This window comes from Streptomyces sp. TSRI0281, assembly GCF_001905125.1.
In the GTDB taxonomy this organism is placed as follows: domain Bacteria; phylum Actinomycetota; class Actinomycetes; order Streptomycetales; family Streptomycetaceae; genus Streptomyces.
This window is the reverse complement of the sequence record NZ_LWLE01000037.1, coordinates 284141-341811: the sequence shown is the minus strand read 5'-3', so window position 1 is coordinate 341811 and position 57671 is coordinate 284141. Positions and strand designations below refer to the sequence as shown.

The window sequence follows — 57671 nt, the reverse complement described above, 5'->3', positions numbered from 1 at the left end:
GGGTGAGCGAGTCCAGCAGCAGGACGACGTCCTGGCCCTGCTCGACCAGGCGCTTGGCGCGTTCCACGGCGAGGTCGGCGAGAGCGATGTGCTCCTTGGCGGGCCGGTCGAAGGTCGAGGCGAACACTTCGCCCCGAACCGAGCGGCGCATGTCGGTGACCTCCTCCGGACGCTCGTCCAGGAGGACCACCATCAGATGGCACTCGGGATGGTTGGTGGCGACGGCCGCGGCGAGCTGTTGCAGCAGCACGGTCTTGCCGGTCTTGGGCGGTGCGACGATCAGTCCGCGCTGTCCCTTGCCGACGGGCGCGATCAGGTCGACCAGGCGCATCGCGGGCCCGCCCTGCGCGGTCTCCAGGCGCAGCCGGTCGCGGGGGTGGAGCGGGGTGAGGTCGCGGAAGTCGGGCCGGCCGAGCAGCGCGCGGGGGTCACGGCCGTTGATCCGGTCGATCGCGGTCAGGGCGCGCGGCCGGTCGCAGGTGCCCTCGACGACATCGCCCTTGCGCAGGCCGTGCCGGCGGATCAGTGCGGGCGGCACCTGAATGTCGTCGGGGGAGGGGTGGCCGCCGTTGACGCGGAGCGTGCCGTGTCCGTTGTTCGTGGTGTCGAGGACACCAGCGGTCCGGACGGGCCGGTGTTCCGCGGCAATGGGGCGTTCGAGTGTGGTGGTCATGAGAGGAGGTCCTTTCGCGGACAGGCGAATGAGAGGCCCGGCGATCGGAGGGGCGGCGATATCACGCCCCGTACCACGGGCAGAAAGAGCCCGGACCGGACTGAGAAGTAGTGCGAGAAGGCTGGATCGCGGGTCCTGAGAAGGACGAGCGCAACAGCGAGGAGAGAAAATAGCACCGGAGCCCGAATATGGGGGCTTACACACGTGCTGATCGCACTGTATCACTAAGTGTGGGGGCGAGGGGAGAGGGGCGGGCGACGGACGGAAAGCCGACCGCTCCACCCGACCGCCGCCGGGCAGCCCGCACCGCACTATTGCCTGCCTGCCTGCCTGCCTGCCTGCCTGCCTGCCTGCCTGCCGCACCCGCGCAAGGTCGAGGCCCGGCGCGGGTGCGGGTGCGGCAGGCAGCATCCGGCCGATCAGCCGCGCGGCCCCGGCGTCGTCCCCTCGCCGCTGTCGCCACCGCTGCGGCCGCAGTCATCGGCAGCGCCGCCGTCGCCGCGGAAGACGCCGAGAATGCGCTCGGCGGCGAGTGTGGCCGTCAACTCACCCTCCCGCACGCGGTGTTCGAGACCCGGGGCGAGCTCCCGTACCGCCGGATGGTTGTGCAGGCTGTCCAGCAGCTCGTCGCGGACCATCGTCCATGTCCAGTCCACCTGCTGCTCGCTGCGCTTGGCCACCAGCCGCCCCGTGGACTCCAGGAGGGACCGGTGCTGCTCCAGCCGCTCCCACAGCGTGTCGAGACCGCTCGACTCCCGGGCGCTGCAGGTGAGGACCGGGGGAGTCCAGGCCGCGTCGATCGGGTGCATCAACCGCAGTGCGCCCGCCAGTTCACGCGCCGCCGAACGGGCATCGCGCTCGTGCGGACCGTCGGCCTTGTTGACCGCGATGGCGTCCGCCAGCTCCAGCACCCCTTTCTTGATGCCCTGGAGCTGATCGCCGGTGCGGGCCAGGGTGAGCAGCAGGAACGTGTCGACCATGTTGGCGACGGCCGTCTCGGACTGGCCGACGCCGACCGTCTCCACCAGCACCACGTCGTAACCCGCCGCCTCCATGACCACCATGGACTCACGGGTCGCCCGTGCCACCCCGCCCAGTGTTCCGGCGGTGGGCGAGGGGCGCACGAACGCGTTCCGGTCGACGGCCAGCCGTTCCATCCTGGTCTTGTCACCCAGGATGGAGCCGCCCGTACGGCTGGACGAGGGGTCGACGGCCAGCACCGCGACCCGGTGCCCGAGCCCCGTGAGCATGGTGCCGAGGGCGTCGATGAACGTGGACTTGCCCACGCCGGGCACCCCGCTGACGCCGATGCGCCGGGCCCGCCCGGAATGCGGCAGCAGCTCACCGAGCAGACGCTGGGCCAGCGCCCGGTGATCGGGGCGGGTCGACTCGACGAGAGTGATGGCGCGGGCGATGAACGCCCGCTTCCCGTCGAGCACCCCGTTGACATAGGCGTCGATGTCGATCTTCACAGCCATCCGGTCAGCGGCTCACAGCTCGTGGCCGAGCGCGGCGGCGAGCCGCGTGACCAGGTCGTGTGCGGCGTCGGGGATCACCGTTCCCGGCGGGAACACCGAGGCGGCGCCCGCCTCGTGCAGGGCCTCGATGTCCTGCGGCGGAATCACCCCGCCCACCACGATCATGATGTCCTCGCGCCCCTCCGCGGCCAGTTCCTCGCGCAGCGCCGGTACGAGGGTGAGGTGCCCGGCGGCCAGCGAGGACACCCCGACGATGTGCACGTCGGCCTCGACCGCCTGCCGGGCGACCTCGCCCGGCGTCTGGAACAGCGGGCCGACGTCGACGTCGAAGCCCAGGTCGGCGAAGGCGGTCGCGATCACCTTCTGGCCGCGGTCGTGGCCGTCCTGGCCCATCTTGGCGACCAGGATGCGCGGACGGCGGCCCTCCGCCTCCTCGAACGCGTCGACCAGCTTGCGCGTGCGGTCCACCGAGGGGGACTCTCCTGCCTCTTTGCGGTACACCCCGGAGATCGTACGGATCTGGCCCGCGTGCCTGCCGTAGACCTTCTCCAGCGCGTCCGAGATCTCCCCGACCGTGGCCATGGCGCGCGCGGCCTCGACCGCCAGCGCCAGCAGATTGCCCTCCAGGCCCGGTCCCGGGTCCCGCCCGGCCGCGTCCGTCAGCGCGCGCAACGCGTCCTGGCAGACCCTCTCGTCGCGCTCCTCGCGCAGCCGGCGCAGCTTCTCGATCTGCTGGGTGCGGACGGAGGAGTTGTCGACCTTGAGCACATCGATCTGCTCATCGGTCTCCACCCGGTACTTGTTGACCCCGATGACGGGCTGGCGCCCCGAGTCGATCCGGGCCTGGGTGCGGGCGGCGGCCTCCTCGACCCGGAGCTTGGGGATGCCGGCGTCGATGGCCTTGGCCATCCCTCCGGCCGCCTCGACCTCCTCGATGTGCTGCCAGGCCCGCTCCGCCAGGTCGTGCGTCAGCTTCTCCACGTACGCACTGCCGCCCCACGGGTCGATGACCCGGCAGGTGCCGGACTCCTGCTGGAGCAGCAGTTGGGTGTTGCGGGCGATCCGCGCCGAGAAGTCCGTCGGCAGGGCCAGGGCCTCGTCCAGGGCGTTCGTGTGCAGCGACTGGGTGTGCCCCTGGGTGGCGGCCATGGCCTCCACACAGGTGCGGGTGACGTTGTTGAACACGTCCTGCGCGGTCAGGGACCAGCCCGAGGTCTGCGAATGGGTGCGCAGGGAGAGGGACTTGGCGTTCTTCGGCTCGAACTCCCGGACCAGCCTGGCCCACAGCAGCCGGGCCGCCCGCAGCTTGGCGATCTCCATGAAGAAGTTCATGCCGATCGCCCAGAAGAAGGAGAGCCGCGGCGCGAACGCGTCGACGTCGAGCCCCGCCGCCCGGCCCGCCCGCAGGTACTCCACGCCGTCGGCCAGGGTGTAGGCGAGCTCCAGGTCGGCCGTGGCCCCGGCTTCCTGGATGTGGTAGCCGGAGATGGAGATCGAGTTGTAGCGCGGCATCTTCTGCGAGGTGAACGCGAAGATGTCGGAGATGATCCGCATCGAGGGGCCGGGCGGATAGATGTAGGTGTTGCGGACCATGAACTCCTTGAGGATGTCGTTCTGAATGGTCCCGGCCAGCTTCTCCGGTGGTACGCCCTGCTCCTCGGCCGCCACGATGTACAGCGCCAGCACGGGGAGCACCGCACCGTTCATCGTCATCGACACGGACATCCTGTCCAGCGGGATGCCGTCGAACAGCTGACGCATGTCGTAGATCGAGTCGATCGCGACACCGGCCATGCCGACGTCACCGGTCACCCGGGGGTGGTCGCTGTCGTAGCCGCGGTGGGTGGGCAGATCGAAGGCGACGGAGAGGCCCTTCTGCCCGGCCGCGAGATTACGCCGGTAGAAGGCGTTGGACTCCTCGGCCGTGGAGAAACCCGCGTACTGCCGGATCGTCCAGGGCTGGTTGACGTACATCGTCGGGTACGGGCCGCGCAGATACGGTGCGATGCCGGGGTACGTCCCCAGGGAGTCCAGACCTTCGAGGTCCAGCCCGGTGTAGAGCGGCTTGACCGTGATGCCCTCGGGGGTCTCCCACAGCAGATCGGTCTCAAGGCGGCCGGTCGACTCCTTCACCGCGGCCCGCCACGCGTCGGCCGTCGCGGTGGGCGGTGCCTCGGACTCCAGCGGGACGGTGGAGAAGTCCGGCACCGGGCTCACGGGTGTCCCCGGAGCCGTGGAGGTCTCGCGGGTGTCGGGGGTCTGCATCACGCCACTCCCATGCGGTCGAGTACGGAGGAGAGGACGGCGATCGCGTCGCAGCCGGCGAAGACGAAGGAGTCGACACCGGGGTGATCTCCGGGCCGCCCGGCGAGGAACACCTGACCGGCGCCCGCGGACCTGAGCGCCGAAGCCACCCCTTCCGCGTGCTCCGCGTAGAGCGGGTCGGAGGAGCACAGGCACGCGACCGTCGCCCCACTGGCGGCGAACGCCCCGGCGGCCGTCGACGCGTCCACCGACACCGGGTCGTGCACCGCCTCGATCCCGCCGGCGAGGAAGAGGTTCGACGCGAAGGAAGCCCGCGCCGTGTGTGCCGAAGCGGGGCCCAGCGCGGCGATGAACACCTTCGGGCGCGCCCCCGTGGCCGCCAGATGAGCGTCCGAACGAGCCCGCAGCGCTTCGAACGCCTCGTCGCGGCGGACCCTCGGCAGCCCGCCCTCCGGCGCGCCGGAGCCGACGGGCACGGGCTCGCGCTCCACCGGCCGCTCCGTCAGCTGCGGGAACTCGCTGACCCCGGTCACCGGCTCCTTGCGCCGGGCCAGGTCCTTGGACCGGGCCGCCCAGGTGGCCGCGAGCCGCTCCGCGACCAGCCCGGAGCGCAGGGCGGTGGCCAGGCCGCCCACCCGTTCGATCTCCTGGAAGAAGGACCAGGCGGCGGCGGCGAGTTCGTCGGTGAGCCGCTCCACGTACCAGGAACCGCCCGCCGGGTCGATGACCCGCGCCAGATGCGACTCCTCCATCAGGATCGTCGAGGTGTTGCGGGCGATCCGCCGGGCGAACGCGTCCGGCAGGCCCAGCGTGTGATCGAACGGCAGTACGGTGACGGCGTCGGCCCCACCGACGCCCGCGGCCAGAGCGGCCAGCGTGGTCCGGAGCATGTTCACCCACGGATCACGGCGCGTCATCATCACCGGTGAGGTCACGGCGTGCTGACGCTGCGCACCCGCTCCGGCGGCCCCGCACGCCTCGGCGACCCGCGCCCACAGCCGACGCGCGGCCCGCAGTTTGGCGATGGTCAGGAACTGGTCGGCGGTGGCCGCGTAACGGAACTCCAACTGTGCGCAGGCCGCTTCGACGGACATCCCGGACCCGGTCAGCGCCCGCAGATAGGCGACCCCGGTCGCCAGGGAGAGACCCAGCTCCTCGGCGGCCGAACCACCGGCCTCGTGGTACGGCAGCGCGTCCACGCCCATCGCGCGCAGCCCGGGATACTCGCGGTCGCACACCTGCGCCCAGTGGACGGCGGCGGTGAGGTCGGGCTCGGCGCCGGTGCGGGCCGCCTGCCCGAGCGGGTCCGCGCCGAGACTGCCGCGCGCGGCCTCCTTCGGCACCCCCCGCTCCTCGTACAGGCGGAGCAACTCCCGTACCGCTGAATCGAATGCGGTGGGGGCGTCGAGGGCGACGGGTGCCAGGTCGAGATAGACGCCGTCCAGTGCGCGGGCGAGGCCGGAGACCGGAATCCCGGTGGGGGTGCCCACGGCCAGCCACAGCGAGGTGACGCCGTTCTCCAGATCGCCGAGCACGGCCTCGTTGAGCCGGGCGGGGTCCGGCAGCGCGTGGCGCTGCCGGACGTCCCAGCCGGCCGCCGCGGTCCCCTCGGCCTTGCTGCCTCTGGTGAAGGGGGCGAAGCCGGGGAAACCGGTGTCGGGCGAGGTGTCGTGCGAGGTGTAGAGGGGCCGGGTGGTGAGCCCGTCCTCCAGCGTGGTGGACAGCGCTTCCTCCGCTGCCGCGCCCGAGACTTCCTTGCCCGACTTGCGCAGTACGCCTTCGACGAGGCTCTGCCACTGGTCATGGGAGGGGTCAGGGAACCCGGCGGCCGGAGGGAGCCCGTCAGCAGGCAGGACCGTCATGCTCAGATGTTAGGTCAGGGCATGGAATGAGCAGCAGGGGCACCGTCTGTGACCTTGCCCTCTCCGGAACGCACTTGATCCTTTACGTACCGTGGCGTAACCGGCCGGGCTGTGCGGCGGCGCAGGGGGCCGCGCGGGCGCGGCGGGCCGCTCCGCGTACGCCGCGGATCGGCGACCGGCCGATGCCCCGGAGTGGTATCCGGCGTTTTCCGTTGTCGATTCCCGCGCCGCATGCGACGTTGATCCTGATATGCGTAATTCACGTAGTTAATCGGGGAAAGAGGCACTTCATCGTGCAGACCGCCCGGGCCGTCCCGGCCGCCACCGTTGTCAATCTGCGCGATCTGGGCGGCATCGCCCTGGGGTGCGGCCGCCGGGTGCGGCAGGGAGTCCTCCTGCGCTCGGGGCAATTGAGCGACCTCGATCCGCAGTACGACATGGCGGTGGCCGCACTCGGCATCCGTACCGTTGTCGATCTGCGCACCGCCGATGAGCGCCAGTGGGCCCCGGACCGGCTGCCGGCCGGGGCCAGGCTCTTCGTCGCCGATGTGCTCGGGGGGCATCCGGGTGTCGCCCCGGCCAGGCTGCGGGCGCTGCTGGCCGACCCGGAGGAGGCGAGCCGGGCGCTGGGCGGCGGCAGGGCCGAGGGGCTGTTCGCCGACACCTATCGGCAGCTGGTGCTCTCGCCCGGTGCCGCGTCCGCGTACCGGGCCCTCGTGGAGACCGCGGCCGATCCGCGGGCGAGACCGGTGCTCTTCCACTGCACGGCGGGCAAGGACCGTACCGGCTGGGCGGCGGCCCTCCTCCTGATGATCGTGGGTGCGTCGCGGGAGGTCGTCAGGGCGGAGTTCCTGGCGGTGAACCCGGCGATGCGGGCGGCATTCGCGCCGTACGTCCAGAAGTTCCTCGACGCGGGCGGCGACCCCGACATCGCCTCCGCGATCACCGAGGTCCGCCCCCGCTATCTGGACGTGGCGCTGGATGCCATGGACGAGCGGTGGGGCGGGCTCGACGGATATGTGCGCGACGGGCTGCGGATTCCCGAACCCGCGATGGAGCGGCTGCGCGGCGAGCTGGTGATGCCTGTCTGAGGGCTGCCCCCGAGCTTGGCTCAATACCCCCTGGGGGTCCTGCGCGCCGGAGAGCCGGGCGGGCTCAAGCTCACCGTGAGCAGGGACGGCCGCCCGGTCACCGACCTCCAGCCCATCTCGGGGCGTACGGGCACCTCGGCGCCGTGCGCTCGGGCGACCTGGCCTCTCTGCACGTCCACCCGAACGAGGGGGGACCCGGCCCGGAGGTTCCTTCACGGCGACCGCACCCAGCGAGGGCACCTACCTGCTGTGCCGGTCTGTGTATCGTGAATGTGCCGGATCGGAAGTCCTTCGAGAGGGGCACGCGGTGACGGAACGGAAGCCTGCCGGGGTCAGTTTCGAATCCTGGGTCGACAAGCAGATCCGCGAGGCCGAACAGCGTGGCGACTTCTCCCGGCTGCCCGGTTTCGGCAAGCCGCTCGCCGGCCTGGAACGCCCGTACGACGAGGCGTGGTGGATCAAGGCGAAGATGCAGCGTGAGGGCCTGTCCGTACTGCCGCCGGCCCTGGCACTGCGCAAAGAGGCGGAGGACGCCCGCGACGCGGTGCCCGGAGCCAGGAACGAGGCCGAGGTGCGGCGGATCCTGACCGAGGTGAACGAAAAGATCCGGAAGGCGATCCTGATGCCGCCCGCGGGGCCGCCGCTGAACCTCACGCCCTTCGACGTCGAGGCTGCCGTCCAGGAATGGCGCGCCGAGCACGGCCGCGCCTGACACGTTCGCCCCCTTCGGTCTCCTTCCCTCCCTCTCGCCCTTCCCTTCCTGCCCCCAGCCTGTCTGCTGCCCGCAGGACCCGTCGGAGCCGGGCCGGCCCACGTCCCATGCATCGAAGTCCTCGCTCCGGGCACTCGCGTTGTACGTAACCGTGCTGCGAACCAGGAGATGAAGGAGGCCGACGTGACATCAGCGCACGCCCATGGGCGACGTGGTGGGGCGAAACGGGCAGGCAGACGCTCCGCCCGGCGCGAGACGTTCACCGCCGCAGGCCGGGCGGGATTCATGGCCCGCGGCGTCGTCTATGTCCTCATAGGGGTCCTGGCGGCCCGGATCGGTCTCGGCGACCGCGGGGAGCAGGCCGACCGGCAGGGTGCGCTGGGGCAGGTCGCCGCGCAGCCGTTCGGCAACGCGATGCTGTGGACACTGGTCGTCGGTTTCGCGGGCATGGCCCTGTGGCGGGGCTCCCGCGCCGTCCGTGGCAAGGGCGGCGGCGCCAAGCAGGCGGGTTCGCGGCTGCTGGACGCGGGCCGGGCCGTCTTCTATGTCTCCGTCGGCTGGGGAACGGCCGTCTACGCGGCCGGGCAGGGCCAGGGGGCCGACGGTGACGCCCAGTCGCGCGACTGGACGGCCAAGGCGCTGGAACTCCCCTACGGGCAGGTCATGGTGGGCGCCGCGGGCTGTGTGCTGATCGGCGTCGGCGTCGTACTCGCGGGGCGCGCGGGGCTGAGGCGCTTCCTGCGCCGCCTGGACACGGGCGCGATGAGCCGCCGGACCGAGCGGGCGGTCACGGTGCTCGGCGTCGGCGGGGGAGTGGCGCGCGGTGCCGTGTTCGCCGCGGCGGGTCTCTTCGTCGTGGTCGCGGCGGTCCGCTTCGAACCGGACGAGGCCAAGGGGGTCGACGAGACGCTCCGCAGCTTCGCCATGACCCCCGCGGGTCCATGGCTGCTGATCGCGGTCGCCTTCGGCCTCGTGCTGTTCGGGGTGTTCTCGTTCGCCTCCGCCCGCTGGCGCCGACTGTGAGTGCCCACCTGACCGATACGTCATACTTCCTGTATGACGTCAAGCATGACGACCTCCCGGGGCGGCCCGCACCGCGACGGCGTGGTGATCCGGCGGGCGACGGCGGGCGACGCCAAGCGGCTCACCCGGTTGGTCAGGACCTCGCGTGCGTACGAGGGCCCCTACGCGCCGATGGTGGCGGGCTACCGGGTCGGGCCGGACTACATCGAGACGCACCAGGTCTTCGTGGCCACGTCCGGGGCCGATGCCGCCGCCCCCGGAGCCGAAGCTGCCAACCCCCGGGTGTTCGGCTTCTACTCGCTGGTCCTCTCGCCGCCGGAGCTCGACCTGATGTTCGTCGCCGACGACGCCCAGGGGCTCGGCATCGGGCGGCTCCTCGTCGGCCATCTGCGCGACGAGGCGCGGCGGGCCGGGCTGAGCGGTGTGCGCATCGTCGCGCACCCGCCCGCCGAGGGTTTCTACCGCAGCGTGGGGGCCGAGCGCACCGGCACACTGGCCGCCAATCCGCCCGCGGTGATGTGGGACCGGCCCGAACTGATGCTCGCGATCGTTTGAGCGATCCGCCGCCGGGACGCGAAAGAGTCCCCCCGGACCCCGGACCCCGGGCGCTGGTCAGGCGGTCAGGTTCGCGAGCTCCGCGTTGGCGCGCCCCCTGAGTGCGCCGACGGGCGGGAGAAAGGCGCGGAGGGCGCCCGGCCGACAGTGGCCGGGCGCCCTCCGCGTTCTGACGCGCTCAGGGAGTCCGAGGGCTACGACCAGCCGCCGTACGGACGCGTGATGAGCTCCAGGGCATGACCGCTCGGATCGAGGAAGTACACGCCCCGGCCGCCGTCATTGTGGTTGATCTCGCCGGGGAGCTTCTTGTGGGGATCGCCGTAGTACGCGATGCCCTGTTCCTTGATCCGGGCGAACGCCGTGTCGAACTCCGCCTCCGAAATGAGGAAGGCGTAGTGCTGCATCGTGATCGAACCCTCGGGAATCGTCGCGAAGTCCAGGGTGACGCCGTTCGCGAGGACGACCGGAATGAAGGGGCCCCATTCCGCCCCGACCTCCAGGTCCAGAAGGTGCGCCAGGAACTCGGCGGATTCCCGATTGTTCCGGCAATGAACGATGGTGTGGTTCAACTCGACTGACACTGTGGAATGCCTCCAACGGGCATCTCACGGGCTACCTCCACGCCTCACCCGGCCGGTGACCGACGCGCGATGCCGTGCGAGTGATCCTAGGCGCGCGGGCGGAAGGGCGTCGAGTGCCCAGGATGCGATGGCTGATTTCCGCCCGCCGGGCGGCCCGTCGCCCCGCGGTCGTCCCGGCGGGCGGAGACGCCCGTGATGCGGTCACCTTGGAGATACCGGGTTCACCACGCGGCACCGGGGGCACCCGTAGCAACCTCGCCCACCGTGAGGGAGCCGACCCGCACAGGCGCAGTGAGGAGGCAACCGGTGGTACGGAGATCCGGCGGCGCCCGGGAGACGGGCACGGACCGCGGGGAGAACCCGGACAGCGGGCGTCAGGAGACCGAGGAGGAGCGGGCGGACCGGCGGTGGAGCGATCTGCTCCAGGAGTTGCGCGTCGCCCAGACCGGCGTACAGATCCTGTTCGGCTTTCTGCTCGCCGTGGTCTTCCAGCCACGGTTCGCCGAACTTTCGGTGGCCGACCGCAACATCTACGTGGTGACGGTGCTGCTCGGCGCGGCGACGGCGGCCACACTCATCGGGCCCGTCTCGTACCACCGGCTGCTCACCGGCCGCCGGCTGAAACCGCAGACGGTCACCTGGGCCTCGCGCCTGACGGTGCTCGGCCTCGTGCTGCTGTTCTGCACGATGTGCTCGGCCCTGCTGCTGATCCTCCGTGTCACCCTGCACAACGCGCTGGCCCTGTGGCTGGTGGGCGGCATGGCGCTGTGGTTCCTGATCTGCTGGTTCGCGTTCCCGCTTTGGGAACGCGCCCGAGCTGCCGCGGATACGGCCCCGCACCGGCGGTCCGGCCCGCCGGACTGACCGGGTCAGCCGCCCGTAAGCGCCGGGCTGCGCACATCGGTGATGGTGAAGAGCGCGCCGTCCGGGTCGCGCAGGGTCGCCTCACGGCCCCGGAGCACGGTCTGCTCCTCGATCAGCGTTCCGCCGTGCTGTCGCGCCGCCGCGACCGTTTCGGCCAGGTCCGCCACGGGGAACTGGACCTGCCAGTGCGGGCGCACCACGGGGTCCACGGCGGCTTCCACCGCTCCGGAGCTGATCCGGGCCAGCGGGCGCCCGTCGCACCGGACGATGACCTCTTCCCCCTCGTACGCGACGTCGCAGCAGCCCGGACGCCCGCTGGCCCAGTCGAGCACCTCGCCGTAGAAGATCGCGGCGTCGAACGCGTTCCGGGTCCGCAGCCGCAGCCAGGCGTGCGAATGGTCGTCCGGTGCGGGGGGCGAGCTGGCGGGCGCGGTCCGCTCCCAGAGGCCGAACGCCGCGCCGTCCCGGTCGGCCGCCAGGGCCCCGCGCCCCTTGCCGAGCGCCAGCGGGCCCACCGCCACCGTTCCGCTGCGCTCACGGATCCGGGCGGAGGCGATATCGGCGTCCTCGACGGCGAAGTACGGCATCCAGGCCACGGCGACCTGGTAGACGGCCGACATGGCGCTGATCCCGGCGACGGGCACCCCGCCGCGGCGTGCGACGGAGAACTCCTGGCCGAGCCTCCCCGGGCGGAACGTCCAGCCCAGCACGTCACCGTAGAACTGCTGCGCGGCCACCAGATCGCGGGTCATCAGATTGACCCAGCACGGTGCCCCCGCTCCTGTCAGCGGCGCCGGACCCGGCGCCGTACCCGATGCGCTTGCGCTCATGACCCCACTGCCTTCATCGGTTCTGCGGGGGATCCACGTCGGGCGGGATCACCTCATTGCCGTGATCGCCGAGCTCGTACGGTGACAGGCCCCGGCCGTCCTCGGGAAACCGGTCCGAGCCGTGCACGTCGGGCTCCTCGATATGACTGCGGTGATCGGGCATGTGCGGTTGCTCGTCGGGGCGCGGAGGCGGCAGTTCCGCGTCCCGTTCGCGCATGCCCCACCAGAAGGCGCCGATCAGCACGGCCACCACGGCGACCCCGGCGATGGGCAGCACCACCCCGAGGGCGCCCGCGTCCGCGAGCGTGGTGGCGAGGGAAGCCTGGGCTCCGTTCGTTACGTCCATGCATGCCGCATACCCCGGATAAAGCCTACCAGTCAACTAATTGCGTTAATTCATATTTTATGGGGATGTAAAAGAAAAAATGTTTCATATGGTGTGCCCGGCTCCATGACCCGCTGATCATCACGGTTCGCCGGGCACGGCCCGTGTCCGGCGAACCGGGTGGCGCTCTCGTGTCGCCGCCGGCCGGCTGCTGGGCGAGCCTGGAGGGGGTCCCCGAATTCCCGGCACCCAGCGGAAGGAACCACGGTGAACAGCACGCGAGAGCAGAGTCGAGACCACCCGGCGGGCCGCGAAGTCGTGGTCGCGCTGACCGGATGCGCCACGGAGGACGCGAGGACCGTGTTCGACGTGCTGCGCCGCTCCTTCGACTCCGACCGTCTCGGGAGCGACGCGCCCCAGGAGGGACCGGGACCGCGCCCGACCGTGTGGATGGCCACGGTCGACGTGTCCGAAGCGAAGGCGGCGGCCGAACCCGCACGGCTCTCGGCGCCGGTCACGGTCGATGTGCAGGGCGGCTACTGGGCCGTCGAGCGATTGCGCAGCCAACTGACGGGCGCGTTCACGGTACGGGTCGTCGGCACCGCCGCCGGTGACCAGGAGGAAGAAGTCCGACTGCGGCTGGAGAGCCACTGATGGAACCCCTCGACTCCATGCCGCGGGACGCCGGAAGCCACGACACCGGACGGCGCCGGGCGACCGACGAGCGCTCCACCCTCACCCTGTACGTCAACGGCACCGCGACGACCCTGACCCTCGACCACCGCACCACCGTCCTGGACATGCTGCGTGAGCACCTGGGGCTCACCGGGGCGAAGAAGGGCTGCGACCACGGGCAGTGCGGTGCCTGCACCGTGATCGTCGACGGCCGCCGCGCCAACAGCTGTCTGCTGCTGGCCGTCGCCCACGACGGCGCCTCGGTCACCACGGTCGAGGGACTGGCCGACGGGGACTCGCCGCACCCCGTGCAGCGGGCCTTCGTGGACCGGGACGCCCTCCAGTGCGGCTACTGCACTCCGGGACAGATCTGTTCCGCCGTCGGCATGCTCGGCGAGGCGGCGGACGGCTTCCCCTCGCACGTCACCCCCCGGTCCACCGGGCCCGGCGGACCCGCCGCCCTGGACGCGGACGAGATCCGCGAGCGCATGAGCGGCAACCTGTGCCGTTGCGGCGCCTACCCCCGCATGGTCGAAGCGATCGAGGACGTGGCGCCGTGAAACCGTTCGCCTACCTGCGCCCCGCGTCCGCCGCCGAGGCCGTCCGCCTCGGCGCCGCCCGGCCCGGCTCCCGGTTCCTCGGCGGCGGCACCAACCTCGTCGACCTGATGAAACTCGGGGTCGAGACGCCCGGACTGCTCATCGACATCGGCAGACTGCCGCTGGACCGGGTGTCCCGTACCCCGGACGGCGGCCTGCGTATCGGCGCGACCGTGCGCAACAGCGACCTCGCCGCGCATCCGGACGTACGCGTCCACTACCCCGCCCTTTCCCAGGCCCTGCTGGCCGGTGCCTCGGGACAGCTCCGCAACACGGCCACCACCGGCGGAAACCTGCTCCAGCGCACCCGCTGCCCGTACTTCCAGGACATCTCCAAGCCCTGCAACAAGCGCTCACCCGGCTCCGGCTGCCCCGCCCGCGAGGGCGCCCACCGGGACCTCGCGGTCCTGGGACACTCCGCGGAGTGCGTCGCCACCAACCCGTCGGACATGGCGGTCGCCCTGGCCGCGCTCGACGCCACCGTCCTGCTGCTCGGACCCGAGGGCGAACGGGCCGTACCCCTCACCGAATTCCATCGGCTCCCCGGCGAGAACCCGGATCAGGACACCGTTGTCCGGCCCGGGGAACTGATCACCGACGTGCTGCTCCCACCGCGCCCCGACGGCGCCGTCTCCCTCTACCGCAAGGCCCGCGACCGGGCCTCGTACGCCTTCGCCCTGGCCTCCGTCGCCGCGCTCGTCCAGGTACGCGACGGGCGCATCACGCACGCCGCACTGGCCTTCGGCGGACTCGCCCACCGACCCTGGCGCGCCCGCACCGCGGAAGGGATCCTGCGGGGCGCACCCGCCACGAGGGCCACGTTCGCGCGGGCCGCGGACGCCGAACTCGACGCCGCCCGGCCGCTGCGCGACAACGCGTTCAAGGTGGACCTCGCCCGCAGGATGGCGGTCGACGCCCTGAGCGAACTCACCGGGCAGAGCGCCCCGACGACCTGAAACCCCCGACCACCTCACCCGCCCCGACGACCTGAAATCGGCCGGGCAACTCGCCCCCTGCCGGCCGGGACCGCCGCCACCGCGCTCGTACGCCGTACCCGCCATCGCCCCGTTCCCGGTCGCCCGCATCCCCCCAACGACCCGACACCGGATCAAGGACCCCCGCCATGAGCCACGCCCCCCACCCGCTGGGCGCTCCCGTCGTCCGCCGCGAGGCCCTGGACAAGGTCACGGGCAGCGCGCGCTACGCGTCGGAGCACACCCCGCCCGGCTGTCTGTACGCCTGGCCCGTCCCCGCCGCCATCGCCGCCGGGAGCGTCACCGCCGTGCGCACCGCCGACGCCCTCGCCGTCCCCGGCGTCCACGCCGTCCTCACCCATGAGAACGCCCCGCGGCTCAAGGAGCCCGACGATCCGATCCTCGCCCTCCTCCAGGACGACCGGGTCCCGCATCGCGGCTGGTACATCGCCCTCGTGGTGGCGGACAGCCTCGAATCCGCCAGGGAGGGCGCCGAGGCCCTCCTCATCGAGTACGCGAGCGCCCCGCACGACGTCACGCTCACCGAGGACCACCCGGGCCTCTACACCCCGGAGCAGGCCAACGGCGGCCACCCGGCCGTCCGGGAACGCGGCGACTTCGACGGAGCCTTCACGGCGGCCCCCGTACAGATCGACGCGACCTACCGCCTCGGCGCCCTGCACAACCACCCCATGGAGCCGCACGCCTCCACCGCGGTGTGGGCCGACGGGCATCTGACCGTCCATGACTCCAGCCAGGGCTCCACCTCGGTCCGCGACAGCCTCGCCTCCGCCTTCGGCCTCGAACCCTCGCAGATCACCGTCGTCTCCGAGCATGTCGGCGGCGGCTTCGGCTCCAAGGGCACCGCGCGCCCGCAGGTGGTGCTCGCCGCCATGGCGGCCCGGCACACCGGACGTCCGGTCAAACTGTCCCTGCCCCGCGGCCAGTTGGCCGGGGTCGTCGGGCACCGCGCCCCCACACTGCAGCGGGTGCGGCTCGGCGCCGACCTCGACGGAATCCTCACCGCGCTCGCCCATGAGGCGGTCACCCATACCTCGACGGTCAAGGAGTTCGTCGAGCAGGCCGCCGTGCCCGCCCGCATCATGTACATCTCCCCGCACAGCCGCACCACCCATCGGGTGGCCGTACTGGACGTCCCCAGCCCGTCCTGGATGCGCGCACCGGGGGAGGCGTCCGGGATGTACGCGCTGGAGTCGGCGATGGACGAACTGGCCTGCGCGCTCGGTGTCGACCCGGTCGAACTGCGCGTGCGCAACGAACCGGCGAGTGAACCGGACAGCGGTCGCCCGTTCAGCAGCCGGGGTCTGTCCGCCTGCCTGCGCGAGGGCGCCGAACGCTTCGGCTGGTACGACCGGGACCCCGCGCCCGCCATCCGCCGGGACGGGCCGTGGCTGCTCGGCACCGGGGTGGCCTCGGCGACGTACCCCGTACTCGTCTCCCGCTCCACCGCGTCGGCGCACGCGGCCCCGGACGGCGGCTACCGCATCGCCGTCAACGCCACGGACATCGGCACCGGTGCGCGTACGGTCCTCGCACAGATCGCCGCCTCGGTCCTCGGTACACCCGTGGAGAACATCCGGATCGCCATCGGCGACAGCGACCTGCCCACCGCCCCGCTGGCCGGCGGTTCCTCCGGTACGGCCTCCTGGGGGTGGGCGGTACACAAGGCCGCCACCGCCCTCGCCGCACGGCTGGGCGAGCACACCGGTCCGCTCCCGGCCGACGGGCTCACCGTCACCGCCGACACCGAAGAGGAGACCGCCGCGGAATCCCCGTACGCGCGTCATGCCTTCGGCGCCCACTTCGCCGAGGCGGCCGTCGACACCGTCACGGGAGAGGTCCGGGTGCGCCGACTGCTCGGCGTGTACGCGGCCGGGCGCATCCTCAACTCCCGTACCGCACGCTCCCAGTTCATCGGTGGCATGGTCATGGGTCTGGGCATGGCACTGACCGAGGGAAGCAGCATGGACCCCGTCTTCGGCGACTTCACCCAGAGCGATCTCGCCTCCTACCATGTGCCGGTCCACGCGGACGTGCCCGACATCCAGGCCCACTGGATCGACGAGGAGGACCCCCACCTCAACCCCGTGGGCAGCAAGGGCATCGGGGAGATCGGCATCGTCGGCACCGCCGCCGCCATCGGGAACGCCGTGCGCCACGCCACCGGGGCGAGGCTGCGTGAACTGCCGCTCACCCCGGACCGGCTCTTGCCCTATCTGCCCTGACCCGTCGAAGGTGCGGGGCAGGGGCCGGCTCCCGGCCGGGGGGTGCGGGCTTGACAGGGAGATTCCCGCCTCCGAAAACCGCGCTATCAGGGCAAATGGCCTATCTGTTGCGCATTCGGCACTCCCGGGTCACCCTAATGAGTGACCCATAAGTGATAAGTGCTCACGCTTCGTATTCGGGGGTCGGTGGTTCATCCGGGTGAAGCACGTGGGCCTCGCGGTGAGGAGCCTCGACGATGACCGTTCCACTCGACCGGCACTACCTGGTCGAACTGCAGGTGTCCGCAGAGCGGGTTCCCCAGCTGCGGCGGATCGTCGCCGCGCACCTGCGTCACTGGAGCCTCGAACTGCACGTCCGGCCGGTGTGCCGGGCCCTGGACGAGCTCCTGACCAACGTCCGCCGACATGTCGGTGACGACAACGAGTGCGTCATCGAACTGCGCTGGACGGGACGGCACCTCACGGTGTCGGTCTCCGACAACGGGAGCGAGATGCCCCGGTTGCTCGGCACCGGCGGCGGACTGAGCCGGGTCATGGCCCTCAGCGACAGCTGGGGAACCTGCCGGACCACCTACGGAAAAGTGGTCTGGTTCACCCGCTACGCCGAGGCGCCGCGCACCACGGAACTGCTGCCGCTCACGCCGCCGCACGGCGTACGCGAAACCCGGCTCCAGCCGCTCGCCGTTCTGGTGTGAGCGTCGCGCACGGCCCTCCGGCCGGTGTGGATCGTGCGCCCCCGAGCGCGCATGATCCGCGCCGGCCGGGTACGTGTGGGGGACGAGGGGCCGCGTTGCGCGGCGGCGCGAGGCGCGGCACGGTCGGAGTACCGATGCAAGGAGGCCACTGCCATGCCCATCGCGACGGTCAACCCCGCGAACGGCGAGCTGCTCAAGGTGTACGAAGCGCTGGACGAGGAGGAGATCGAGCGCAGGCTCGCCGCCGCCGAGACCACCTTCCGCCACTACCGGACCACCACGTTCGCCGAGCGGGCGGACCGGCTGAACCGGGCCGCCGACCTGCTGGACGAGGACCGGGACGACATCGCCCGCACCATGACCACCGAGATGGGCAAACCCGTCGTAGCGGCCCGCGCGGAGGCCGCCAAGTGCGCCAGGGCGATGCGCTGGTACGCGGCCAACGCCGAACGGCTGCTGTCCGACGAGCACCCCACGGACGCCGACGCGCACGACTCCGGTGCCTCCCGTGCCCTGGTCCGCTACCGCCCCCTCGGCGTCGTCCTCGCCGTGATGCCGTGGAACTTCCCGCTGTGGCAGGTGGTGCGCTTCGCCGCCCCCGCGCTGATGGCGGGCAACGTTGGACTGCTGAAGCACGCCTCGAACGTACCGGGGACCGCCCTGTACCTGGAGGATCTGTTCCACCGGGCCGGCTTTCCCGCAGGCTGCTTCCGGACGCTGCTGGTCGGCTCCGGCGCCGTCGAGGCGATCCTGCGGGACAGCAGGGTCGCCGCCGCCACCCTCACCGGCAGCGAACCGGCCGGCCGCTCGGTCGCGGCGATCGCGGGCGACGAGGTGAAGAAGACCGTACTGGAACTGGGCGGCAGCGACCCGTACCTCGTCCTCCCGTCGGCGGACATCGAGCAGGCGGCCGCGACCGCGGTGACGGCGCGCGTCCAGAACAACGGCCAGTCCTGCATCGCCGCCAAGCGCTTCATCGTCCACACCGATGTGTACGACGCGTTCGCCGAGCGCTTCACCGCGGGCATGGCCGCCCTGACCGTCGGGGACCCGATGGAGGAGTCCACCGACATCGGCCCCCTCGCCAGCGAGCAGGGCCGCACCGACCTGGAGGAGCTGGTCGACGACGCCGTGGACCGGGGCGCGAGCGTGCTGTGCGGCGGCGGCAGGCCGGAGAATTTGGGCGGCGGTCTGGACCGGGGCTGGTTCTACCGCCCCACCGTGCTCGACGGGATCACCCCGTCGATGCGCGTCCACCGCGAGGAGACCTTCGGCCCGGTGGCCACGCTCTACCGCGTCGCCGACCTGGACGAAGCGGTGAGCCTGGCCAACGACACCCCGTTCGGGCTCAGTTCCAACGTATGGACGAGGGACCCGGCAGAGATGGACCGCTGCGTACGCGACCTGGAGGCGGGCGGTGTCTTCTTCAACGGGATGACGGCCTCGCACCCCGCGCTGCCCTTCGGCGGAGTCAAGCGCTCCGGCTACGGGCGGGAGCTCGCCGGGCACGGCATCCGCGAGTTCTGCAACGCCACCACGGTCTGGTACGGCCCCGTCCGGCCGTAGCCGTAGTGGCAGACGTGTCCATCGCCCTCCTCATCCTCGGGTCGGCCCTCGGCCCGGAGACGGAGGAGATGTTCACGATGTGCCCGGAGTGCTGGGCCCGCATGATCGGCAGAACGGCGGCGATGCCGTGCAGGACCCCGCGCAGGTTCACGTCGATCATGCGGTTCCACTTGGCGAGGTCGGCGAGGCGGTCGGTGCGCCGTGCCCCGAGAACCACCTGGTGGCCTGCTCGACGCCCACCGTGCCGTGGGCGACGAGCGGGCCGCTGCCGACCACCGGTGACGGGCACCCGCACGCGCGGTGCCCGTCGCGCCTGAGGGAGAGTTCACCGACCGGCCCCGGAGCGGCCGACGCGCCCGCGACCCGCAGGACCGCCGTTCTTCGTCATGGGCGATCATGAGGGCGTTGGATGCCACATGGGGGAGAGAGTGCCGTGAAGCTGCGCTGTGCCGTGATCGACGACTTCCAGTCCGTCGCCACCACCGTCGTCGACTGGTCCCCGGTGGCCGGGGACGTCGAGGTCGTCCCGTTCCGCGAGCACTTCGGTACGGAGGACGAACTGGCCGCCGCGCTGGCGGACTTCGAGATCGTGGTCACCCTGCGCGAACGCGTCCGTTTCCCGGCGACGCTGTTCGCCCGGCTGCCCCGGCTCAGGCTGCTCGTCGCCTCCGGCATGCGTAACTCCGTCATCGACTTCGCCGCCGCCGAGCAGCACGGCGTCACCGTCTGCGGCACCGCCAGCTCCGCCACCGCACCCGTCGAGCTGACCTGGGCGCTGCTGCTCGGCCTGGCCCGGGGAATCGTTCCCGAGGCCACCGCCCTGCGTACCGGCGGCCCTTGGCAGTCCACCCTCGGGGCCGACCTGCACGGCAGGCGCCTCGGTCTGCTGGGTCTGGGCAGGATCGGCGGCCGGGTGGCCGCGGTCGGCGGGGCCTTCGGCATGGACGTGGTGGCGTGGAGCCAGAACCTCACGACGGAGCGCGCCGAGGAGGTCGGGGTCCGTCGCGCCGCCTCCAGGGAAGAACTGCTGGAGACCAGTGACTTCGTCTCCGTCCATCTGGCGCTCGGCGAGCGTACGCGGGGGTTGATCGGGGCGGCCGAGCTCGCCCTCATGCGCCCCACCGCGTATCTGATCAACACCTCCCGGGCCTCCATCGTCGACCAGGACGCGCTGCTCGCCGCGCTGCACGGCGGAACGATCGCCGGTGCGGGCGTCGATGTGTTCGACGTGGAGCCCCTCCCTGCCGGACACCCGATGCGCACCGCACCGCGACTGCTGGCCACCCCGCACCTCGGCTATGTGTCGCGCGGCAACTACGAGACGTACTACGGCCAGGCGGTCGAGGACATCCGGGCGTTCCTCGCGGGCCGGCCCGTCCGCCGGCTCGGCTGACGGCGGGCGCCGGGCGGACCGGGCAGACCCCTCGCGGTGCCACCGGCCGGGCGGCCCCCTTCTCCGGCCGCCCGCGTTTCCCCCGGTTCAGTAGCGCAGGGCCGCCGCGATCCGTCCGTGTCCGACGAGGGAGTCATCGGCGACGAAGACCACGTCCGCGCCGCCGTCCAGGGCCGCCTCGACGAGTTCGTCCACGATGTCCTCGCGCACCTCTCCGTCCGCCGTCTGCGCGGTGTCCACACCGACCGGCTCCAGATGCTCCTCCGTCACCCTGACGGTCCGCTGGACGTGTTCCTCCACCGCGAGGAGACCGGCGCGGCCCTCCCGTACGGCGGCCCACACCTCGTCGAGACCACCGGCGAACGTGTGGCTGCCGCGTGCGTGGTCGAGCCTGGTCTCGATCTCGTCCGCCGTCCGGCCCGACCCCGCCTCCAGCGCGGGCCGCAGCTCCCGGAGCAGCTCGGCGGGGGAGATGTCGGCCGGCGCTCCCTTGGTGACCCGGCCGATGGCCGTCCCGGCGCTCTCGCCGACCTCGTCGAGCAGTGCGAGCGCGGGTGCCAGACCGACGAGGTACAGGGGGCGCGGGTCGGCGGCGAGCACCGCGCGCAGCTTCTCGTCGACCGTACGCAGGAACTGCCGCGTCTCCTCGTCGCTGAAGGTGCTCGGGGTGTCGCCGATCCGCTCCTCGCGCTGCGGGTTCGGCGCCTCCTTGGGCGCCGTCAGCGGGAAGCCGTCCCGCTCCTCCGGGCGGACGGTGTCCGCGGTGCCGCTCCACAGGGCCGCGTGGTCGGCGGCGACGGTGAGCACCCAGAACGGCCGGGCCTGTGCCTTCGCGGCGACGAGGTTGCGGGTGAGGAAGGTGTCGCTCAGGACCACCCGTTCGGGTGCGGTACGGGGCAGCTGCCAGATCTGGTACTCCTCGGCCGTGGCGAGGATGACCAGCGAGTCCAGCGCCCGGCGCGGGTCCACCTCGGCGACCGCCCGGTCCAGCTGTTCCCGGACGGCGGCGCCGGCCTCGCGGGTCACCTGCGGGTCGGCCTCCAGCCGGTTGCCGGCCTCCGCCACGAGGTTGCGCAGCCGTACGGCGTCCTGGGCGTTGTCCGGGGCCCGGCGGTGGGTCGGCATGGTCAGGGAGACGGCCGGATAGGGCCTGGTCGCCCGCAGCTCCCTCAACAGACCGGCGGTCAGGGCATCCGTATCCATCGTTCCCTCCCAGGGCTTGTCCCCGCTCCCGTATGGAACAGGTGATTCAACGAGTCAATTCATACCTTTTCATCCTAATATGGGCGAATTGGTCGTCAGGGGTATCCTCCCGATTGGACGGAGCGTCCGTGAATCCGAACAGTCCTCCGCTGCGGTTGCCGTGCGGCAATCGCGGCGCCCGCGCCCTGGTTCCTGCCGTGCTCGTCGCGGTGATCCTCGCGGGGACCGCGGCCTGCGGCGGCTCCGGCACCTCGGGCGAGGGGACATCCAGGAGCGTACGGACGCTCACTCCCGAACCGGAGGGTTCACCGTCCGCCGAGGAGAGCCCCCGCACCCAGCAGAGTTTCGCCGCTTCCGTCTCCGCCGAGGCCGAACGGGTCAGGCGGCGGGCCGTCGAGGAACTGGACGCCGTCCAGGGCCGGGGCAACGCGGTCGCGGACGTGTCCGTGAACGGGTTGCCGGTCGCGAGGTCCGAGGAGTTCCGCAGCGCTCTGGTCCGGGTCACCACCCCCACCCGCGCGGCCGCTTTCTACGCGGTGAAGGTGGAGTTCGTCGACGCCGGCGGAAAGGTGATCGACTCCGTCGTCCTCGGCTTCGAGGACGCCCCGCCGGACCGGACCGTCAGTGAACACGCCCACAGCCGCAAGGCGGCAGGGATCAAGACCTTCCCCCGGATCGCCCAGGCCGAGCGCGGCTGAGGGCCGGGCCCGGATGAGCGCCGCCGATGCCGTGACCGATGCCCTGCGGGAACTGCGCGCCGAGTTCATCGGCGTACGCGAGGGACAACTGGCCGACTACATCCCGAAGTTGACCCTTGCCGACCCGGACGCCTTCGGGCTGGCCCTGGTCAGCATGGACGGGCATCGCTACAGCATGGGTGAGGCGGAGATCCCCTTCACCCTTCAGTCGATCTCCAAACCGTTCGTCTACGCGCTCGCCCTGTCCGTCCTCGGCCTCGACGAGGTAGGCCGCTGGGTGAGCGCGGAACCGAGCGGCGAGGCGTTCAACGCCATCAGCCTGGAACCGGTCACCGGACGGCCGGCGAACGCCATGGTCAACGCAGGCGCCATCGTCACCACCGCACTGATCCCCGACACCCCCGACGAGCCCGCGTTCGACCGGATCCTGCACTGCCTCGGCAGCTTCGCCGGACGGCGTCTCGACGTCGACGAGGAGGTGTACGCCTCCGAGGCGGCGACCGGGGACCGCAACCGGGCGCTCGCCTATCTGATCCGCAGCGCCGGAACCCTGCCCGTCGACCCGGTGGCGGCGGTGGAGACGTACTTCCGGCAGTGCGCCGTCCGGGCCACCGCCGTCGATCTCGCGACGATGGCCGCGACCCTCGCCCACGGCGGCGTCAATCCGCTCACGGGGGACACCGTGGTCTCGGCCGAGGTCGCGGCACAGGTCCTCGCCGTCATGGCCACCTGCGGCATGTACGACGCCTCCGGCGACTGGCTGCTGCGGGTCGGTCTGCCGGCCAAGAGCGGAGTGTCCGGCGGACTGATCGCGGCGGGCCCGGCCCGTTTCGGTCTGGCCACCTACAGCCCGCCGCTGGACGCGTCCGGCACGTCGGTGCGCGGGCACGCCGCGCTGGGCGCACTGTCGCGGCGGCTCGGACTCCATCTGATGAACAACCCGGCGCTCCCCGGATCCACCGTCACCCTCGCCACCACCGCCGACGATCTGCCGTCGGCGCCCGCCGACGACCGCGAACGGGCCCTGCGGGAAAGGGTGGGGGTGGTCGCCGCGCAGGGCGCCCTCGACTTCACGGCCGCGGAACGGGTGCTGTACGCCCTGGACGAGTCCGGACCGGAGCGGACCGGTTCCGTCGTGCTCGACCTGCGCGAGGTCACCACCATCGACTCCGTGGCCCTCGCGATGCTGCACACCGGGCTCTCCCGCCTCGCGGGCGACGGCCGGCGCGCGGCTGTCGTCGACCCGGCGGACCGGCTCGGCCCGCCCGACCTCGTCAGGGAGCGCACCGGCCAGGATCTGCCGCGCTACGCCTCCCGCGAGCAGGCCGTCCAGTACTGCGCACACGCACCGCCGGGGGCCGGCTGACCGGAGGCGGCGCGGCGCGGGCGGACGGGGCTCGGCCGGGAACGCTCCCCGACGCGGTGGCACGACGTGGCGCGGGAGGGCACCCGCGTTCAGGTGCGCGCCACATCGTGCCGGACTGCCGTCCGCGTAGGGGAGCGTGGCCGGAGCGGTCCGTCTACCAGATGGCCTCGACCCATTCGGGGTGGTCGATGAACGGGTTCCGGTTGTGCTGGTACTGGTCGAATATGACGTCGTTGCGCCGCTGTTCGAAGGTGTCCGGCGGGTCTTCCTGGCTCCACTGCTTCAGTACGGACAGCTTGCCGATGTTCGGGGCGGAGCCGTTGCCGACCCGGTCGTTGGGTTCGAGGTCGGCGAAGGAGTCGTCGCCCTCGTACCGCACCGCCATGTAGAGGATCATCCGGGCGACATCGCCCTTCACCGCGTCACGCGGTTCGAAGGAGTCGCTGTCGGTGTAGTTGCCCGGCGCGTCGCCGAGCTCGCTCCCGCCGTTGTCGAAGTCCTTGTTGCCGCGGGTGGAGTTGACCTTCACGTTCGCCGGGCGCAGGTGGTGGATGTCGGTGCCCGGGCCGGTCGCGGTGCCGAAGTCGCCGTGCGACTTGGCCCAGACGTGCTCCCGGTTCCACTGGTTCGTGTTGCCGCCGTTGTCGTTCTTGGACTGGGAGCGCCCGGTGTAGAGGAGGATGACGTTGGAGGAGTTGGCGGGGTCCTCGTCGGTGGCCTTGAGGGCGTCCCACACCTGGCTGTAGGAGAGCTTGGTCTGGTCGCTGATGATCGTGTGCAGGGAGCCCTTGAGTTCGGTGCCGGTCTTGCCGAGGGCGTCCTGGTAGTACGTGTCGTCGAGGGTGGTGGCCGGGGCCGCCGAGGCCGCTGCGTCCGGCCGGGGCTGGGCCGGTGCGGCGGCCGCGGTGCCCGCGAGCACGGCGACGGCGGCCGCGGTGGCCAGTAGTGGACGCGCGTAGAACAGGTGACGACGGGACATGTGGGGTGTCCTCTCCGGAAACGCGGGCACCACGAACGCCGGCACTGGGTTGGAGACGGCGTCGCGGTGGTCGTGTGGTGTGTGGTCAGCCGGGAGCCTTCCACACGCACCGTGCCACCTGTGTGAACGCTGCGTACCTATCATGTGCAGGTCAAGTGAGGGTGGCCCGTGCCGCCCCGCCGAGGCGCCTCGGCGGGGCCGCGACCGGCCCGGGGAGCGGGTCCGGGACCGGACCCGGGCCGGGTTCCGGGAGTAGTTCGGGGCCTGGGCCATGACCGGCCCCGAGCCGACTCCGGCGGGCGGCTTCCCGACCCGGATGCGGTGACGTCCGTACGGCGCGAGAATTGCCGGAAGGACGAGGAGGCGGCATGAGCGAAGAGCCCGAATCCGTATCCGTGACCACGGCCGTGCCCGAGTGGCAGGAGGTGACTCCCGACCGTCTTCTGCACACGGGCGGGAGCGACCAGCCGTCCGCGGAGGACCTGGTGCTCGCCTCCGGGCGGGATCTGACACCGCAGACGCTGGAGTGGGCGCGGCGCAAGCTGGCCGCCGAGGGGCGGTCGGCCATCGACAAGCAGCTTCCGTAGCGGGCCCGGTGGAGCGGCCGGGAGTGCGGGGGGAGCGGCCGGGAGTGCGAGGGGCCGGGAGACGGCCCGCCCCGCCGATCGCCGCCGGGCGTGCGCCACGCGAGGGTGGCGCGGCGGGATGATGCGGGCAGGCGCCGAGGTGCGCGCGGTGGTGGGCTGAACCGGCGGCGAGGTGTGCGTGGTGGTGGGCTGAACCGGCGGCGAGGTGTGCGTGGTGGTGGGCTGAACCGGCGCCGGGGTGTGCGTGGTGACGCGGGTGAACCGGCGCCGGGGCGGCCCGGACGGACCGGGGTGCGTAGGGTGCCCCCGGAGGTTTCCCCGGCGCTCGGCTAGCCTGGGTGCACAATGAACCGTTTGACGACGTCACAGGGCGCTTTCGATCTCGCCCGCTTCCCCGAGCACCCGCGCGACCCGTTCCGGGCGTGGGACGCCGCCGATGAGTATCTGCTGCGGCAGCTGGAGGACCCCGACGCCGCCGCGCCCGTCGACCTCTCCGGCACGGTGGTCGTCGTGGGCGACCGCTGGGGCGCTCTGACCGCCGTGCTCGCGGACCACCGGCCCGTACAGATCACCGACTCGTACCTCGCGCAGCGCGCCACCCTGGCGAACCTCGCCCGCAACGGGACCGACGCCGACCGGGTGCGGCTGCTGTCCGCACGCGACGCCCCGCCGGACCGGATCGACGTGCTGCTGGTGAGGGTGCCCAAGAGCCTCGCCCTCCTGGAGGACCAGCTGCACCGCCTCGCGCCGTCCGTCCACGCGGGCACCGTGGTGATCGGCACCGGCATGGTCAAGGAGATCCACACCTCCACGCTCAAGCTCTTCGAGCGGATCCTCGGGCCGACCCGCACCTCCCTCGCGGTGAAGAAGGCACGGCTGATCTTCTGCACCCCCGACCCGGACCGGACCTCGTCGCCGGGCAGCCCGTGGCCGTACCGCTACGAGCTGCCCGGCGACGTCGGCGCCGTGTCCGGCCGCACCGTGACCAACCACGCCGGGATCTTCTGCGCCGAACGCCTCGACATCGGCACCCGCTTCTTCCTCAACCACCTGCCCGCGCGCACCGGCCCCGACCATGTCGTCGACCTGGGCTGCGGCAACGGTGTCCTCGGTCTGTCCGCCGCACTCGCCAATCCCGACGCGGCACTCACCTTCGTCGACGAGTCCTACCAGGCGGTCGCGTCGGCCGAGGCGACCTTCCGGGCCAACACGCCCGCCGGCGCCAAGGCCGACTTCATCGTCGGCGACGGTCTCGCGGACCTCGCCCCCGGCAGTGTGGACCTGGTGCTCAACAACCCGCCGTTCCACTCCCATCTGGCCACCACCGACGCCACCGCCCGGAACATGTTCCACGCGGCGCGCACGGCGCTGCGGCAGGGCGGTGAACTCTGGGTCGTCGGCAACCGGCATCTCGGCTACCACACCCAGCTGCGCCGGACCTTCGGCAACTGCGTCACCGTGGCCGGTGACCCGAAGTTCGTCGTCCTGCGCGCCGTCAAGCGCTGACGGCGGACGACGGCTTTCCGGCCCTCCGGTCGTCGCCCTTCCAGATTCTTGCAACACGTTCTACTCTGTGCGCCGCCGCACACGGACGACGCGAACGCGAGACTCTGGAGGGGCAGTGCACCTCGAATACACGCCTGAGCAGCAGCAGTTGCGCGCCGAGCTGCGCGCGTACTTCGCCGGCCTGGTCCCCGACAACGCCTACGCGCGCTACGCGGAACCCGCCGCTCAGAAACGCTTCTACCGCGAGACCATCCGCCGGCTCGGCGCCGACGGCTGGCTCGGCGTCGGCTGGCCCCGCGAGTACGGCGGGCGCGGGCTGTCCCCGATGGAACAGTTCATCTTCTTCGACGAGGCCGCCCAGGCCGGCGTACCGCTGCCGCTGATGGCCCTCAACACCGTCGGACCGACGATCATGCAGTTCGGCACCGACGAGCAGAAGGAGTACTTCCTGCCCAAGGTGCTCGCCGGGGAGCTGGACTTCGCGATCGGCTACAGCGAACCCGACGCGGGCACCGACCTCGCCGCCCTGCGGACCAGGGCCGTCCGCGAGGGAGACGAGGCCACCGGCCACTACATGGTCAACGGGCAGAAGATCTGGACCACCAACGGCGACACCGCCGACTGGGTCTGGCTCGCCGTGCGCACCGACCCCGGGGCCCCGCCGCACAAGGGCATCACCATGCTGCTGGTGCCTACGGACGACCCCGGGTACTCCTGCACCCTGATCAACACGCTCGCCTCGCACGACACCACCGCCAGCTACTACGAGAACATCAAGGTCCCCGTCTCCCGTCGCGTCGGCGAGGAGAACAAGGGCTGGCGCCTCATCACCAACCAGCTCAACCACGAACGCGTCACCCTCGCCGCCCACGGCACCATGGCCGTCCGCGCCCTGCACAACGTCCAGCGCTGGGCCGCCGACACCCAACTGACCGACGGCCGCCGTGTCATCGACCTCGGCTGGGTCCGGGCCCTGCTCGCCCGCACCCACACCCGGCTCGACGCGATGAAACTCCTCAACTGGCAGATGGTCTCCGCGCTCCAGGACGCCACCCTCACCCCGCAGGACGCCTCGGCCGTCAAGGTGTACGGCTCCGAGGCCCGCCGCGACGCCTACGCCTGGCTGATGGAGATCGTCGGCTCGGCGGGGCCGCTCAAGGAGGGCTCGGCGGGCGCGGTCCTGCACGGCGAACTCGAACGCGGCTACCGGTCCGCCGTCATCTTCACCTTCGGCGGGGGCAACAACGAGATCCAGCGGGAGATCATCTCGTGGATCGGCCTCGGAATGCCGCGCGTACGCCGGTGAGCGGGAGGTACGAGCGGACGAACGACGCGGACCCCGGGCTCTTCGGACCCGGATCGGTCACCTGACAGCTGCACGGCGACCCGATGATGTGGGTCGCGGGGGTGCGGGCCCTGTATCTCCAGGCGCTGCACCCGCGCGCGGTCCGGGGCGTCATGCAGCATTCCGACTTCCGCCAGGACGCCTGGGGCCGGCTGATGCGCACCGCCTCGTTCGTCGGCACCATCACCTACGGCACCACCGGGGCCGCCGAGGCGGCGGGCGCCCGGGTCCGCAAGATACACCGCCTCCTCAAGGCCACCGACCCGGCGACCGGCGAGATCTACGGCATCGACGAACCCGGACTGCTGCTCTGGGTGCACTGCGCAGGTCGACTCCTACCTCCAGGTCGAACGCCGCTCCGGCTACCCGCTCACCGACGCCCAGGCCGACCGCTATGTCGACTGACACCGCGAGGGGGCGCGCCTCGTCGGCCTCGACCCGGACCACGTCCCCGCCTCCGCCGCACACCTCGCGCCTACTTCGACCGGGTGCGCCCCGAACTCCGCGCCGGGGAGGAGGCGTTCGCGGTCGACGGCTTTCTCCGCGGGCCGCCCGTCCATACCCTCCTCGTCCCGGCGCGTGCGCTGCTCTGGCGGCGCGTGGCGGCACTCGCCTACCAGTCGCTGCCTCCGTACGCCCATGAGCTGTACGGCAGACCAGCGCCGCCCCCGCACGTCGTCGACCGCCGTCTGCGCGCCACCGGCGCCCTGCTGCGGGCCATCTCCGCCAGGCTGCGCCGGCAACTGCCGCCCGGACATATTCCGAAGGCGATGGCACGACTCGGCCCGGACAGCCGCCCCACCCCGTACAAACTCCGCAGCCAGGCCGCCATACTGGACGGGCCGGGGAGGGCGCAGCAGTAGGCGGAGCGACGGGGGCGAGAAGCAGGCGATGGCGGACACCAGGCTGATCCAGAGCCGGTACCGGCTGCTCGATGTGATCGGGCGCGGGGGCATGGGTGAGGTGTGGCGGGCCCGGGACGAGTCGCTCGGCCGCCAGGTCGCCGTCAAGTGCCTCAAGCCGCTGGGGCCCCAGCACGATCAGTCCTTCACCCGGATCCTGCGCGAACGCTTCCGCCGCGAGGCCCGGGTGGCCGCCGCGCTCCAGCACCGGGGCGTCACCGTCGTCCATGACTTCGGCGAGCACGAGGGCGTCCTCTTCCTGGTCATGGAACTCCTGGACGGGAGCAATCTGAGCCAGCTCCTGGAGGGGAACGCACAGCACCCGCTGCCGGTCGAGGATGTCGTCGACATCGCGGAGCAGGTCGCCGACGCCCTCGGCTACACCCATCAGCAGGGCATCGTGCACCGGGACCTCAAGCCCGCCAACATCATGCGCCTCGCCGACGGCACGGTGAAGATCTGCGACTTCGGCATCGCGCGGCTCGGCCACGACATCGGCTTCACCTCGCGTCTCACCGGCACCGGCATCGCGATGGGCACCCCGCACTACATGTCGCCCGAGCAGATCAGCGGCGGCCAGGTCGACCACCGCAGCGACCTCTACTCGCTGGGCTGCGTGCTGTACGAGATCGCCACCGGCGTACCGCCGTTCGACCTGGACGACGCCTGGGCCATCCTGGTCGGACACCGCGACACCCAGCCGCAGCCGCTGCGCACCCACCGCGCCGAACTCCCCGGATTCCTCGACCGCGTCGTCCTCGACCTGCTGGCCAAGACCCCCGACGAGCGGCCCACCGACGCGGGCGACCTGCGCCGCCGCATCGTCCTCGGGCGCACCGGCGGACAGCCCTACGCGGGCCTGTCCGGGCGGGACCGTCCCGCCCTGCACGCCGCCGACCCGCACGCCCCCGTCCCGCTGCAGGGCAGCCCGTCCGCGGCCCGGCAGCCGGCTCTGCCGTCGTGGACCCGCAGCATGACCACGGGGCACAGGGCGGGCGGGGGGCGCCCCGGCCCGCAGCTGCCCGACCACACGGCCGGACTGACCGGACAGTGGACGACCGGCGTCGTGCTGCCGACATCCTCGGCCACCCGTCCGTCCGGCCACCCGTCCGTCCGCCCCGAGACCCCCCTCCCCGCTCCCTCGCCCGAATCGCTCGCCACCCTCGCCGAACGGCACCGCGCGGGCATCGACCTCGGCCGCCGCGGCCACTGGCACGAGGCGGGCGGGGTCCACCGCTCGGTCGCCGCCGAACGGGAACAGGTGCTCGGCCCCGATCACCCCGACACGCTCGCCAGCCGCTACGAGGTCGGGTTCACCCTCAGCCGCACGGGCCGCGCCTCCGACGCGCTGCGGGAGTTCGGCCGGGTCGCCGAGGGCCGCGCGCGCACCCTGGGCCCGGACCATCCGGAGACCCTGGCCGCCCGTCAGGAGACCGCGTACGTCCTGGGCCAGCTCGGCCGGCACCTCGACGCCCACCAGGTGTACGCGGCCGTCCTCGTGTCCAGGGAGCGCTCGATGGGGCCCGACCACCCGGACACCCTGCGCTGCCGCCACAACCTGGCGTTCAGCCTCAGCAGGCTCGGACGTCCGGAGGACGCGCACCGGATGGCCCGGGAGGTGGCGGACGCGCGTGCCCGGCTGCTCGGCGCGGCGCACCCCGACACCCTCGTCACCCTCTACGAGGTGGCGTACACCCTCGGTCAGCTGGGCCGCTGGGAGGACGCGCTGCGTACCTACGAGGACGTCGCGCGGGCCCGTGCCGTCGCGCTCGGCGCCGACCATCCCGACACCCTCGCCGCCCGTTACGAGGTGGGCATCAGCCTCGGCAGGCTGGGGCGCGGCACGGAGGCGCTGGAGCTGTACCGTGCCCTGGTCGAGGACCGGACGAGGATCAACGGGCCCGCCGACGCGGAGACCCTGCGCGCCCGCCACATACTCGGCGTCAACCTGGGCCGGGCAGCCCGCTGGGAGGAGGCGCTCGTCGAGTCGCTCGACGTGTGCGCGATCCGGGAGCGGACCCTGGGTCCGGATCACCCCGACACCCTGGTCAGCCGCCGCGAGGTGGCCGTCGGCATGGGCTGGCTGGGCCGCTGGGCGGACGCGCTCACCGTCTACCGGCAGGTCGCCGAGGCCCGCGACCGGATCCTGGGCGCGGATCACCCCGACGCCCTGGCCAGCCGCAACGACGAGGCGCACTGCCTGGAACGGCTGGGGCGGGGCGCCGAGGCCGCGGAGCTGTACCGGTCGGTCGCCGCGCGCCACGGACAGGGCGCCCTCCCACCGCACTGAGCCGACGCCGCGCCACGGGGTGTCCACATGCGGCGCTCGGCAGAGCCGACCACGGCACGGCACGCAGCGGGGGCGGGCGTCCGGTGCGGCGAAGGTGTTCCGCCCACCGGATGCCCGCCCCCGCCGGACGGCCTACTGGCCGAACACGCCCCGCAGCGCGGCGAGCTTGCGCGGCAGGTCGTACTCCGCACCGCCCTCGTGCCCGTTGTACGTGAACACCTCGATCTCGGCCGGTCCCGCGTAGCGGTGATAGGCCGCGAACACCGTCGAGGAGGGGCAGATCTTGTCCATCAGCCCCACCGAGAACCACGCCGGAGCGGTCGCCCGCGCCGCGAAGTTGACGCCGTCGAAGTACGACAGGGTCTCCATCGCCTCCTCGGCCCGGAACCGGTGCCCCGAGAGCCAGCGGGCGATCTCCGCGTACGGCCCGGCGTCCGTGATCTGGGAGGCGCGCCGGTAGTGGCAGAGGAAGGGCACATCGGCGACCGCCGCCGCCAGGTCGTCGCGCAGCCCGGCGACGGCGAGCGCGAGCCCGCCGCCCTGGCTGCCGCCGAGGACCGCGACCCGCGAGGGGTCCACGGCCTCGTGGGCCTTCGCCGCGTCGACGGCCCGGACCGCGTCGGTGATGAGCCGGCGGTAGTAGTGCTTGTACGGGTCCTCGATGCCCCGGGTGAGGAAGCCGGGGGAGGAGGAACCGTGCCCGTCCGGCCCGATGTCCGGGGTGTCCGCGGTCTGCTTGCCGCCACCGCCCTGGCCCCGGTTGTCCATGATCAGGTGGGCGTAGCCGAGCGCGCTCCAGGTCAGCCAGGAGTAGGGGATGCCGCGCCCGCCGTTGTAGCCGATGTACTGCACCACCGCGGGCAGCGGGCCCGAGCGGACCTTGGGCAGCATCAGCCAGGCCTTCACGGGCTGGCAGCCCCAGCCGCGGAACGTCACGTCGAACACGTCGACGGTCGCGAAGCCGGCGTCGTACGGCACGAACTCGGCGTCGAGGCCGTGCCGTCCCGTCTCGGTCAGGGTCTTCGCCCAGAAGGCGTCGAAGTCGGCCGGCTCCTGCGGCTCCGGCCGGTATTCGCGCAGCCGCTCCAGGGGCATGTCGAACAGCAAGGGTCTAGCTCCTCTTCAGCGTGAGGTTGAGGGTCGCACCGTGGTGTGCGGCGGTGTCGGCGGTGATCCTGATGCCGTCGGCGGTGGGTGCGGCGCTGATCCCGGGGTCGGACGAGGCGAGCCTCAGGCCCCGCCCGGTCAGCTCGACGACGACGGAGGACCGCAGCTGGGTCGGGTCGGACAGCGACACGGTCACCGTCTTTCCGTCCGGGCGCACGAGCACCGAGGCCGGACCGTCGGCCTTGAGCTCCTGCGCTTTGCCCGCGGTCCAGAAGTTGGCGGCGAGCAGGCCGTCCGCGCAGCGGCGTACCGCGTGCACGGCGGTGGAGTCGGCGACCAGCTTCAGCGGCGGGGCGGTCGACAGCCGCCTCGTGCGCTCGGCGGAGGCGGCCGGGGCCTGGAGGTAGAAGTAGCCCGCACCGCTCGGTGCGGTGCCGTGGTCCTGCCACAGCGTCAGGTACGGGCGGGTCACCGGGGTGTCCGTGCCGTACTTGAGGTTGATCTCCCGCCAGGTCGCGGTGCGCTCCTCGCGCAGTCCGCGCAGGGTGGTGGCCGTGGGGAAGACATAGCCGCCGGTCCCGGCGACATGCAGCCACTTCACCCGGTCCAGCTGTGCCGACCAGCCTGCGTCGGTGGGCGCCGCCGTGCCGTTGACCAGCAGCGCCGCCTTCGGGTCGCGCAGTTTGCGGTTCTCCACGACCGTCTCGGCCCGGCCCGCGTCCGCGGTGATGCCCGAACCCACACACGCGATGACATCGTCCAGGCAGAACCAGCTCTTCAGCCCGTGCAGGGTGCTGCCGAACGCGCGCAGTTCCATGCCGTACGCGCCGAGCGTCGTCCCGGGCAGCGCGGTGCCGCCCGCCCAGTCCGCGGTGCTGGTGGTGCGCTGGCCCGCCGCGTCCGCCGGCCGGCCCGCGATGACGGTGGTGCCGGGCAGCCTGGCCGGGTCGACGGTGGGCCAGTAGTCCTCGCTGTAGTGCCCGAGGTCGTCCGTGTACAGCAGCACCATGCCGTCGGAGAGGTGCCAGGCGCGCAGGTTCTCGTTCTGGATCGACTCGTAGTTGTAGATCCGGGTCGAGTACGCGGAGATGCCGAGCGCGAACGAGGGCCTGTGGTGCGCCGCCTTGTCCATCCGGGAGTGCTGCTTGTGCGCCACCAGCGGGCCGCGGGCGGGCGTGGCGGAGTCGATGACCTTCCGGGCGGCGACCAGGGAGGCCAGGTCGGTGACGGCGAGGAAGTCCCGGTAGGTGTCCTCGGCGATCCACTGCTTGACCAGCGCGGTGAACCGTTCGCCGCTCTCGCCGGGGAAGCTCGGGATCAGCCGCAGCACCGCCTCGATGACCGTCTGCGCCGAGACATGGCCCTGCTTGCTGGGGCGGGCGATCTCGCGTCCGCAGACCGAGGCCATCACGTCGCCGCGGGCCATCAGCGGGTCGAAACCGTCGTCGACCCAGGTGCGGACGTTGTCGAGATCGGGGTCGGTGACCTTCCACGCCGTACCGGCGAGCAGGTTCAGCAGCCGGGAGAGGTTGTTGAGCAGCTCCTTGCCGTAGCCGCCGTTGTACGGGTGCTTGTAGTGCTGGAGGAACGAGCCGTCCGGGTAGAAGCCCTCACCGGTGCCCGCCGCGTCGCCGGAGCCGTTGAAGGCGAGGACGCTGTTGGCACCCGAACCCTCGACGTCCGAAAGAGCGTCACGGACCCGGGCCAGCGCGTCGCCGTCGTCGCGCAGCACCGCGTTGACGGCGACGACGGTGGAGATCCACACGCGGTTGGCGCCGGTCGCGATCTGCCGGTCGGCCCGCCAGAGGTTCGGGTCCGGCGTGTAGTGCCGCACCGCGGTGTTGATCCGGGTCAGCCGCTCGGTGCCGAGCACGTCGTACAGCAGCACCGACGCGTCGTTGAGCGCCAGTGCGGAGCCGATCTCCCAGTCCCAGTCGTTGTCGAACCGGGTGTGCTCGGGTCCGTAACGGTTGGTCAGCATCCAGTCGATGCCGCCGAGCAGCAGGTCGCGCAGTGCCGTGTCGCCGTACTGCGGGGTGCCGGGGACGGCCCACGCGGTCGCGGCCGTGGCGAGGCGCTTGAACGACGTGGTGACGTGGTTGGAGAGCGTGGTGCTGGTCAGATCGGGGAACAGGCCGTCGGTACGGGTGGGGTCCAGCCCCTTGGCGGCCGTGGTCGCGGCCCGGCCGATCCGGGCGACGGCGGCGGCGATCCGCGTGTCGCCCTGGTCGAGACCGGGGCCGCCGGTCAGCAGTGTGTGCCAGCGGGCGCGGAGCGCCGCCGCGTCCCCGGCGGCGGCCTGCGCGCTGCCGCCGAGGACGAGGGGAAGCGCGGCGACCGCGCCCAGAGCGGCCGCACCCGCGAGAACGGTGCGCCGGGTGGTGCCCCGGGCGGTGTCGGAGGAGGGGATCGGGGAAGTGCCTCGGGTGGTGCCTCGGTTCATGATGCGGGCCCTCACAGGAGGTGTCGGCGGTCCACGGCCGCGGCGAGCGCGGCATGGCCGGAGGGGGTGGGATGCAGGCCGTCACCGCTGTCGTAGGCGGACAGCAGGCGCGAGGGGCGGGCCGGGTCGCGCAGCGCGGCGTCGAAGTCCGCCACGCCGTCGAAGAGCCGGCCCGTGCGTACGGCACGGTTGATCTGCTGCCGGACCGTGTCCAGTTCCGGTGTCCAGCGGATCCACCCCTCGAACGGGGTGATGGTGCAACCGACGATCCGCAGCCCGGCGCCCCGGGCCCGCAACGCCAGTTGCCGGTAGCCGGCCAGGACGAGCGCCGGGTCGCTCTGGCTGGGCGGCTGCTGGAGGTCGTTGATCCCCAGGTGCACGATCACGGAGCGCAGTCCCGGCAGCGAGAGCACATCGCGGTCGAAGCGGGACTGACCACCGGGCCCGAAGCGGGCGTCGTCCAGCAGCATCCGGTTGCCGCTGATCCCGAGGTTGGCGACGGCCGAGCCGGGCAGCCGCCGGGCCAGCTGGTCGGGCCAGCGCAGGTCGGCGTCGTCGGGGGTGCCGACGCCCTCCGCGAGGGAGTCGCCGAGGACGGCGACGACCGGGCCGCGCGCCCCCGTCGTCTCGACGCCGGTCAGCAGGAACACGGACGTGGTGCGGACGCCGTCGACCGTGTGCGACGCATGGGTGTTGCGGTGGAAGGACAGCGGCCCGGTGGGGCCCGGCAGCCGGGTCGTCACCGTCAGCCTCGCCCCGTCCGCCGCCCGCAGTCCCTCGACGGTGTCACTGGTGAGCGAGGCGCCCGCGGCCAGCCACGCCCGGCTCCGGCCGGCGAACGTCACCGGGCGGCCGCCCGCCGTCACCGGACCCACCAGGATCGGTACGGTGCCGAAGGCGTTGCCGTACCGCAGCCGCACCTGCCCGCCCGCCGACAGCCGCAGCACCGCGGTGAACTCGCCGTCGGTGAGACCGGCGCTCGCCACGGTGTCCGCGGGGGTCGGCGCGGTCTGCGCGGTCGCCCAGGACGTGGTCCAGCGGGAGCGGCGCGCACCCGTCTCTTCCGCGGCCTGTGCGGTGGGCGCTGTCAGTGTCACGGCGGCCATCCCCGCGGCCCCGGCGGCGGCCGTCAGTACCCCGCGTCTGGCGGGCCCCCGGCCGGTCACTGGGGGCACGCGCCGGTCGGGTTGTACGCGCTGCCGTAGGTGCCGACCGAGTCGCCGCCGGTGTTGCCGCTCATGGTGTTGGTGCAGACGTCCGCCTGCGGGGTGCGCATGAACTTGATGCCGCCGCCCGCGTTGCCCGTGATGGTGTTGCCGTAGACGCCGGTGTTGGTGCCGTCCGTGGCGGTGTCACCGCCGAGCCGGATGCCGGCGCCCGTGTTGGCGTGAATGGTGTTGTAGCGGAAGATGTTGCCGCTGCCGCGGGCGTCGAGCCCGCCCGAGCTGGAGTCCTTCTGGCCGCTGCAGTCGTTGTACTCGACGTAGTTGTTGGTCGAGTTCTCCTTCACGTCCACGCACTCGTTGCCCTGGGTGGCGATGGTGTTGTGGTGGATGCGGTTGTTCTTGCTGATGTCGGCGGCCGCGTCGGGGGCGCCGTTCGCCCCCTGCTGCTCGGGGGCGGTGCCGAGGTAGATGCCCTCGCCGTTCTTGCCGCCCCCGCCGAACTTGAAGTCGGCGACACCGCAGTTGGTGATGGTGTTGTCGTTCACCTCGGCGCCGGTGATGAGATAGCGCAGCCGCAGGCACTCGTCGGCGGCGTTCTTGAGGGTCATGCCGGTGATGTGGAGGGCGCCCACACCGTTACCGGGAGTCGTGCTCATGACATATATGAGCTTCAGGCGATAGCCCGACACCTCGGTGGACGAACCGTGCAGCCCGTCCACCGTGAAGCCGCTCAGCGTCGTCGAGTCGTGCTGGACCTGGATGATCCGGGCATCGCCCGCACCCTTGACCACCGCGTTCGAGGGCCCCGTGATGGTGACCCCGGCACGCTTGGTGATCACGTCCTGCTTGTACGTACCGGCGGCGAGGTTCACCACCGCGCCCGTCGGCGCCAGGTCCACGGCCTTCTGGATCGTGGCGAGCGGAGCGCCCGCCGACGTACCGGCGTTGCTGTCGCTGCCGGACGGGGAGACGTAGTACGCGCTCGCCGCCTCGGCGGCGGACGCCGGGGACGGCAGGGCGAACGGGGCGACGCCTGCGGCGAGCGCGGCGGCGAGGGTGGTGCGCATGACACGGCTCATGGGGTATGCCTCCTGGGATCAGCGAAGGACAGAGCGAGCAGTACGGGAATGCTGGGACCCAGAAGCAGCGGACCCAGCGGTACGACGAGGGACAGCAGCACGGCGGAGATCACCGCGCCGAGCAGTGCGGTGCCCCGGGCGGGAGACCCGAAGCCGAGCGCCAGCGCGCCGAGCGACCAGGACCGGAGGGAACCCTCCGGACTCCGGCCGGCCTCGGCGGCGAGCGCCACGTGATGGATGACGAGCGCGGCCGCGATGCCCACCTGCGCGGCGAGCACCACGAACGTCCAGGGCTCGGAACGGCCCAGGAAGTAGACGATGTTGGCGGCCAGCATCGCCGCGGCGGCGGTGGACAGCAGTCCGTGCCGCCACAGCGCGCGCCAGTACCGCCCGAACGAGGTGAAGGTGTTGGTGAAGCACCGGCTGTCCCCCTCAGCACGCCACCGCTGCAGGGCGGACCCCATCGCGGCGAGCGCCGGCAGCCAGGTCACCACACCCAACGCCAGCACGGCGAACGCGGCCCCGGCGGCAGCCGGATACGCCACGAACTCCAGGCGGCGCAGCAGTGTCGGCCAGCCTGACGACCGGGTCTCGGGCTCCGGTGCGGAGAGGGTTGCCCGCATGGTTCAGCCGACCTTTCCTGTGTACGGCTCGGTGACGTCGAGGAGCACCCGGCCCGCCAGTTCCAGCCGGGTGGCCGCCACGACGTACGGCGCTCCGGCGGCGGTGAGCAGGACGGCCGCCGCGTCGGCGGCGAGCGTGGCGTGCCGGATCCGGCGGGCGACGGGGGAGAGAAACACAGTCTCCGCGGCCTCCGCGCCCGCCTCGCCGCCACCGCCCGGCCGGAAGGCGACGCCGTGCCCTTCCGTGCACACGACCTCTTCCGCCGCGCAGGTCCCGCCGGGCGCGATCGCGGTGAGGAAGAGCCCGTCCGACGACCGGGTGGTCGTCGACCGCAGCGTGTGCAGGGTGCGGGTGAGGCGCAGCTCCGGCGTGCTGGACGTCGGATTGGCCTCCACTTCGGTGACCTCGCAGGTCACCGCAGCCTCCAGCGGCGCGAACTGCCGTACGAGGGCGGTGGCGGCCCCCGACCGGATCAGCCGGGCGCCGTCCGGCCGCGGCTCGGTCGGCCGGTCGGTCTGGAGCAGGAACGTCCACGCGCGCTCCTCGTCCGCCTCGGCGAGATCGAGCAGCACGAGCCGGCCCGCCGGGGTGAACACCAGGGTCCGGTCCAGGCGCCGCACCCCCAGAGCGGGGTCGTACATCGCGGCGATCTCGGCCGTGGAGTGCGCCCACCCGCCCTCCGCGTCCACCAGCACATCGCGCTGACGGGCCTGGCGCTCGTACGGGATGTCCTTGTAGACGTGGTAGCGGTCCTCGTCGGCGTACCCCTGCCCGTCCACCAGCAGCAGATTGTGGTGAGCGGCCCGCTTGCGGTTGCTGTAGCCCTCGTCCACGGCGAGGAACGCGCCCTGCGAGACCAGCACGAACGAGCCCGAGTCCGGGTGGTGATGCCCCTGGTTCAGGGTCTCCCAGCCCAGCTCCGCACGGTGCTTCTCACTGGTCTCCCACGCCCTGTGACCACCGCCGGGGCTCGCCTTGAACGACACCAGCGTGGCGTCGTCCTCCCAGCCGGTCCGCGCCGCGAGCAGCCCCAGATCCGGGAAGAACGCCCGGGTCTCGGTGGGCCGCGCCGCCGTCACGGACGGGTCGTACCAGAGGTATTCCAGGTACGCCTCCGGCAGGATGCCCGGCCGCACCCCGCTCTCGGCGGCCTCCGCCCACAGCAGTTCCCCCGAGGCCAGATCGCCCATCCACTGCGCCTCGGGGATGCCGTACTGCGCGGCCAGGCGGTAGTAGAGCCCGGCGCTGTGGCCGCTGCGCCGGTCGTGGCAGTCGCCGTGGTCGACGTTGAACGCGAAGCCGGGCGCGGTCTGATGCAGCCGGTAGCGGAAGGTGTTGGTGAGGAAGCCGCCGCGGCCCCACCAGTCGATGCCCTCGGCCTCCTTGAGGAGATCCAGATGGATCGCGAGGAACGGCACCCCGTAGCGCCAGTACACGACGCCCTCGGCATGCGAACCGTCCTCGGGCATCAGATCCAGGACCGTGCCGAGATTGTCCTTGGCGCGCTCGGTCCACTCCTCCTTGCCCAGCACATAGCCGGCCGTCGCCAGGCCCGCGTAACAGATCCAGTTGTGGTTCTGCCAGTACGACGACGACCACCAGCGGCCCTCGCTCGCCACCGCGAACTCGTACAGCCGCCGCCCCTGGAGCAGCAGCTTGTACCGCAGCAGGGCCCGCACGCCGTCCGGCAGATCCTCACCGATCCACCGGTAGGCGAGCGAGAGGTGGTGCAGCAGCCAGCCCGCGTCGAGATCGTGGTCGGGCATATGGGCCTTGCCCCAGTGCGGCAGCCGCACCGCCGCCTCGATCCACCGCCGGCTCTCCGCCAGATCGGCGGGGTCCCCGCCGATCCGGTAGGCCAGCGCCGGGTTGGACGCCGCGGGGCCCAGCCAGGTGATGCTGGCCGACGGATGCGTACGGGGCGGGGTCAGCCCCCGATGCCGGGCCGCCTCCTCCCGTACCCGGGTCTCCTGCGCGGGGCGCGGGCCGGGCGGCGGGGTCGCCGAGAGCAGCAAGGATCAGCCCTCCGTCCGGAATCGTGCCGTGGCGCCGTCCGCCAGTTCCACCGTCAGCTCCTCGCCGTCCAGCCGTACATCGGTCACCGCGGGGCCCGCGGACGCCGCCTGGTACACCGAGGCGAACACCACGTGCTCCGCCTCGACGGTGAAGTCGACCCGGGTGCGCATCCGCTGCGGGTCGTCCGCGGGTCCGGGGCCCGGCCGCGTCATCGGGCGGACCGGGAGCCCGGCGGTGTGGGTGTGCCAGCCGTGCAGGGTCTCGTCGCCGTACCAGGTGGTGCGCACCGCACCGGCCGCCTGCACCTGGACGTCCAGCGAGGTGCCCGGACGCAGCTGCGCCGAGATGCGACGCGCCTCCTGGCCCGTCACCGTCAGCAGGTCGACCAGATAGCAGTCACCGACCGCGACGCGTCGGACCGCGCGCACCGACTCGTACGCCGTGGTGACCTCGGCGGTCACCGAAGTGGCGTCCGAGCCGAGCAGCGTGCCCGCGCACTCTGCCTGTTCGCCGCCGTCCACCCGGAACGCCGGGTGCGCCTCGGTCGACGTGTACAGATCCCGGAACTCGGTATGGGCGTACGGCACCTGGCCGGGATCCGGCTGCCACGGGGTGGTGTTCCCGTACAGATACAACGACAGCTTGTCGCGGTGCCCGTGCGAGCCGCCGTGCGGACCGAAGTCCACCAGGGCATGGATGCCCGCGGCGCGCAGCACCCCGTAGCCGGCCACCGGGTACACGGTGACCGGGCCGGGCGCCGGGCGCTCGGCGAGCGGAGGGCCGGCGAACCAGCCGCCCAGCAGCGCGTCGAGCCCGTCGTCCGCCGCACCGAGCTCGTCCCGGGCCCGCCCCGCCACCGCGTCCAACGCGGCGGAGGGAACCAACTGCTGCGCGAGCGCCACCAGTTCGAGCCACTCCAGGGCGAGCGGGTCACGCAGATACGGGCCGTCGTGCAGCGCGGGAAGAATGCCGCCCGGCGTCGCGATCGTGGCCAGTACGTCCGTCATCCCGGCCAGCACGCCCACCACATCGGCGGGAATGGCCGTCGGGTCGGTGAAGCGCAGCGCCAGCAGCGCCGCCCGCAGCACGAACCCGTGGTAGTAGGTGCTGCCCTCCCACTCCCAGCCGTCCTCGGCGACGGCGACCCGCAGATGCGCGTACAGCCCGTTCCTGCCCTCCAGCCACCGCTCGGCGCCGTCCCACTCCCGGCCCCGGGCGGCCGAGGCCGCCCGGCTCGCGGAGACGCCCGCCGCGTTCAGCCACGCGGTGTAGTTGGAGGCCAGCTGCCCCTGAGCGGTGAGGACGTCACGGGCATCGAGCGCCGCCCGCTCCAGGTCGTCCAGCAGCGGCAGCAGGACCGCCAGGCCCTCGGTGCCCCGCTCGGCGAGCGTGCTCACCGTGTGCCCGACGTTCACCGCCCAGATGGCGTCCGTCAGCGCCTGGTGGAACAGCCGGCCGCGCAGCATCCAGGTCTGCGCCTCGCCGTGCTGATCGGTCGCCAGCTCCGCGTAGAGACCCGCGTACTCCACCAGCCGCGCCACCGCCTCGGAGTCCTGCCCGCCCCGGTGGGCGAGCACCCGCAGCTGCCGCGCCCACGCCTGGTGCGACAGCACCGTCCAGGCGCCGCGCACCGCCTCGTCGTCCACCCGGCAGCCGTGCGCACAGCGTGCGCCGCCCGCCGGGAAGACCCCGGCGAGCAGATCGCCGTGGTCCAGCTCCACTCCGTGCGCCGGGCAGATGTACGCGTGCCACCAGCCGCCGCGCTCCCGCGCGATCCGCCTCAACGCGGCCACACGCCACCGTCGATGTCCAGCGTGGTGGCGGTGAGGAAACCGGAGGCGGGCGACGCGAGGTGCACGACCGCCGAGGCGACGTCCTCCGGCGTGCCGGCCCGGCCCACCGGGATGCCCGCCTCCATCGCCTGCTGCGCCTCGGGCGCGGTGAACGTGTCGTGGAAGGCGGTGCCCTTGATGAAGCCCGGAGCGACCGTGTTGACCGTGATCCCGGTCCCGGCCAGCTCCTTGGCCAGACCCTTGGTGAAGCCGCGGATGCCGGCCTTGGCGGCGGCGTACGCCACCGAGCCGGGGCCGCCGCCGTTGTGCGCGGCCAGCGAGGACAGGGTGATGATGCGCCCGGCGGACGACTTCGTCAGATGTGGCAGGGCGGCCCGCACGGTGCGGAAGGCCGATGTCAGGTTGACGGAGAGGACCTGGTCGAAGTGGTCGTCGCTCATCTCGGCGATCTTCGCGCGGCCGATGAGGTGGCCCGCGTTGCAGACGAGGACATCCAGCCCGCCGAGGAAGCCGGTGGCCTCCTCGACCAGGCGGTCCACGTCGGCGGTCACCGTCACATCGGCCCCGAACGCCTTCGCCCGGCGGCCCAGCGCCTCGATCGCCGAGACCGTCTTCGCGGCCTCGTCGGCGGAGGAGTGGTAGTGGACGGCGACATCGGCGCCGGCCTCGGCGAGAGCGACGGCGATGGCGCGGCCGATGCCGTGGCCCGCCCCCGTCACCAGCGCGCGGGAGCCGTGGAGATCAGCAGACATGGGTGAAGCCCTTTCGATAACCGGTCACCTGAGGACCGGAACCGGTCACTTGAGACCGGCGGTTGCGAAGCCCTGCACGAAGTAGCGCTGGCCGATGAGGAAGAGAATGACCATGGGGAGGGTGGCCAGCGTGGTGCCGGCCATCAGGAAGTGCCATTGGGGGCCGTTCTCCGTCTTGAAGACGGAGAGCCCCACCTGGATCACCCGCAGACTGTCCGTGCGGGTCACCAGCAGCGGCCACAGGAAGTTGTTCCACGAGGACTCGAAGGTCAGCAGCGCCACCGTGGTGAGCGCGGGCTTGACCTGCGGGGTCATGATCCGGGCGTAGATCCGGAACTCGCCGAGCCCGTCGAGCCGGGCCGCCTCCTCCAGCTCCACCGGGAGGTCCAGGTAGAACTGTCGGAAGAGGAAGACCGCGAACGGGGTGACGGCACCGGGGATGATGAGCGCCCACCAGGTGTCCAGCCAGCCGCTGCCGCCCTGGCCGAGGATGTCGTTCCCGCCGGCCAGCGGCATGAAGCGGACGATCAGGAACTCCGGCAGCACCTTGGTGTACGTCGGGATCATCAGCGCCGCGATGAACAGGTAGAAGATCATGTCGCTGCCGCGGAACTTGATCCGCGCCAGCGAGTACCCGGCCATCGAGGCGATCAGCACGTTGAGCACGGTGTGACTGAGCGCGATGATGAAGCTGTTGCGGGCGTACGTGGCGAACGGCGCCGCTTTCAGCGCGTCGACGTAGTTCCCGAACGCCCAGTGCTCCGGCAGCAGTCCGGCGTCCTGGGAGGCGATCTCCACCGGCGTCTTGAGCGAGGTGAGCACCATCCAGATGAACGGCACCATCATCAGCAGGGAGACCACCGACAGCGTCAGATAGAGCGCGATCCTCCCGGCCGAGACCGGTTTGCGGTTCGGCCGGAGCCTTGGTGCGGGCGCCGGCTTCTGAAGCTCAGCTGTGGCCACGGGTGCCTCCCATGATCCGCCGGTTGACCAGGGTGAAGCCCATCAGCAGCACGAACAGCACGAGCGACTGCGCGGAGGCGTAACCGACGCGGAACTCCCGGAAGGCGGACTTGTAGATCTCGAACGTCATCATCGTGGTGCTGTTGGCGGGGCCGCCGTCGGTGAGGATGTAGATCTGGTCGAAGGACTGGAACGCGGTGATCATCGAGGTGATGAGCACGAAGAACGTCGCGGGCTTCAGCAGCGGCAGCGTGATGGCGAAGAACTGCCGCACCTTGGAGGCGCCGTCCACCGAGGCCGCTTCGTACAGCTCCTTCGGCATGGACTGGAGCGCGGCCAGATAGATGAGCATCTTCATGCCGATGCCCTGCCAGATGCCGACCAGGATCACCGAGGGCATCGCCCAGCCCGTCGAGGACAGCCAGGCCGGACCGTCGATGCCGACGAACGACAGCAACGCGTTGAGCAGACCGTTGCCCGGGTTGTAGATCCACAGCCAGACCAGCGCGATGGCGACGGTCGCCGTGACCTGCGGCAGGAACACCGCGGTGCGGAAGAAGCCGCGCGCCTTGAGGCCGGTGTGCAGCGCCAGGGCCGTCAGCAGACCGAGTACCATCCCGAACGGAACGGTGAAGAAGGTGTAGATGACGGTGTTGACGATGGACTTGCGGAAGACCGCGTCGTCCATCATGTCCCGGAAGTTGTCCAGTCCCACGAACTGCGGCGCCGTCAGCACGTCGTACTTCGTGAAGGCCAGGACCACCGAGGCCACGACCGGCAGGCCGATCCACAGGGAGGCGTGCAGCAGCGCGGGCGCCACCATGAGCATGCCTGCCCGGCGGCGGCGGCGCCCCGGGCCCGTGGGGACCCGGCCGGTGCGCTTCGGCGCCGATTTCTCAGGAGAGGCGGGCGGCCGCGCGGGCCGTGCCTTCAATACGGATGTCGCTCCCACAGTGACGGGTCCTCACATCCGGCCGATGGCGGCCTCGGCGAGCCGGCCGAGTTCCGCGATGGCGTCCTTCGCGGACTGGTCGCCCACGATCGCCGGCTCCAGCGTCGGCTTGATCTTTTCGCGGATCTCCATCCAGGCGGCGGTGCCGCCCTCGGAGACGGCGTGCTGAAGGTTCTGCAAGGAGAGGTCGACGAACTGGTTCTCCTTCACATAGCTGGAGTCGTTGAGGTCGCGCAGACCGGGCACCGAACCGCGCTGCGACGCCGCGCCGAGGATCGATTCGGGCGTTGCGAGGTACTCCACCAGCGCGCGTGCCGCCGCCGGGTGCTTGGAGCTCGCGGACTGGGTGACGAGGGTGCCGCCCTGGAGCATCGCCGGCTTGCGGTTGGCCAGGACGAACGCGCCCAGCTTGTCGTCCTTGATCAGGTCCGGATTCTGCTCCGTGACCTGGACCCACAGCGCGCTCGTCGTCATCATCATCGAGGCCTTGCCGGTCGCTACGTTCGTCGGTGCGCCGAGCTCCGTCTTCTTGGCGTAGACCGCCGAACCGTCCTTGATCAGGTCCTTGAAGAGCTGCAGGGCCTCGACCCCGCGGGCGTCGTTGAACAGCACCTTCTTGCCGTCCTCGCTGAACAACTGGCCGCCGTTGGCGAAGAGGAAGGTCTCCCAGCACTGGCGCAGCTCGATGGAGAACGGGTCGAATCCGATCCGGCCGTCCCTCGTCAGCTGCTTGGCCACGGCACGCAGCTCGGCCCAGTTGGCCGGGGTCTTCTTGATCCCTGCCTCGGCGAAGTGGTCCTTGCGGTAGACCACGATGCGGGTGTCCAGCACCACCGGAAGCGCGTAGAGCTTGCCGTCGTAACGGGACGGCTCCAGCACCCGCTTCTCGTAGTCGTGCGCGGTCGCCAGCTTCTCCGGCAGTTCGGCGATCGCCTTCTTGGCGGCGAACGGCGGTATCCAGCCGACACCCATCATCAGTACGTCGGGCAGCAGCCCGCCCGCGAGACCGGTGGTGATCTTCTCGTTCAGCTGGGCGTACGTGGTGTAGTCCACGTTCACCTTGACGTCCGGATACTTCTTCCGGAACCCGCCGAGGATCTTCCCCTCCAGCAGCGTCTTGCCTTTGGCGCCTTCGTAGATCGGGGTGAGCAGCGTGATCTCACCCTCGGCGGGGCCGTCGGCCGAGCCGGCGGAGGTGGAGCCGGTGCCGCAGCCGGTGATGGCCGCAGCAGTGCCCGCGCCGATGACAGCGAGCAGCGACCGTCTGTTGAGTTCCATGGGACACCCCTTTTGAGGTGGAAGCTGTGGATCGATCCAGCGATGGTGTCCCAGCCATGGCTGGGAAGTGCTGGTAAATCGATGCACTGAGACTAGGAACGCCGTGAGAGCGGCGTCAACAGCTGATGCACAACAATTTTTCAGGAAAGTTAACGGGTGTATCGATGGAGAGAGTTAAGTAAATCGATACACTACGATCGGCAGGTCGTTCCGAACCGGAGGTGGCATGAGCGGGGTTACGATCCATCAGGTTGCGGCGGCTGCGGGGGTGTCCGCGAGCACCGTGTCCAACGTCCTCAACGGGCGCACGGACCGTATGCAGGCGGCGACCCTGGCCCGTGTCGAGCAGGCCATCGAGCAGCTGAACTACCGGCCCAACCGGGCGGCACGGATGCTGCGCACGGGCCGGATCAAGGTGATCGGCCTCATCGTGCCGTCCGTCGCCAACCCCTTCTGGGGGGCTCTCGCCCGCGAGCTGGAGGCCATCGCGCTCGCCGAGGGCTATCACGTCCTGCTCTGCAACAGTGAGCGCGACCCGGCCCGTGAGCTCAAGTACGGCGAGGAACTGCTCGCCGACGGGGTGAGCGGTGTGGTGCTCTGCTCCTCACTGCCCTCGCTCGAACATGTGGCGCCGCTGCTCAGCCGGGGTCTGAAGATGGTCGCCTTCGACCGCACGGCCCAGGCGGGCGATCCGGCGTCGCTGGCCAGTATCAGCGTGGACAACGCCATGGGGGCCGAGCTCGCCACCCGTCACCTGATCGAACTCGGTCACCGGAGGCTCGCCTTCGTCTCCGGCTCCGTCAACAGTGTCAACCGGCGCGAGCGGCTGCGCGGCTTCCGGGCGGCCCTGGAGTCGGCCGGTCTCGATCCGGCCGACGCGATCGTGTGGCCCGGGGCGGAGACCGCCGAGTTCGGGGACAAGGACGCCGCCGAGCTGGGCCGCAACGCGGCTCGCGAGCTGCTGGGCGGACCGCGTCCGCCCACCGCGTTCGTCGCGATCAACGACATGTGCGCGATCGGGATCTGCCGGGGCGCGAAGGACGCCGGACTCAGTGCCGGAAAGGACATCTCGGTCGTCGGCTTCGACGACATCCTGCTCGCGGACCTGTTCGAACCGCCGCTCACCACGGTCCGCCAGCCGCTCCCCGAGATGGCCGCGGAGACGTTCCAGCAGCTCAGGGCCCGGATCGACTCGGCGCCCTCGGCGGGGCGTTCGCTGCTCATCCGCCCCCGGCTGGTGGTGCGCAAGTCGACGGCACCGGCGCCGGTGCTGGTGCCGTCACCGACGCCCGCGCCGTCACAGGCGCCCGCACCGGTGGCCTGAGCGGGCGGGCGCCGGTGACGGCGCGGGCGCGGTGAGCAGGCGTCCGGCCGGGCGGCCCGTACGGTTCACCCGGCCCGTACGGTTCACCCGGCTCGGTCGGCTCAGTCGGCCGAAGCCGTCCAGCCGGTCGCCTCGATCCGCCCGGCGTCCCGCGGCCTCGACTCGTCGAAGACCGTGCGGCCGCCGTCCCGGACCCGGATGCCGTCCACGTACGCGCCGCGCCCCACGTACAGCTGGTCCGTGGTGTAACGCCACCGCAGGCGCACCTCCTTGCCGCGCCAGGCGGCCAGGTCCGCCTCCAGCCGGTGCCAGCGGCGCCCCGACCAGCCGGACACCGAGCCCGTCGGGCGGTCCTCGGGCTCCCGGTCCGGGCCGGAGCCGGTCGCGACGGTGGTGAACGGCACCGTCTGCCAGCTCGCCCCCGCGTCCGCCGACAGCTCCAGGGCGAGGACGTCGGAGCCGGGCTCGGTGTCCCACCACAGCGCACAGCTCACCTCGGACCGCGTGGACGCCAGGCGCAGCGCGGGCAGTGCGAGCGTGGCGGTGGCGGAGCTCGCCATGCCGGAGAACCAGGCGGTGCGCCCCCGGGCCGGCCGCACCGGGACCGCCCGTGCCATCCGGTTGGCCGTGGCTACCCGGGGTGCGCTGCCGGAGCGCCAATTACGTACGGGATGCACCGAATTGCCCAGCACGATCAGAAATGAGTCGGTCGACGGGTCCAGGACCAGGCTGGTGCCGGTGAAGCCGGTGTGGCCCGCGGTGCGGGGGGTGGCCATCGCTCCCATGTACCAGTGCTGGTAGAGCTCGAAGCCGAGACCGTGCTCATCGCCCGGGAACGCGGTGTTGAAGTCGGTGAACATCAGCTCCACCGACTCCTCGGACAGGATCCGGGAGCGCCCGTAGACCCCGCCGTTGAGCAGCGTACGGGCGAGGATCGCCAGGTCCCAGGCGCAGGAGAACACTCCTGCGTGGCCCGCGACCCCCTCCAGGCTGTACGCGTTCTCGTCGTGCACCTCGCCCCAGACGAGCCCGCGCTCCAGGCCCGACCACGGCAGCCGGGCGTCCTCGGTGGCGGCGATCTTCGGCTTCCAGGAGGCCGGCGGGTTGTAGCGAGTGCGGTGCATCCCCAGCGGAGCGGTGATCTCGTCGCGGAGCAGTTCATCCTGAGCGCGGCCGGTGATCTTCTCCAGGATCAGTTGCAGCGAGATCAGATTCAGGTCGGAGTAGAGATAGGCGCTGCCCGGTGCGCTCGCGGGCACCTCGTTCCACAGCAGCCGCAGCTTCCCTTCCCGGGTCGGCTCCTTGTAGAGGGGGATCCACGACCGGAAGCCGGATGTGTGCGTCAGCAGCTGGCGGACCGTGATGCCCTGCTTGCCGCCGCCCGCGAAGTCCGGGAGATACGAGGCGACCGTCGCCTCCAGCTCCAGCGTGCCCCGCTCGATCTGCTGCACGGCCAGGATCGAGGTGAAGAGCTTGGAGACCGAGGCGAGGTCGAAGACGGTGTCCTCGGCCATCGCGATCTGCTGCTCCGCCGGGAACTCCACACCCGTGTCGGTCTTCTCGTCGTACCCGGCATAGCGCACAGCCTTGCCGATCGGCCGGTGCAGAGCCACCGTGCCGCCGCGTCCGGCGAGCAGGACCGCGCCCGCGTACCAGGGGTGCTTGGGGGAGTCGCTCAGGTACTGCTCCGCATCGGTGACGAGCTGGTCCAGCTGTCCCTGGAGCAGTCCGGCGCGGGCGGCGGAACCGCGTCGCAGCGTGGGGCGCCCCGAAGCGGGCCCCGGTTGCGCACCCTTGTCCGTACCCACGCCCGTACCCACGCCCGTTCCTGTGCCCGGTTCCGCCCCGGCGGCCGTTCCCGCGAGGGGGATCGGCGCGAGGGCGAGTGCTCCGCCCAGGGCCAGTATCCCGCCCCCCAGTCTCCGGCGGCTGAATCCGCTCCCTGTCGCGTCCCCGGTCATCCGCAACCCCTCCAGCGTGTGGGGGCATCCACGGGGCGGCGCCCGCGTGGCAGCCCGCGCGAAAGTAACTTTCGAAAAGTTGGTCGAAGAGTGAAACTTCTTGCCGCCGCCGAGATTACTGGCACCCCTGCCGCCCCGTACGGCCCCGGCGGCACAAAGAATCTGACACAGCATCAGGAAATCTCTTCCTTCGGTTGTCCGGCTGCGGCATCCTGCCGCCCATGGAGACGGAGCTGAGCAGAAAACTGGGGATCGAGCACGCCATCTTCGGCTTCACGCCGTTCCCCGCGGTCGCCGCTGCCATCACCAGAGCCGGCGGTCTGGGGGTGCTCGGAGCGGTCCGGTACACCGCCCCGGACGACCTGGCGCGCGACCTCGACTGGATGACGGAGCACGTCGACGGCAAGCCGTACGGCCTGGACGTCGTCATGCCGGCCAAGAAGGTGGAAGGGGTCACCGAGGCGGATGTCGAGGCGATGATCCCGGACGGACACCGCAGATTCGTCCAGGACACCCTCGCCGCACACGGCGTCCCCGACCTCGCGGAGGGCGAGGCGTCCGGCTGGCGCATCACCGGCTGGATGGAAGAGGTCGCCCGCAACCAGCTCGACGTGGCCTTCGACTACCCGATCAAACTCCTCGCCAACGCCCTCGGCTCCCCGCCCCCCGACGTGGTCCGCCGCGCCCACGAGCACGGGGTGCTCGTCGCCGCCCTCGCGGGCAGCGCCAAACACGCCCGGCGGCACGCCGAAGCGGGCATCGACATCGTCGTCGCCCAGGGATACGAGGCGGGCGGCCACACCGGAGAGATCGCCTCCATGGTGCTGGTCCCCGAAGTGGTCGACGCCGTCGGCCCGCTGCCCGTCCTCGCCGCCGGAGGCATCGGCAGCGGCGAACAGATCGCCGCCGGGCTCGCCCTGGGCGCCCAGGGCGTATGGCTCGGTTCCCTCTGGCTCACCACCGAAGAGGCCGACCTCCACTCCCCGGCCCTGACCCGCAAACTCCTCGACGCGGGCTCCGGGGACACCGTGCGCTCCCGCGCCCTCACCGGGAAACCCGCACGCCAGCTGCGTACCGAATGGACCGACGCCTGGGACGACGCCGCCGGACCCGGCACCCTGCCCATGCCGCTCCAGGGGCTCCTGGTCGCCGAAGCGGTCTCCCGGATCCAGAAGTACGAGATCGGGGCCCTGCTCGGTACACCGGTCGGGCAGATCGTGGGACGGATGAACGCCGAACGCGGCGTCCAGGCGGTCTTCGACGACCTGACCCGCGGCTTCGAACGCGCCGTGGACCGGATCAACCGCATCGCCGGACGGAGCGCGTCATGAACCAGCCCCCCAACGGCTTCTGGGCCCAGGCCACCGCGGACCCCGGCCGCACCGTCCTCGTCGCACCCGACGGCGAGGAATGGAGCGCGGGCCGGCTGCACGCCGCCGCCAACCGCATGGTCCACGGACTGCGTGCCGCGGGCCTCGGGCGGGGCGACGCGTTCGCCGTCGTCCTGCCCAACGGAGTGGAGTTCCTCACCGCCTATCTCGCCGCCTCCCAGGCCGGTTTCTATCTGGTCCCCGTCAACCACCACCTCGTCGGCCCCGAGATCGCCTGGATCGTCGCGGACTCCGGGGCCAAGGTCCTGATCGCGCACGAACGGTTCGCGGACGCCGCGACCGCCGCCGCCGACGAGGCGAACCTGCCCGCCACCCATCGCTACGCCGTCGGCACGGTCGACGGCTGCCGCCCGTACGCGGAACTGCTCGACGGCCGGCCGGACACCCCGCCCGCCGACCGCACGCTGGGCTGGGTCATGAACTACACCTCGGGCACCACCGGCCGCCCCCGCGGCATCCGGCGGCCGCTCTCCGGAAAACTCCCCGAGGAGAGCCACCTCGGCGGCTTCCTGGGCATCTTCGGCATCAAACCGTTCGACGACCATGTGCATCTGGTCTGCTCACCGCTCTACCACACGGCCGTGCTCCAGTTCGCGGGCGCGGCCCTGCACATCGGCCACCCGCTGGTCCTGATGGACAGATGGGCACCGCAGGAGATGCTCCGGGTCATCGACGCGCACCGCTGCACACACACGCATATGGTCCCCACCCAGTTCCACCGCCTCCTCGCCCTTCCCGACGAGGTCAAGCGGCGCTACGACGTCTCGACGATGCGGCACGCCATCCATGGGGCCGCCCCCTGCCCCGACCACGTCAAGCGCGCCATGATCGACTGGTGGGGACGGTGCGTCGAGGAGTACTACGCGGCCAGCGAGGGCGGCGGCGCGTTCGCCACCGCCGAGGACTGGCTGAAGAAGCCGGGAACCGTCGGAAAGGCCTGGCCCATCAGCGAACTGGCCATCTTCGACGACGACGGGAACCGTCTGGCGCCCGGCGAACTGGGCACCGTCTACATGAAGATGAGCACCGGCGGCTTCAGCTACCACAAGGACGAGACCAAGACCCGGAAGAACCGCATCGGCGACTTCTTCACCGTAGGTGACCTGGGCGTCCTCGATGAGGACGGCTATCTCTTCCTCCGTGACCGCAAGATCGACATGATCATCTCGGGTGGGGTCAACATCTACCCCGCCGAGATCGAGGCGGCCCTTCTCGCCCACCCCGCGGTCGCCGACGCGGCCGTCTTCGGCATCCCGCACAGCGACTGGGGGGAGCAGGTCAAGGCCGTCGTCGAAGCGGCCGAGGGCTTCGAGCCCGGGGACGGCCTCGCCGCCGTAATCCTCGCCCACTGCGAACAGCGGCTCGCCGGGTTCAAGCGGCCCAGGAGCGTCGACTTCATCGCCGCGATGCCCCGCGACCCCAACGGCAAGCTGTACAAACGACGCCTGCGCGACCCGTACTGGGAGGGCCGCGCACGCGCCCTGTGAACCGGCGGTCAGGTCCTGGGGGAGGGGCGGGCCCCACCCCCAGGACCTCTTCGGATCAGCGGTGCTCGCGTACCCGCACCACCCGCAGCTCCGGCGAGCGCGCGATGTCCTTCTCGCAGAACCGTGACGTCACCCAGCGCTCACCCGAGTACAGCCGGGTCTGGTCGCTGAAGTGCGGCGACATCGGATTCGAGGACTGGGAGTACGTCAGCAGCGTCCGGGCCACCGGGCACGTGCCGCCGTCCCAGCCGACCGCCTGGATGTAGCTGGAGCCGTCCGACACCTCGGTGTAGCCGCCTGCCGCCGCGTTCCACCGGGGCTCCGTCTTGTTCCAGATGCCCAGCGACTCCGTACCGCCGCCGATCGGGATGCGCTGGTCGCCGCGTACGACGAACTGGTGATCGCCCAGCGGGGCGTCCAGGGCGATGCCCGCCGCCCGCAGCTCCGCCACGGTGTCGGCGAGCGCCGCCGTCACCCCGGGAGCCGAGGTGGTGAGGGTGTTCGGGGTCCGCACCGGATCGGCGGGGCTGTACGGCACCTTCCACAGCTGGGCGGCGGGCACCTTCGCCGCCCGGCGCCAGAAGCGGTCGAAGAGCAGTGCGCCCCGGCTGTCGGTGTCCACGCTCCGGTCCCAGCGCCGCAGCACCGGACACGCCGCCGACACATCGACCGGTGAACCGTCGCTGCCCACCGCGGTGCCGCCCGGCAGCGCCGAGCAGGCCGCCGCCATGTCGGCTGCCGCCAGGTCACCGGCGGGCGCGCGGTTCGCGAACTGCTGGCGCTGCAGGTCCGCGACGCGGAGCCGCCCCCGCTCCGCCATCGCCGACACGTCCTCGATCGCCCCGCGCGTACGCATCGAGCGGTTCGTGCCGATGGTGCCGAAGACCCGCTCGTAGCCCGTCAGCGGCCGCGCGGCATTCGTCAGCCAGGCGCTGTCGTTGGAGTTCTCGACGTACGGGGTGTCCTTCAGGGTCGGCATCCGGCTCGGGCCGAAGATGCCCGGCTGCAACGCGTCCGGGTCCGACCCCGGCGCGCAGTCGCTCTTCGAACCGTCCAGCACCGCGAGCCCGGACGAGGGGTAGGTGGCGCGGCCCAGCGGGGTCGAGCAGCGCTCGGCCAGCTCGTCCGTGATCCTCGGCAGGACCTGCGACTGGGAGAAGAAGGAGTGCCCGGCGGAGTCGGCGGCGATCGTGTTCACCCAGGGCAGGCCCTGGGTACGTCGCAGCGCGTCCTGGATACCTGCGGTGCCGCGCGCCTTGCTGAAACCCAGCGCGGTGTCGGACGCCCGCAGATTCACCGCGTTCGGGTCGTTGAGCGCGTACGCGGTGCTCGCCGTCCACGGCAGCGGCAGCCCGGCGCCGAGCGAGGTGACGACCGGCCCGAACCGGGTCCACCACTGGGTGCGCGTCACCGCGGCGGCGCCCTTCACCGGCACCGACACCGTGCGCTTCGTCATCCGCTCCGGTACGCCGTCCACCAGATACGCCGTCGGGTCGGCCGGATCCAGGGTGAGCTGATGCAGATTGAGCGTGACCCCCGTGGCGACCGTATGGCTCCACGCGACGTTCGCGTTGTGCCCGATCGACATCGTCGTCGAGCCGAGCAGCGAGCCGCCGGAGACGTTCAGTTCGCCGGGAATCGTCTGCTGCGACTGCCAGAACCTGCGTCCGCCCTGCCACGGGTAGTGCGGGTTGCCGAGGAGCAGTCCGCGCCCGTTCGCCGTGGTGGTCCCGTTGAACGCGACGGCGTTGGACCCCATGTCCGCGTTCTGCGTGGACAGCAGGCGCTCGGCCGCCTCCGCGGCCTCACCCGGTGTCACTCCCGGCTGCGCCGGTGCGGCGGACGGCGGCTGCGCGGCCGTGATGCCGTCGATGCCGCGGCCCTGCCCGCCGAGCACCGAGAGCGCGAAGGCCCGGACCGCCACGTCCAGCGCGGTGACGGGCCGTACCCAGGAGGCGCCGCGGCACGCCGGATCGGTGATCCGGTTCTGCTTGATCCACGCGTTGTACCCGGCCGCGAAACCGCGCATCGACTCCTTCGCGTCACGGCTCGGCCCCGCCGGTGCGGGGACTTCCAGCAGCTTCTCGACGGTGCGGCTCTCGCGTACCCCGCGGAAGTACAGATCGCTGGACAGGTTCTTCGTCGCCGAGGACAGCGAACCGTCCGGTGCCGCGTCCGCGCCGAGGTAGCGGGACCGTTCGCCGCGCACCGTGAGGAACCCGTCGGCCAGGGTGCACACCTGATCGGCCGCCTGCGCCCAGCCGTTGCCGAAGCCCAGCTGCGCGTAGTCCTTCGCCACGATGTGCGGGATGCCGTACTCGGTGTACCGGATGACGGCGGAGAGACCGCCGCCGGACGGATGCCGTTCGTGCGGGGTGCCGGCGGTGGCCGACGGCAGCGACGCCGACACGCTGAACAGCGCGAGACCGGCGACCGCGGTCATTCTCAGTCGGTTACGGAGGGACAAGGCTTCTCCCAACTGTGCGGGCGGGAAAGAGGGTTGCCCGAGTGTCCGGGCGGCCTCGCGCCACTCAGCCAGCAGACCCGTGCGCCTGTCAACCGGTTGATCGCTATCCAGCCTCTTGACCACCCGGACGTGTCCGCTCAGGATCACGCCATGACAGGTGTACGAAGCAGCACAGTCGACGGTGTCGTGACCCGCAGCGCACGGCGGACCCCCGGACGGACCGCCGTCCGCTACGCCGGGCGGATCTGGACCTACCGGTCCCTGGACACCGCGATCAGTACCGCGGCAGCCGTCCTGACGGACGAGCACGGCCTGCGCCCCGGCGACCGGGTCGCCTCCTACGCCCATAACTCCGATGTGTACCTGATCGCCTTCCTGGCCTGCGCCCGCGCCGGGTTCGTCCATGTGCCGGTCAACCAGAACCTCACCGGCGAGGACCTGACCTACCTGCTCGACCAGTCCGGCAGCTCCCTCGTCCTCACCGACCCGGACCTGGCCGGGCGGCTCCCGGCCGGACGTCCGGTCCGCACACTGCGCGACGCGCCGGACAGCCTGCTCGACGCGCTGGACACCGCCAGGCCCTTCGTCCCCGAGTGCGCCCCCGGCGCCGATGACCTGGTGCAGCTGCTCTACACCTCCGGAACCACGGCCCTGCCCAAGGGCGCGATGATGACGCACGGGGCGCTCGTCCATGAGTACGTCAGCGCGATCACCGCGCTCGGCCTGACGGCCGGGGACCGGCCCGTGCACTCCCTGCCGCTGTACCACTCCGCCCAGATGCATGTGTTCCTGCTGCCGTACCTCGCGGTCGGCGCCGAGAACACCATCATCGACACCCCGGACGCCGACCGGATCTTCGACCTGGTGGAAGCCGGGCAGGCGGACAGCCTCTTCGCCCCGCCGACCGTCTGGATCGGACTCTCCCATCACCCGGACTTCGCCACCCGTGACCTCGGCGCCCTGCGCAAGGCGTACTACGGGGCGTCGATCATGCCGGTGCCGGTCCTGGAACGCCTCCGCGAGCGGCTGCCGGAGCTGGCCTTCCACAACTGTTTCGGACAGAGCGAGATCGGGCCGCTCGCCCTCGTCCTCGGACCCGGCGAGCACGAGGGCCGGATGGACTCCTGCGGCCGGCCCGTCCTCTTCGTCGAGGCGCGCGTCGTCGACGAGGACGGCAAGGAGGTCCCCGACGGCACGGCGGGCGAAGTGGTCTACCGGTCCCCGCAACTGTGCCAGGGCTACTGGGAGAAGCCCGAGGAGACCGCGGAGGCATTCCGCGACGGCTGGTTCCACTCCGGCGACCTCGCGGTGCGCGACCCGGAAGGGTTCTTCACGGTCGTCGACCGGGTGAAGGACGTCATCAACTCCGGCGGGGTGCTCGTCGCCTCGCGCCAGGTCGAGGACGCGCTCTACACCCATCCGGCGGTCGCCGAGACCGCCGTGATCGGGCTGCCCGACGAGCGCTGGATCGAAGCCGTCACCGCCGTCGTCGTGCTGCGCGGGTCCGCGACCGACACCGAACTGATCGATCACGCCCGCGAGAAGCTCCCCCACTTCAAGGCCCCGAAACGGGTCCTGTTCGTGGACGAACTCCCGCGCAACGCCAGCGGGAAGATCCTCAAGAGGGAGCTGCGGGACCGGTTCGCCACCGGCCGGCCGTAGCGGAGAGCCCGGCGGACCACGGCCGGGCATCCGGCGCCGTACGCCCGTTCGCCGTCCGCCGGGCGATTCCTCCACCGCGGCCGTCCCCGCGCCGGTGACCTGCGTAAACGATCACGCGGAAGCCGTCGCTGCGGCTGACCGAGTGACACCTGCGGCGATGGGTCATGTTGCGGAGGTGACGGGGTGTCGGTTGCCTCGGAGACGGAGCACAGCAGAGGCGCCGCGCAGACAGGCCGGACCCTGCTCCCGTTGGAGGATCCTCATGCGCAACACACGCGTCGGTACGGGAATCGGCCTGGTCGTCGGTGTCCTCGCAGTGTCGGTGCCGGTGGCCGTCGCCGCCGACACCCCCGCCGGTGACCGGGCGGTCAGCATCAGCCCCAGGAACGTCTCCCCGGGGTCCACGGTCACCGTCAGCACCCGGGCCTGCGGCAAGGAGACCTACGGCAAGGGCACCTCGGAGCTCGGCGGGGAGTTCCATCTCTTCGCCGGTGACAGCAAGGGCGAGCTCGTCGGCCAGTTCGAGATCCCGCGCGGGGCCGAGCCGGGCAGCGACACCGTCACCGTCAAGTGCCCGCCCCGGATCAAGCTGACGGATACGTACGAGGTCACCGGCCGGACACCGAGCGGCTCGGTCGCCGCCGGCTTCGGATCGCCCACCGACCAGGGCACCCAGCTCGCCGTGGGAGGTGTGCTGCTCGCCGGAGCGGTCGGCGGCGGGGTGATCAGGATGCGCCGCCGGATGAGCGGTGCCGGTGCCCGGAGCTGACGGCCCGCCACGCCGCACAGCCGCACGGGCCCCGGGCACCGCATCGGTCCTGGGGCCCGGTCCGTATCACCGGTCCGCCGGTACGGACCCCACATCCCCCGTAGCGAGGCAGAGGCAGGCTCAGACGCGATGGAAACCGGGCGCAAGACCAGCGAATCCCCGCACTCGTTCACCCCTTCGGTCAAGCATCTCGTCTGGGCCCTGCTGGCGGGTACCGTGCTGGTGATCAGCGGGACCCGCGACAACGAGCCGCCGCAGCCCTCGGCCGCCCAGGCGTTCGCCACCCCGTCGGCCGCCCCCTCGGCCACGGCCACGGCGACGCCCTCGGCCATTTTCCCGGCCGCACCGAGGAGTACCGGCCCCGTGCGAGCCGCCCCTGGAACGTCCCCGGCGCCCGCCGCTCCTGGACACGCCGGTCCGGCCGCACCCCCCACGGTCCGGCCGGTGTGGCCGCCGATGGCCACGACCTACTTCGCCCCCGTACCGCGCACGGAGCCCGCCCGCACGGAGCCCGCCCGCACAGTGCCTGCCCGCACGGTGCCCGCCCGCACCGCGCCGGTCGCGGCCCCCGCCGTCGGGCCATTGCCCCCGTCGGATCCGGTGCGGCTGCGGATCCCCGCCCTCCGCGTCGACGCCCCCATGACGAGGCTGGGCCTCGACGCGGCGGGTGCGCTGCGGCCACCGCCCGACGACAATCCGCTGCTCGCCGGGTGGTACGGGGAGGGCACGTCCCCCGGCTCGACGGGGACAGCCATCACCGCCGGGCACGTGGACACGCGCCTCGGCCCCGGTGTCTTCCAGAAGCTCGGGCTGCTGACCAAGGGCGCCACCGTCGAGATCGTCCGGGCGGACCGGCGGACGGCCGTGTTCACCGTCGACGCCGTGGAGGTGTACGACAAGAAGGGGTTCCCGGACAAGAAGGTCTACAGCCACTCCGAACGCCCCGAGCTGCGAGTGATCACCTGTGGCGGAAGCTACTCCAAGAAGACCGGCTACCGGAGCAACGTCGTGGTCTACGCGACGCTGACCGCCGTAAGAAGCTGATCGCACCCGAGGCACTGATCGCACCCGAGGCACTGATCGTGCCCGAGGCGCTGATCGTGCCCGAGGCGCTGACCGCACCGGGGCGCCGACCGTGCCCGGTTCAGCCGGCG

49 protein-coding genes and 1 pseudogene (2 of these 50 running past the window's edge) are annotated in these 57671 nt (G+C 71.7%); 26 read left to right on the top strand and 24 right to left on the bottom strand.

Going from position 1 to position 57671, the window contains the following annotated elements:
• The 4 genes from rho to A6A29_RS40480 all read right to left on the bottom strand — a co-directional run.
• Positions 1–673: the 5' portion of a transcription termination factor Rho gene (gene rho / locus A6A29_RS40495; protein ID WP_073728729.1), read on the bottom strand. It extends 467 nt beyond the left edge of the window; only the first 673 of its 1140 coding nucleotides appear in the window; the start codon lies at positions 671–673; its stop codon lies beyond the left edge, outside the window.
• Positions 674–1092: 419 nt separating this feature from the next.
• Positions 1093–2151, bottom strand: coding sequence for a methylmalonyl Co-A mutase-associated GTPase MeaB (gene meaB / locus A6A29_RS40490; RefSeq protein ID WP_073728727.1), 1059 nt, complete (start codon positions 2149–2151; stop codon positions 1093–1095).
• Between the two features lie 12 nt (positions 2152–2163).
• The gene (gene scpA / locus A6A29_RS40485) at positions 2164–4416 is read right to left on the bottom strand and encodes a methylmalonyl-CoA mutase (RefSeq protein ID WP_073728725.1); all 2253 of its coding nucleotides are present in this window, start codon (positions 4414–4416) and stop codon (positions 2164–2166) included.
• Positions 4416–6278, bottom strand: a complete 1863-nt coding sequence (locus A6A29_RS40480) for a methylmalonyl-CoA mutase family protein (protein WP_073728723.1) — start codon at positions 6276–6278, stop codon at positions 4416–4418. The genes scpA and A6A29_RS40480 overlap by 1 nt, the downstream gene beginning before the upstream one ends.
• 293 nt (positions 6279–6571) lie before the next feature.
• Here A6A29_RS40480 and A6A29_RS40475 point away from each other — a divergent pair, with 293 nt between their 5' ends.
• The 5 genes and pseudogenes from A6A29_RS40475 (at position 6572) to A6A29_RS40460 (ending at position 9659) form a co-directional block, all read left to right on the top strand.
• Entirely contained in the window at positions 6572–7369 is a 798-nt protein-coding gene (locus tag A6A29_RS40475; protein ID WP_073728721.1) for a tyrosine-protein phosphatase, read from the top strand.
• 33 nt (positions 7370–7402) lie between these two features.
• Positions 7403–7619, top strand: a pseudogene (locus A6A29_RS47385) (hypothetical protein); the annotation flags it as partial.
• Between the two features lie 57 nt (positions 7620–7676).
• Positions 7677–8081 carry a J-domain-containing protein gene (locus A6A29_RS40470; RefSeq protein ID WP_073728719.1) on the top strand — a complete coding sequence of 135 codons (405 nt, stop codon included), beginning with the start codon at positions 7677–7679 and terminating at the stop codon, positions 8079–8081.
• Positions 8082–8264: 183 nt separating this feature from the next.
• Positions 8265–9104, top strand: coding sequence for a DUF1206 domain-containing protein (locus A6A29_RS40465; RefSeq protein WP_241838829.1), 840 nt, complete (start codon positions 8265–8267; stop codon positions 9102–9104).
• A 33-nt stretch (positions 9105–9137) separates the two neighbouring features.
• Entirely contained in the window at positions 9138–9659 is a 522-nt protein-coding gene (locus A6A29_RS40460) for a GNAT family N-acetyltransferase (protein WP_073728715.1), read from the top strand.
• A 194-nt stretch (positions 9660–9853) separates the two neighbouring features.
• On the opposite strand, the gene A6A29_RS40455 is transcribed toward A6A29_RS40460, so the two are convergent.
• Positions 9854–10240: a VOC family protein gene (locus tag A6A29_RS40455; RefSeq protein WP_073728713.1), complete on the bottom strand. Its 387-nt coding sequence runs from the start codon at positions 10238–10240 to the stop codon at positions 9854–9856.
• A gap of 306 nt (positions 10241–10546) precedes the next feature.
• On the opposite strand from A6A29_RS40455, the gene A6A29_RS40450 reads away from it, so the two are divergent.
• A complete protein-coding gene (locus tag A6A29_RS40450) occupies positions 10547–11104 on the top strand; it encodes a DUF6328 family protein (RefSeq protein WP_073728711.1) in 558 nt (185 codons plus the stop codon).
• A gap of 5 nt (positions 11105–11109) precedes the next feature.
• On the opposite strand, the gene A6A29_RS40445 is transcribed toward A6A29_RS40450, so the two are convergent.
• Together A6A29_RS40445 and A6A29_RS40440 are read right to left on the bottom strand one after the other, a co-directional pair.
• The gene (locus A6A29_RS40445; protein ID WP_073728709.1) at positions 11110–11934 is read right to left on the bottom strand and encodes a VOC family protein; all 825 of its coding nucleotides are present in this window, start codon (positions 11932–11934) and stop codon (positions 11110–11112) included.
• Between the two features lie 13 nt (positions 11935–11947).
• On the bottom strand, positions 11948–12280 hold the full coding sequence (locus A6A29_RS40440; RefSeq protein WP_073728707.1) for a DUF6479 family protein: 333 nt from the start codon (positions 12278–12280) through the stop codon (positions 11948–11950).
• 246 nt (positions 12281–12526) lie between these two features.
• Here A6A29_RS40440 and A6A29_RS40435 point away from each other — a divergent pair, with 246 nt between their 5' ends.
• The 6 genes from A6A29_RS40435 (at position 12527) to A6A29_RS40410 (ending at position 19014) form a co-directional block, all read left to right on the top strand.
• A complete protein-coding gene (locus A6A29_RS40435) occupies positions 12527–12913 on the top strand; it encodes a hypothetical protein (RefSeq protein WP_073728705.1) in 387 nt (128 codons plus the stop codon).
• Positions 12914–12930: 17 nt separating this feature from the next.
• Positions 12931–13494, top strand: a complete 564-nt coding sequence (locus A6A29_RS40430) for a 2Fe-2S iron-sulfur cluster-binding protein (RefSeq protein ID WP_073728906.1) — start codon at positions 12931–12933, stop codon at positions 13492–13494.
• On the top strand, positions 13491–14489 hold the full coding sequence (locus tag A6A29_RS40425) for an FAD binding domain-containing protein (protein WP_073728703.1): 999 nt from the start codon (positions 13491–13493) through the stop codon (positions 14487–14489). The genes A6A29_RS40430 and A6A29_RS40425 overlap by 4 nt, the downstream gene beginning before the upstream one ends.
• Before the next feature lie 167 nt (positions 14490–14656).
• On the top strand, positions 14657–16753 hold the full coding sequence (locus tag A6A29_RS40420) for a xanthine dehydrogenase family protein molybdopterin-binding subunit (RefSeq protein ID WP_073728701.1): 2097 nt from the start codon (positions 14657–14659) through the stop codon (positions 16751–16753).
• 236 nt (positions 16754–16989) lie between these two features.
• A complete protein-coding gene (locus A6A29_RS40415) occupies positions 16990–17448 on the top strand; it encodes an ATP-binding protein (RefSeq protein ID WP_073728699.1) in 459 nt (152 codons plus the stop codon).
• 153 nt (positions 17449–17601) lie between these two features.
• Positions 17602–19014, top strand: coding sequence for an NADP-dependent succinic semialdehyde dehydrogenase (locus tag A6A29_RS40410; protein ID WP_073728697.1), 1413 nt, complete (start codon positions 17602–17604; stop codon positions 19012–19014).
• Here A6A29_RS40410 and A6A29_RS47720 read toward each other — a convergent pair.
• A complete protein-coding gene (locus A6A29_RS47720; RefSeq protein WP_385731062.1) occupies positions 18920–19303 on the bottom strand; it encodes an SDR family oxidoreductase in 384 nt (127 codons plus the stop codon). The genes A6A29_RS40410 and A6A29_RS47720 overlap by 95 nt on opposite strands.
• 144 nt (positions 19304–19447) lie before the next feature.
• Here A6A29_RS47720 and A6A29_RS40400 point away from each other — a divergent pair, with 144 nt between their 5' ends.
• Positions 19448–20407: a D-2-hydroxyacid dehydrogenase family protein gene (locus A6A29_RS40400; RefSeq protein ID WP_073728695.1), complete on the top strand. Its 960-nt coding sequence runs from the start codon at positions 19448–19450 to the stop codon at positions 20405–20407.
• Between the two features lie 87 nt (positions 20408–20494).
• On the opposite strand, the gene A6A29_RS40395 is transcribed toward A6A29_RS40400, so the two are convergent.
• Positions 20495–21610, bottom strand: coding sequence for a baeRF3 domain-containing protein (locus tag A6A29_RS40395; RefSeq protein WP_073728693.1), 1116 nt, complete (start codon positions 21608–21610; stop codon positions 20495–20497).
• 128 nt (positions 21611–21738) lie between these two features.
• Between A6A29_RS40395 and A6A29_RS40390 the strand changes: the two genes are divergently transcribed.
• Both A6A29_RS40390 and glsA read left to right on the top strand, forming a co-directional pair.
• Complete coding sequence (locus tag A6A29_RS40390) at positions 21739–22308, top strand: hypothetical protein (protein WP_198953572.1); 570 nt, start codon at positions 21739–21741, stop codon at positions 22306–22308.
• Between the two features lie 13 nt (positions 22309–22321).
• Positions 22322–23674 (top strand): glutaminase A, encoded by a 1353-nt coding sequence (glsA, locus tag A6A29_RS40385; protein WP_073728691.1) that lies wholly within the window; start codon positions 22322–22324, stop codon positions 23672–23674.
• Between the two features lie 154 nt (positions 23675–23828).
• On the opposite strand, the gene A6A29_RS40380 is transcribed toward glsA, so the two are convergent.
• Entirely contained in the window at positions 23829–24653 is an 825-nt protein-coding gene (locus tag A6A29_RS40380; protein ID WP_073728689.1) for an endonuclease I family protein, read from the bottom strand.
• 368 nt (positions 24654–25021) lie between these two features.
• Between A6A29_RS40380 and A6A29_RS40375 the strand changes: the two genes are divergently transcribed.
• From A6A29_RS40375 to A6A29_RS40355, 5 genes are all read left to right on the top strand, one after another.
• Entirely contained in the window at positions 25022–25240 is a 219-nt protein-coding gene (locus tag A6A29_RS40375) for a hypothetical protein (RefSeq protein WP_073728687.1), read from the top strand.
• 345 nt (positions 25241–25585) lie between these two features.
• Positions 25586–26746 carry a methyltransferase gene (locus tag A6A29_RS40370; protein ID WP_073728685.1) on the top strand — a complete coding sequence of 387 codons (1161 nt, stop codon included), beginning with the start codon at positions 25586–25588 and terminating at the stop codon, positions 26744–26746.
• Between the two features lie 115 nt (positions 26747–26861).
• Positions 26862–28052 carry an acyl-CoA dehydrogenase family protein gene (locus A6A29_RS40365; RefSeq protein ID WP_073728683.1) on the top strand — a complete coding sequence of 397 codons (1191 nt, stop codon included), beginning with the start codon at positions 26862–26864 and terminating at the stop codon, positions 28050–28052.
• 68 nt (positions 28053–28120) lie between these two features.
• A complete protein-coding gene (locus A6A29_RS40360; RefSeq protein WP_338012921.1) occupies positions 28121–28954 on the top strand; it encodes an oxygenase MpaB family protein in 834 nt (277 codons plus the stop codon).
• Positions 28955–28982: 28 nt separating this feature from the next.
• Positions 28983–31283, top strand: a complete 2301-nt coding sequence (locus tag A6A29_RS40355) for a serine/threonine-protein kinase (RefSeq protein WP_073728679.1) — start codon at positions 28983–28985, stop codon at positions 31281–31283.
• Positions 31284–31415: 132 nt separating this feature from the next.
• Here A6A29_RS40355 and A6A29_RS40350 read toward each other — a convergent pair whose 3' ends face one another.
• The 11 genes from A6A29_RS40350 to A6A29_RS40300 form a co-directional block, all read right to left on the bottom strand.
• On the bottom strand, positions 31416–32390 hold the full coding sequence (locus A6A29_RS40350; protein WP_079183237.1) for an acetylxylan esterase: 975 nt from the start codon (positions 32388–32390) through the stop codon (positions 31416–31418).
• A 4-nt stretch (positions 32391–32394) separates the two neighbouring features.
• Positions 32395–34833 carry a polysaccharide lyase 8 family protein gene (locus A6A29_RS40345; protein WP_073728904.1) on the bottom strand — a complete coding sequence of 813 codons (2439 nt, stop codon included), beginning with the start codon at positions 34831–34833 and terminating at the stop codon, positions 32395–32397.
• Between the two features lie 11 nt (positions 34834–34844).
• Complete coding sequence (locus tag A6A29_RS40340) at positions 34845–35999, bottom strand: SGNH/GDSL hydrolase family protein (protein ID WP_073728677.1); 1155 nt, start codon at positions 35997–35999, stop codon at positions 34845–34847.
• Positions 35996–37078, bottom strand: coding sequence for a DUF1565 domain-containing protein (locus A6A29_RS40335; RefSeq protein WP_073728675.1), 1083 nt, complete (start codon positions 37076–37078; stop codon positions 35996–35998). Before A6A29_RS40335 ends, A6A29_RS40340 begins: the two co-directional genes overlap by 4 nt.
• Complete coding sequence (locus A6A29_RS40330) at positions 37075–37701, bottom strand: DUF624 domain-containing protein (RefSeq protein ID WP_073728673.1); 627 nt, start codon at positions 37699–37701, stop codon at positions 37075–37077. The genes A6A29_RS40335 and A6A29_RS40330 overlap by 4 nt, the downstream gene beginning before the upstream one ends.
• Before the next feature lie 3 nt (positions 37702–37704).
• A complete protein-coding gene (locus tag A6A29_RS40325) occupies positions 37705–39717 on the bottom strand; it encodes a heparinase II/III family protein (protein WP_073728671.1) in 2013 nt (670 codons plus the stop codon).
• Positions 39718–39720: 3 nt separating this feature from the next.
• On the bottom strand, positions 39721–41511 hold the full coding sequence (locus A6A29_RS40320) for a heparinase II/III domain-containing protein (protein ID WP_198953571.1): 1791 nt from the start codon (positions 41509–41511) through the stop codon (positions 39721–39723).
• A complete protein-coding gene (locus A6A29_RS40315) occupies positions 41499–42263 on the bottom strand; it encodes an SDR family NAD(P)-dependent oxidoreductase (RefSeq protein ID WP_073728669.1) in 765 nt (254 codons plus the stop codon). The genes A6A29_RS40320 and A6A29_RS40315 overlap by 13 nt, the downstream gene beginning before the upstream one ends.
• Positions 42264–42308: 45 nt before the next feature.
• The gene (locus A6A29_RS40310; protein ID WP_073728667.1) at positions 42309–43226 is read right to left on the bottom strand and encodes a carbohydrate ABC transporter permease; all 918 of its coding nucleotides are present in this window, start codon (positions 43224–43226) and stop codon (positions 42309–42311) included.
• Positions 43213–44049: a carbohydrate ABC transporter permease gene (locus A6A29_RS40305; RefSeq protein WP_241838826.1), complete on the bottom strand. Its 837-nt coding sequence runs from the start codon at positions 44047–44049 to the stop codon at positions 43213–43215. Before A6A29_RS40305 ends, A6A29_RS40310 begins: the two co-directional genes overlap by 14 nt.
• 141 nt (positions 44050–44190) lie before the next feature.
• Complete coding sequence (locus A6A29_RS40300; RefSeq protein WP_073728663.1) at positions 44191–45456, bottom strand: ABC transporter substrate-binding protein; 1266 nt, start codon at positions 45454–45456, stop codon at positions 44191–44193.
• Positions 45457–45682: 226 nt separating this feature from the next.
• Here A6A29_RS40300 and A6A29_RS40295 point away from each other — a divergent pair, with 226 nt between their 5' ends.
• Positions 45683–46780 (top strand): LacI family DNA-binding transcriptional regulator, encoded by a 1098-nt coding sequence (locus A6A29_RS40295; protein ID WP_073728637.1) that lies wholly within the window; start codon positions 45683–45685, stop codon positions 46778–46780.
• Positions 46781–46881: 101 nt separating this feature from the next.
• Here the strand turns inward: A6A29_RS40295 and A6A29_RS40290 are convergent, their stop codons facing one another.
• Positions 46882–48741 carry a serine hydrolase domain-containing protein gene (locus A6A29_RS40290; protein ID WP_073728635.1) on the bottom strand — a complete coding sequence of 620 codons (1860 nt, stop codon included), beginning with the start codon at positions 48739–48741 and terminating at the stop codon, positions 46882–46884.
• A gap of 221 nt (positions 48742–48962) precedes the next feature.
• On the opposite strand from A6A29_RS40290, the gene A6A29_RS40285 reads away from it, so the two are divergent.
• Complete coding sequence (locus A6A29_RS40285; RefSeq protein ID WP_073728901.1) at positions 48963–50072, top strand: nitronate monooxygenase; 1110 nt, start codon at positions 48963–48965, stop codon at positions 50070–50072.
• A complete protein-coding gene (locus A6A29_RS40280) occupies positions 50069–51619 on the top strand; it encodes an acyl-CoA synthetase (RefSeq protein WP_073728633.1) in 1551 nt (516 codons plus the stop codon). Before A6A29_RS40285 ends, A6A29_RS40280 begins: the two co-directional genes overlap by 4 nt.
• Positions 51620–51674: 55 nt before the next feature.
• Here the strand turns inward: A6A29_RS40280 and A6A29_RS40275 are convergent, their stop codons facing one another.
• Positions 51675–54086 (bottom strand): penicillin acylase family protein, encoded by a 2412-nt coding sequence (locus A6A29_RS40275; RefSeq protein ID WP_073728631.1) that lies wholly within the window; start codon positions 54084–54086, stop codon positions 51675–51677.
• Positions 54087–54236: 150 nt separating this feature from the next.
• Between A6A29_RS40275 and A6A29_RS40270 the strand changes: the two genes are divergently transcribed.
• The 3 genes from A6A29_RS40270 to A6A29_RS47375 all read left to right on the top strand — a co-directional run bounded on the left by A6A29_RS40270 (position 54237) and on the right by A6A29_RS47375 (position 57561).
• Positions 54237–55748 (top strand): acyl-CoA synthetase, encoded by a 1512-nt coding sequence (locus A6A29_RS40270; RefSeq protein ID WP_073728629.1) that lies wholly within the window; start codon positions 54237–54239, stop codon positions 55746–55748.
• A 262-nt stretch (positions 55749–56010) separates the two neighbouring features.
• Entirely contained in the window at positions 56011–56517 is a 507-nt protein-coding gene (locus A6A29_RS40265) for a sortase (protein ID WP_073728627.1), read from the top strand.
• 456 nt (positions 56518–56973) lie between these two features.
• Positions 56974–57561: a class F sortase gene (locus A6A29_RS47375; protein WP_385731057.1), complete on the top strand. Its 588-nt coding sequence runs from the start codon at positions 56974–56976 to the stop codon at positions 57559–57561.
• 100 nt (positions 57562–57661) lie between these two features.
• Here the strand turns inward: A6A29_RS47375 and paaK are convergent, their stop codons facing one another.
• On the bottom strand, positions 57662–57671 hold the 3' portion of the coding sequence (paaK, locus tag A6A29_RS40255) for a phenylacetate--CoA ligase PaaK (protein ID WP_073728623.1). The gene runs 1280 nt beyond the window's last position; the window shows 10 of its 1290 coding nt (coding positions 1281–1290); the start codon falls outside the window, past its right edge; the stop codon is at positions 57662–57664.

Excerpts from the sequence above, each read along its gene's own strand:
- meaB (WP_073728727.1), bottom strand. The coding sequence starts at position 2,151 with ATGGCTGTGAAGATCGACATCGACGCCTATGTCAACGGGGTGCTCGAC.
- scpA (WP_073728725.1), bottom strand. The coding sequence starts at position 4,416 with ATGCAGACCCCCGACACCCGCGAGACCTCCACGGCTCCGGGGACACCC.
- A6A29_RS40480 (WP_073728723.1), bottom strand. The coding sequence starts at position 6,278 with ATGACGGTCCTGCCTGCTGACGGGCTCCCTCCGGCCGCCGGGTTCCCT.
- A6A29_RS40460 (WP_073728715.1), top strand. The coding sequence starts at position 9,138 with ATGACGTCAAGCATGACGACCTCCCGGGGCGGCCCGCACCGCGACGGC.
- A6A29_RS40445 (WP_073728709.1), bottom strand. The coding sequence starts at position 11,934 with ATGAGCGCAAGCGCATCGGGTACGGCGCCGGGTCCGGCGCCGCTGACA.
- A6A29_RS40440 (WP_073728707.1), bottom strand. The coding sequence starts at position 12,280 with ATGGACGTAACGAACGGAGCCCAGGCTTCCCTCGCCACCACGCTCGCG.
- A6A29_RS40430 (WP_073728906.1), top strand. The coding sequence starts at position 12,931 with ATGCCGCGGGACGCCGGAAGCCACGACACCGGACGGCGCCGGGCGACC.
- A6A29_RS40420 (WP_073728701.1), top strand. The coding sequence starts at position 14,657 with ATGAGCCACGCCCCCCACCCGCTGGGCGCTCCCGTCGTCCGCCGCGAG.
- A6A29_RS40415 (WP_073728699.1), top strand. The coding sequence starts at position 16,990 with ATGACCGTTCCACTCGACCGGCACTACCTGGTCGAACTGCAGGTGTCC.
- A6A29_RS40410 (WP_073728697.1), top strand. The coding sequence starts at position 17,602 with ATGCCCATCGCGACGGTCAACCCCGCGAACGGCGAGCTGCTCAAGGTG.
- A6A29_RS40395 (WP_073728693.1), bottom strand. The coding sequence starts at position 21,610 with ATGGATACGGATGCCCTGACCGCCGGTCTGTTGAGGGAGCTGCGGGCG.
- glsA (WP_073728691.1), top strand. The coding sequence starts at position 22,322 with ATGAGCGCCGCCGATGCCGTGACCGATGCCCTGCGGGAACTGCGCGCC.
- A6A29_RS40380 (WP_073728689.1), bottom strand. The coding sequence starts at position 24,653 with ATGTCCCGTCGTCACCTGTTCTACGCGCGTCCACTACTGGCCACCGCG.
- A6A29_RS40375 (WP_073728687.1), top strand. The coding sequence starts at position 25,022 with ATGAGCGAAGAGCCCGAATCCGTATCCGTGACCACGGCCGTGCCCGAG.
- A6A29_RS40370 (WP_073728685.1), top strand. The coding sequence starts at position 25,586 with ATGAACCGTTTGACGACGTCACAGGGCGCTTTCGATCTCGCCCGCTTC.
- A6A29_RS40355 (WP_073728679.1), top strand. The coding sequence starts at position 28,983 with ATGGCGGACACCAGGCTGATCCAGAGCCGGTACCGGCTGCTCGATGTG.
- A6A29_RS40345 (WP_073728904.1), bottom strand. The coding sequence starts at position 34,833 with ATGAACCGAGGCACCACCCGAGGCACTTCCCCGATCCCCTCCTCCGAC.
- A6A29_RS40335 (WP_073728675.1), bottom strand. The coding sequence starts at position 37,078 with ATGAGCCGTGTCATGCGCACCACCCTCGCCGCCGCGCTCGCCGCAGGC.
- A6A29_RS40330 (WP_073728673.1), bottom strand. The coding sequence starts at position 37,701 with ATGCGGGCAACCCTCTCCGCACCGGAGCCCGAGACCCGGTCGTCAGGC.
- A6A29_RS40315 (WP_073728669.1), bottom strand. The coding sequence starts at position 42,263 with ATGTCTGCTGATCTCCACGGCTCCCGCGCGCTGGTGACGGGGGCGGGC.
- A6A29_RS40305 (WP_241838826.1), bottom strand. The coding sequence starts at position 44,049 with ATGGTGGCGCCCGCGCTGCTGCACGCCTCCCTGTGGATCGGCCTGCCG.
- A6A29_RS40300 (WP_073728663.1), bottom strand. The coding sequence starts at position 45,456 with ATGGAACTCAACAGACGGTCGCTGCTCGCTGTCATCGGCGCGGGCACT.
- A6A29_RS40295 (WP_073728637.1), top strand. The coding sequence starts at position 45,683 with ATGAGCGGGGTTACGATCCATCAGGTTGCGGCGGCTGCGGGGGTGTCC.
- A6A29_RS40290 (WP_073728635.1), bottom strand. The coding sequence starts at position 48,741 with ATGACCGGGGACGCGACAGGGAGCGGATTCAGCCGCCGGAGACTGGGG.
- A6A29_RS40285 (WP_073728901.1), top strand. The coding sequence starts at position 48,963 with ATGGAGACGGAGCTGAGCAGAAAACTGGGGATCGAGCACGCCATCTTC.
- A6A29_RS40280 (WP_073728633.1), top strand. The coding sequence starts at position 50,069 with ATGAACCAGCCCCCCAACGGCTTCTGGGCCCAGGCCACCGCGGACCCC.
- A6A29_RS40270 (WP_073728629.1), top strand. The coding sequence starts at position 54,237 with ATGACAGGTGTACGAAGCAGCACAGTCGACGGTGTCGTGACCCGCAGC.
- A6A29_RS40265 (WP_073728627.1), top strand. The coding sequence starts at position 56,011 with ATGCGCAACACACGCGTCGGTACGGGAATCGGCCTGGTCGTCGGTGTC.
- A6A29_RS47375 (WP_385731057.1), top strand. The coding sequence starts at position 56,974 with ATGGCCACGACCTACTTCGCCCCCGTACCGCGCACGGAGCCCGCCCGC.